A 55,605-nucleotide genomic window follows, 5' to 3' on the forward strand; every position below is an offset into this window, starting at 1 on the left:
AGCTTACCATGGCGTCCTGAGCTTTTGCCGGGCCAAACTGGCCGCATGCGTCGATCGCGCTTGCATCTGCCGGCCCCGATCAGTACAAAACGCCCTGAGCCGTGCGGCAACGTTGGTCTATCGACCGTCGGCCAAGATGCCTGGACCCTGAGGAAGCAAGTAATGAAGAAGTGGCAATGTGTAGTGTGCGGCCTGATCTACGACGAAAAAGACGGCTGGCCGGATGACGGAATCGCCCCCGGCACTCTGTGGCAGGACGTCCCGGAAGACTGGCTGTGCCCGGACTGCGGCGTCGGTAAAATGGATTTTGAAATGATCGAAATCGGCTGATCGTCGAATCAAGAAACGTCTTACAAGGAGAAAGGAATGAACGCACCTGTCGTGATCATCGGCACAGGATTGGCCGGTTACAACGTAGCCCGCGAGTTTCGCAAGCTCGACAGCGAGACTCCATTGCTGCTGATCACCGCGGATGACGGGCGCTCCTACTCCAAACCCATGCTCTCCACCGGCTTTGGCAAAAACAAACAGGCCGATGGCTTGAGCATGGCTGAACCCGGCGCCATGGCCGAGCAGCTAAAGGCCGAAGTGCGCACGCACACCCGCATCAGCGGCATCGACCCAGGCCACAAGCGCCTGTGGATCGGCGAAGAAGCCGTGGCCTACCGTGACTTGATCCTGGCGTGGGGCGCAGAGACGGTGCGTGTGCCGGTCGAAGGCGATGCGGGCGAGCTGGTGTTCCCGATCAACGACCTTGAAGACTACGCGCGCTTTCGCGCCGCGGTGGCCGGCAAACGCCGCGTGCTGGTGCTCGGCGCCGGGCTGATCGGCTGCGAATTCGCCAACGACCTGATCCTCGGTGGTTACGAAATCGACCTGGTAGCGCCGTGCGAGCAAGTCATGCCGACGCTGCTGCACCCGGCGGCGGCTGCGGCGGTAAAAGCCGGGCTGGAAGGCCTGGGTGCGCGTTTCCACTTGGGGCCGGTGCTCAACCGCCTGCAGCGCAGCGCTGACGGCCTGGAAGCGCACCTGTCGGACGGTGAAGTGATCCACTGCGATGTGGTGGTCTCGGCTATCGGCCTGCGCCCGCGTGTCGACCTTGCCGCCGCCGCCGGCCTGCAAATCAATCGCGGGATCATGGTGGACCGCCACCTGAAGACCTCCCACGCCAATATCTACGCCTTGGGCGACTGCGCCGAGGTCGATGGCCTGAACCTGCTCTACGTGATGCCGCTGATGAGCTGCGCCCGCGCGCTGGCGCAGACGCTGGCCGGCAACGCTACCGCCGTCAGCTACGGGCCGATGCCGATCACCGTGAAAACCCCGGTCTGCCCGCTGGTGGTTTCGCCACCGCCACGCGGCACCGAAGGGGTGTGGAGCGTTGAGGGGCAGGGCGCCGACATCAAGGCCTTGTGCCGCGACGCGAGTGGCCGCCTGCTGGGTTATGCACTGACCGGCAGCGCTGTGATGGAAAAACTGGCCTTGAACAAAGAACTTCCTCCGCTGCTGGCGTAAATAGCTGTCGTTCTGTCGGAATAACCCGGTTTTTCCCGGTAGAAAGGTCGCCGCGAGACTGGCGCGGCGTCCGAGGGCATGCCATCCTCACTCCCGTCTGCCGCAGAGTAGAGCCTGCGGCGCCTTGGGCGCTGCTCCGTTAGAGAGCAGCACGGACATAACAACAAAAAACCGTCAAAGAGGCTTCACTTATGCGTAAACCAGAACTCGCAGCCGCCATCGCTGAAAAAGCGGATCTCACCAAGGAACAGGCCAACCGCGTCCTCAATGCCGTTCTCGAAGAAATCACCGGCGCCCTGCATCGCAAGGACAGCGTCACCCTGGTTGGCTTCGGCACCTTCCTGCAACGCCACCGCGGCGCCCGCACCGGCAAAAACCCGCAAACCGGTGAACCTGTGAAAATCAAGGCCAGCAACACCGTTGCGTTCAAGCCGGGCAAGTCGCTCAAAGACAGCGTCAATCCGTAACAGCGGTACGTCTCGAAGGGAGGAGGGGCGGTAAAAAGAATGGGCACGCCGGCTGGGTCGGGTGCCCATTTTTTGTTTAAAGCGCGGGGGATTTGTTGCTATAAGCGTTAAACGCCTGCCGATCTCCGGCTAAAGCGCAAGATCGGTGGCGTTCCACCTGCAAATCGTTAAACTGTCGCGGCCACTTAATAATCAGACCGAGGCCGTTTGCATGAAATTTCGTCTTTTGCTGTGGGTACTGGGCCTGATGATGGGCAAAGCCAGCCGTACCAACCCTGCTTTCCAGCAACAACTGGGTGACAAAGACCTGGCGTTCCAGTTGCAGACTCTTGACGGCAACGTTGCCCGTCACTTCATCGTCAAAGACCAGCGCATCAGCAGCCGCTCAGGTGTTCACCCAGCGCCGGCCTTTGCTATCGCCTTCAAAGATGCCGCCTACGGCTTCGCCACGATGCAGGCCAAGAACAAGCAACTGGCGTTCATGACGGGCATTCAGGACAAGTCGATTCAGATCAAAGGCAACCCGGCGCTGGTAATCTGGTTTCAGGGCTTGACCAAGTATTTGAAGCCGAAGAAAAACAAGCGTTGAGCACCGGATACGTGGACTGAGCTTGCTCACGAAGGTCGTGAACGATGACGCGGGGATTTGGAACCCCACGTTATTTTTAGTTTTCGGGAGCAAGCTCTACGACGCCATTTAATCCAACAGATTCAGGTCAGCGCTTATTGAACGTTATATTTGAAGTCTTGTTCGTTGCTGAATCTAACAACGTTCCATACAATTTCTTGTAAGCGTAGTCGTCAGCGCGCAGGTCAAGACGACAATCCCCAGCCGTAACACTAATTTTCGTGCTATTAGGTGGCGAGGATTCACGATGGTAGCCGCCACTCATATTTGGGATATCGGCCATGTCAACGGATAAAAGACAACCCTTAATTGCGCCCGTATCATAATCAGCAGAGCTTATTTTTAGTTTTAAAATAGTGTATTCACGCGTTGCTTCGCTGAAGTATGTTCCTTCTAGTGCTGGATTATTTTTAGCCATTTTTAATCTCCCTAAAACGGTTATTTGCGTTTTGCTAAGTATCGAATACCCGACAATTACAACGCTAACCTATAGGGTTTTAATATGAACCTGTTAAGGATGACAGTTTTTTATCGTGGTTTGTTCTTGTATTTATAGCGAAGATTAATAAGGGTTTAAAGGTTTCGTCAGTCAGGCCGAGTTGGGTTCATCGCCGGTAAGCCAACTCTCACATTGGAACGCGACCAATGTGGGAGCCGGGCTTGCTCGCGATGCAGGCACCACGGTCGGTCAGGCCGCAGCGCTGCGATGGCGCTTTTAACCCTGCGTGAACTGCGATGCCAGCTCGCGCAACAGCACCTCGGCATCCAGCACTTTGCCGACCACTGCTTCAGCCTTTTCGCGGCTCAACCCCAGACGCTCCAGTAATGCATCCGGAATCGCCTCGACCGGCCCCGAGCCGATACCTCGGCTGCGCAGCAGGCGCACGGCCAGGCACACCAGGTTCGGGTACTCGGCGTATTGGCCGTCGTAGTTCGGGTCGTGCTGGAAGCGCAGGGCGGTGGACAGTTCGTCCGGCATGTCCCAGTAGCGCATCAGCCAGGCGCCGATCTGCTCGCGGCTGATGCCCAGCAAATGCTGCTCGACATAGCTGTGGCACAGGTGCGGGTTGACCTCCAGGTGACGGCAGATCAGCGAGAAGTGAGGCGGGAACACGTGCGCCAGCAGCAGATAACCGAAGTTGTGCAGCAAGCCGGCCAGATACGTCAGGCCGGCTTCCGGGCGCTGGGCGCGCGGCATGGCGCGGGTCAGGCCTTCGATCACCGCAGCGGTGTAGATCGACTGGTGCCAGTACGGTGTGGCCTGATGCGGGTTGTCTTTAGGCAGGCTCAAGGTTTTGCCCAAGGCCAGGCCCAGAGCGAGGTTGATCACCAGGTCAAAGCCCAGCACGCGCACGATGGCGTCTTCCACTGAACGAATTTTGCCTGGCGAGGCGTAATACGGCGACGCGGCCCAACTGACCACTTGGGCAGCCAGGGCCGGGTCGGTTTCGACCACGCCGGTGATGTCATCAATGGTGGCGTTGGGGTCGACGCGCAGCTTGATGATCTTCTGCGCGGTGTCGGCCAGCGGCGGAATCTCGATGGTGGCTTCCAGGCGTTGCTGGATTCGGCGCGCGGTAAACGCCTGCATCGCCTGGGTGATTTCCTCGCGGTCATCGTTGGGGCGGTCGAGGTTGGGCCGAATGTTGCTCAAAGGCTCGCCGAAGTGCCCGGCGCTGGCCTTGGTCAGCATCGTCTTGAAGTCGGCGCTGGCGATCTCCAGCAGCACACCGGCTTCGCCCGAATGCACCAGCAGGCTCGGCTCGCTCAGCAGGCTGCCCTCGTACAGGCACGGCGAACTGGTCATCGCCGGCAGGCCTGGCAGCAGGCTCAGTTCATGTTTGCCGAGCATGCGCTCGACACGCTCCGGCGACACCGCTGTGAGGCGGCGACCCGTGAGTTCGGCGAGACGGTTGAGGTCGAGCAATTGGCTCTGCGGGAACAGCACCATGAGCGCGCCCACGGCATCTTCCAGCAGCACTGCCTGGACCTTTCGTGCGGGATTCAGGCCAGCATGTTCGGCAACTTCCGTGTAAGGGATGGCGAGCTTTGCGAGCAGAGCCTGAATGACCGACGGGGCGGTCAGTGGGGCTGTGGCGAGGGCTACTTCTGACATGGCCTGATCCAATTTCGTACAGTCACAGAAGTATAACCAGCTTGCTACCGATGTTGGTCGACTAACTGTGGTTTGTGACGTGGTTGGCGTCTAAGCGCCGCAGGCGCGCGCAGCGTACGCGCGCAAACCTCAGGCGTCACACTTGGCCGTATTGCTGCCCATGCCGTAGCCAGCGGTCCAGCAACGGGCTGACGTGATCCGGCCAGCGTTCAAGCAGGGCTTGCGCCGCGTCGCGCACGGCAGGCAACAAGTCAGCGTCGCGCATCAGGTCGGCGACTTTAAATTGCAGCAGGCCGGTCTGGCGGGTGCCGAGCATTTCGCCGGGGCCGCGCAGTTCAAGGTCTTTTTCGGCGATGACAAAACCATCGTTGGTTTCGCGCATGATGCCCAAACGTTGGCGCCCGATCTGTGACAGCGGCGGGTGGTAGAGCAGCACGCAGTGGCTGGCGGCGCTGCCCCGGCCAACGCGGCCGCGTAGTTGGTGCAGTTGGGCGAGGCCCAGGCGCTCGGGGTTTTCGATGATCATCAAGCTGGCGTTGGGCACATCCACACCGACTTCGATCACCGTGGTGGCCACCAGCAATTGCAGGTTACCGGCTTTGAATTCGGCCATCACCGCGGCTTTTTCTGCAGGCTTCATGCGCCCATGAATCAGCCCAACCTTGAGCTCGCCCAAGGCACTGGTGAGGTCTTCGTAAGTGGTCTCTGCGGCTTGGCAGGTCAGCTCTTCGGACTCTTCAATCAGCGTGCATACCCAGTACGCCTGGCGGCCTTCGGCACACGCGCCACGCACGCGTTCGATCACTTCCACGCGCCGGCTGTCGGTCACCAGCACAGTGTTGACCGGCGTACGCCCAGGCGGCAGCTCATCGAGGATCGAGGTGTCGAGGTCGGCGTAGGCGCTCATCGCCAGGGTGCGCGGAATCGGTGTGGCGGTCATGATCAACTGGTGCGGGTTCATGCGGCCGCCCACACCTTTCTGGCGCAGTGCCAGGCGCTGTTGCACGCCGAAGCGGTGTTGTTCGTCGATAATCACCAAGGCCAGGTTCTTGAACTTCACTTCTTCCTGAAACAGCGCGTGGGTGCCCACCACCATCGGTGCGCCGCCCGCGATCTGCTCGAGTGCCGACGCGCGAACCTTGCCCTTGAGCTTACCCGCCAGCCACGCCACTTCCAGGCCCAGCGGTTCGAGCCAGCGCTTGAAGGTGATGAAATGTTGCTCGGCGAGAATCTCGGTAGGTGCCATCAGCGCCACTTGGTAACCGGCTTCCAGAGCCTGCAAGGCGGCGAGGGCGGCGACTACGGTTTTACCCGCGCCCACGTCGCCCTGAATCAGCCGCAGCATGGGTTCGTGCTGGCTCAGGTCGTAGGCGATTTCATTGCCGACGCGCACTTGCGCGCCCGTCGGCGCAAACCCGAGGTTAGCCAGGTATTGCGCAGGCAGGCGCTTGGCCTTGGGCATTGCTGGCGCGCGCAGCGAGCGCATGCTCTCGCGCAGGCGCTGTTGGGACAGCTGATGGGTCAGCAGTTCTTCAAAGGCCAGGCGGTGTTGAGCCCAGTGGTGCCCCAAGGCCAGCTCGTCGACATCGGCGTCGGCGGGTGGGTGATGCAAGTAGCGAATCGCATCGTCCAGTGGCGCCAGTTGGTAGTCGCGCGCCAGCTCCAGTGGCAGCCAGTCGGGCAGGCTTTTTGGGCCGAGCATGGCCAGGGTCTGCATGCACAGCTGGCGCAAGCGTTGTTGGGTCAGGCCTTCGGTCAGCGGGTAGATCGGCGTGAGCGTGGTGTCCACCGGCGGCGGCTCGTCGCCGGTAATGGCGCGGTATTCCGGGTGGTAGATTTCAAGCCCCGAGGCACCCGGCCGCGCTTCACCGTAGCAGCGCACGCGGGTGCCGCGCTTAAGGCCGTCCTTCTGCGCGTTGCTGAAATGGTAGAAGCGCAGGCTCAAGCCGCCGGTGCCGTCCTGCAGGCGCACGACCAAACTGCGGCGCTTGCCCATCACCACGTCGGCACCACTGACGGTGCCTTCAACCACCGCATCTTGCCCAGGCCGCAAGTGGCCGATGGGCACCACACGCGTGCGGTCCTGATAGCGCAGGGGCAGGTGGAACAGCACGTCCTGGAGGTTCTCCAGGCCCACCTTGGCGAGCTTTTCGGCCATGGCTTCGCCGACACCCTTGAGTGCGGTCACCGACACCTGCGACAACTCGGTCATTACAGTCGCTCAGTCATACAGGCACTTAGCTCGCGGCAGGCGGTTTGGCCACCGAGCACAGGCGGATCGAGTCGGCGAGGATCTCAATGGCTTTCGGCCGCGGGAAACTCGCACGCCAGGCAATCGCCACGGTGCGGAACGGCACCGGCGGCGTCAGTGGGCGCACGGCGATCACGCCCGGGGCATAGTGATGGCTGTCCACCGCCGACAGCGGCAGAATCGAAATACCCAGGCCGGACGCCACCATGTGGCGAATGGTTTCCAGAGAGCTGGATTCGACGGTGGTGTGTTTGGCGCCGTCATTACCCTTGGTCAGCGTCGGGCAGGCTTCCAGTACCTGGTCGCGGAAACAGTGACCTTCGCCGAGCAGCAGCAGGCTCTTGTCGTTGAGCAAGGCGGCGTCGATGGTGTCTTTTTGCGTCCACGGGTGGGAGGCTGGCATCAGCACGTAAAACGGCTCGTCATAGAGCGGCAGGGTCAACACGTCCGCCTCCTGGAACGGCAGCGCGATGATCACCGCGTCCAGCTCACCGTTGCGCAGTTTGTCGCGCAGTACGTGAGTGAAGTTTTCTTCGATGTACAGCGGCATCTGCGGCGCGACGCGGTGCAGTTGCGGAATCAGGTGCGGGAACAAATACGGGCCAACGGTGTAGATGGCGCCGACCTTCAGCGGTGCGGTCAGCTGGTTTTTGCCGGCTTGGGCCAGCTCGCGAATGCTTTGCGCTTGTTCCAGGACCTTTTGGGCCTGCGCAACAATACCTTCGCCTACCGGCGTGAGGCGCACGGCGCTCTTGCTGCGCTCGAAAATCAGCACACCGAGTTCGTCTTCAAGCTTTTTCACACCCACCGACAGCGTCGGCTGGCTGACGTGGCAACGCTCGGCCGCGTGGCCGAAGTGCTGTTCTTGGGCGAGGGTCACGATGTAGCGTAATTCTGTAAGAGTCATAGCGGGCGTCCATGAGGTTGCGGGCCAAGCATACCGGCTGCAATCGATAGACGCACGTTATCAGAACTTTGCTGTGGATTGAGCGGGGAGTGTGATTTTTTGAGGCAATCAAATCCAATGTGGGAGGGAGCAAGCCCCCTCCCACATGCTACCGGCGAGGCTTCTGGATGTTGTAAACGAACGGCGCGACGATTTCGACGCTGCCGCCGGTCAGCATGTCGGCCGGAGGCTTGGGCAGTGGCTGGGCGCGACGGATCATGTCCAGGGTTGCGCGGTCCAGGTCGGCATTGCCGGAGCGACCGACCAATTCGTAGGACAGCACGTTGCCTTCGCCGTCCACCACAAAACGCAGGCGGTTCAAGCCTTCCTTGCCACTGCGCTGGGCGCTTGGCGGGTACTTCTTGTATTTCTGCAAGTGCGCCAGTAGCTCGCCTTGCCAGGAAGCCTTGGCGGCCAATTGCTGTGGCGATGGGCCAGGAACCGGCTGGGCAGATTTTTCCGCAGGCGTTTTGGTCGGTGGCGTTTCGCTCGGTGGCTCCTCGGAAGGTTTTTCCTTGGGCGGCTCGGGCTTTTTCTCCACAGGCTTGGGCGGCTGAGGTTTGGGCTTGGGTTTGACCGGCTTGGGCACCTGGATTGTCGGCTTGGGCGCCTCGGGCACCTGGATTGTCGGCTTGGGCGCCTCGGCCAGTTTCGGCAACGGCAACTCTTCTACCGGTGCAGGCGGCTGCGGCGGCGTGACCACCTTGGGCGGTGCCGGAGGTGGCGGCGCCGGCATCGGCGCCAGGTCGATGACCATAGCGGCGGGCGGCAACGTCACCGGGCGCGGCGCGGACCATTGGAGCGCGATGATAATCGCGACGGCATGCACGCCCAGCACGACGGCAAGGCTGGTGCCATAACGCGTCAGTTTGTGGCGCGTCGTGATCATTTCTTGGCTGCCGTCTCAAGCCCAACCAGGCCTACCTTGAGGTAGCCGGCCGCGCGCAGGGCATCCATCACACTCATCAGGTCGCCGTAGTCCACGCCCTTGTCGGCCTGGAAGAAGATGGTCGTGTCTTTCTTGCCTAGGGTCTTGGCGTCGAGCACCGGGCCCAGGGTTTCAGCTTTGACTTCTTCTTCGCCCAGGAACAGGCGTTGGTCCGCCTTGACGCTGAGGAAAATCGGTTTCTCCGGCCGCGGTGCAGGCTTGGCGCTGGACGCGGGCAGGTCGACCTTGATGTCCACGGTCGCCAACGGCGCCGCCACCATAAAGATGATCAGCAGCACCAGCATCACGTCGATAAAGGGAGTGACGTTGATTTCGTGGTTCTCGACGAGTTCATCGTCGCCTTGATTCAAATGCAGGCCCATGGCCGATTACCCCACTTTCACCATGTGCGGTTGCGAGCTGCGCTCGGTAGGCAGGTGATCGAGGTCGCGGCTGACCAGCAGCAGGACTTCTGCCGACGCGTCCGATACCTGGGCCTTGTAGCCGGCAATCGAACGGGCGAAGACGTTGTAGATCACCACCGCAGGAATCGCCGCAACCAAGCCGAGGGCGGTTGCCAGCAATGCTTCGGCGATGCCGGGGGCAACCACGGCGAGGTTGGTTGTCTGGGTTTTGGCGATACCGATGAAGCTGTTCATGATGCCCCACACGGTGCCGAACAGGCCGACGAACGGCGCGGTAGAGCCAATGGTAGCCAGCACGCCGGTGCCGCTGCTCATGTTACGTCCGCAGGCGGCCACCAGGCGCTCCAGGCGGAAGGCCACGCGCTCCTTGATGCCTTCTTTTTCGCGGGCGTTGGCCGACAGGCGCATTTCTTCCAGCGCGTCCTGCACCAGCGTGTGGGCCAGGGTGCCCTTTTTGGTCGCGGTGTCGCTGGCTTCCTTGAGGGTGGTGGCTTTTTTCAGGTGGACGATTTCAGTGCGCAGACGACGCTTGGCGCCCAGCAGCTCGAAGCCCTTGGCGATCCAGATGGTCCAGGTAATGATCGAGGCAATGGCCAGGCCGATCATCACGGCTTTCACCACCACGTCAGCATTCTGGTACATGCCCCACGGCGACAGGTCATGGGCCATGCCCAGCGTGTTGTCTTCTTCCAGTACAGCCCCGGACTCGTCGGCAACGGCCGGGCCGGCGGCCTGCGCCGGGTCGGTGGCGGCTGGCGCCGCGGCGGGTGCAGCCGGGGTGGCTGTAGTCTGCTCGGCAGCGGCCGGAGCGGCTGGGGCAGCAGCGTCAGCGAATGCGGCGGTCGATGCCAGCAATACGCTGAACAGCATCGCAGCAATCGCACGCCAGGCGCGGGATGGGCTGTGAAGCTTGGTTGGCGAAGCGGGGTTTGTATGACGTGTCATGCTGGCCGGACCTAAGAGAAAAGAATGAGTGATCGTCCTGCCAGACCTGATGAGGTCGAGGACAAATGGGCGGTCATTATTGCAAGTAATTCTTGTTAACAGAAGTAATACAGTAACTTTATTTGTCGTTTTTCTGGCCCCAAGTCATCGGTGAAGGCTAATCTAGGCCTTTGAGAATGGAGTTTTGTGATGTCTGCGCCTTCTGTTGTGATTGCAGGTTGCGGTGATGTGGGTAGTCGGCTGGCTAGCCAATTGCTGGCCTCAGGCTGGGAGGTTTACGGGCTGCGGCGAGACATTTCGCGCCTGCCCGATGGCGTGATCGGCATCGCCGGCGACCTGTTCAACAAAGATTGCCCTGGCACCTGGCCGATCGGCGGGGTGGACTACGTGGTGTATTGCGCTGCCGCCACCGACCACGATGAGGCCGGGTATCGCGCGGCTTACGTGCAAGGGTTGCAGCATGTGTTGGAGTGGCTGGGCGACTACGGCCAACACCCGAAGCACTTGCTGTTTGTCTCCAGCAGCAGTGTGTACGGCCAACAGAATGGCGAGTGGGTCGACGAAACGTCCGAGACCCAAGCCACCGGATATTCCGGCCAAGTGATGCTCCAAGCTGAGCAAGTGGCGCTCAACAGCGGTATCCCCGCGAGCATCGTGCGTTTGACCGGGATCTACGGCCCTGGCCGCGAATGGCTGTTGACCCAAGTGCGCCAAGGCTATCGCGTGGCAATTGACCCACCTTTATATGGCAACCGGATTCACGCGGATGACGCAGCGGGCTTGCTGGCCTTTTTGCTGCGGCGTGTGGAGCAGGGCGGTTCGCTGGATAAGGTCTACATCGGCGTCGACGATGCACCTGCCCCATTGGCGGACGTGGTGGCTTGGTTGCGCGACTACTTGGGTGTGACCGAGTGGGCCGAGGAAGCCACCGTGCGCCGTGCGGGCAGCAAGCAATGCAGCAATGCGCGGGCCAAGGCGCTGGGCTGGGTGCCGACTTACCCAAGCTACCGCGAAGGCTATGCGGCTATCCTCGAAGGTAAGTGCTGAATGAAAAGGAGCCCACGGGCTCCTTTTTATCACTGTTTTTCCAGCACCCACTGGCGTGGGCCGGGAGTCAGCTCGGGAATTTCATCCGGCCGCGACAGGTTGATCTGATGGAAAAGGTCAAGCCGCTGTCCCCGACGGACGAAAATCCATCCGTCAGCCTTATTGCCTTTGTATAAAGAGAGAGTGTCATTGCCTGCGCCTTGAGAGCTGCAGTCTCCACCCAGGCATAGTTCGTACTGGTCGTACCGGGGAAAGCCCGACACACCGCCATCCGCCGCGAATATTACGGTGTCGCCCGTACCAGGGCCTTCAATGATTTTCCATGGGCCGGCCATGTAGGCCGCGTATAGCGCGTGCCTGAACGTGTCGCTTTGCCGTTCGCCTGTTCTGGCGGCATTCGCCGGGCGGCTGAACACCTGCTGCGGGTTGTGATCCGTTGCGAGTTGCACTAACCGCTCGCCGTTAACGCGCAGCGTATCCGTGCCGTAGCCGTTGTAATCAACGGTCCAGGCTGTCGGGGACGTTTGCCGCAATTGACCTTCGCCCAGTTCGAAGGCGTTGCTCATTTGCGCCTTGCCGGTGCGAGTGTTGATGCTCCACTCCAGGTTGGCGCCGCTGGTGTTCAGTGGCCGACCTTGTGCGGCTTCATCAATGAGCGCCTGATTGATCCAGAGACCGTTGATGTCGGGCGTCTGCGGCGGGTGGGTACAGCCGGCCAGCAGCAATAAACCGAGGGTTAAAAACAAGCGCATGGGCCAGCTCTCAAGGGCGAAAAACCATGGCGCAGACTAAAGAAAAAGGAGCCTGTAGGCTCCTTTGCTTTGTATCACTGTTTTTCCAGCAACCACTGGCGAGGGCCGGGTGTGAACTGGGGGCCTTCATCCGCTTGCGCAGTATTCACCGCCTGGAAGATTTCCAGTTGCTTGCCTTTGCGGGCGAAGATCCACGGGTTGCCCTGGCCGTTCAGCTGCAGCCAGATGCTGTCATAGCCGCCGCTCATTGAGGCGCAGTCGCCCGCAAGGCACAGCGAGTAGCGATCGACGCCCGGCAAGCCGGCAACCTTGCCGTCGGGCTGAAACTGCACCGTGGCGCCGTCACCGTTGCCATCGGTAATCTTCCAATCGCCGCCCATATAGGCCGCATACAGCGCCCGCTCGAAGTTGGCGCCCAATGGCGCGCCTTCCGGGGCCGGGTCTTTGGCGCGGGCGAACAGTTGCTCAGGCTCATTGTCATTCGCCGACTGCAACAGTTGTTTGCCTTTGCGCTTGAGTTCGGTGGCGGAGCTGCCGTAAAACTCGACGCTCCAGGCGCCGGACTTCTCGCCGAGCAACTTGCCTTCGGCTACTTCAAAACCGTTGTAGTAGCGCGCCTGCGCAGCCTTGGGGTTGATCTGCCACTCAAGGTTGGGGCCGAAGGTTTGCAGGGCTTCACGCAAAGGGCCGCCCTTGGCTGCCGCATTGATGGCGGCCTGGTTGACCCAGGTTCCGCTCACGTCCAGGTCGGCGGGGTTGCTGGCGCAGCCGCCGAGCACCAGGGCCAGCGTTGACAAGGCTATAAGCGCTTTGCGCATGACGAAATCCTTCTGAAACGAAGTCGGCGCAGCCTGTGAAGGCTGCGCCGGGTGTTTTACTCGATGACCAGAATCGCATCCATCTCAACCTGCGCACCCTTTGGCAGGGCAGCAACGCCAATGGCGGCGCGGGCTGGGTACGGCTGTTCGAAGTACTTGCCCATGATCTCGTTAACCTTGGCGAAATGGCTCAGGTCGGTGAGGAAGATGTTCAGCTTGACGATGTCCTTGAACGAACCGCCGGCGGCTTCGGCAACCGACTTGAGGTTTTCGAAGACTTGTACAGTTTGTGCTTCAAAGCCTTCAACCAGTTCCATGGTTTTTGGGTCCAGCGGGATCTGCCCGGACATGTACACGGTGTTGCCCGCCTTGATGGCCTGGGAATACGTACCGATAGCGGCTGGGGCCTTGTCGCTGGTGATAACGGTCTTGGTCATGTATGACTCCTTGTAATGAGTGGGTTATGCACGCATGCGGGTGATGCGGATGACCCCGGTCAACGCGCGCAGCTTCTTGATCACGCGGGCCAGGTGCACGCGGTCGTGCACGCTGACAACCAGCTGGACCACGCTGATGCGGCCATCGCGCTCGTCCATGCTGATTTTCTCGATGTTGCCGTCGGCCGCGTTGACGCTGCTGGCCAGCAAGGCGATCAGGCCGCGCTGGTGTTCCAGCTCCACCCGCAGCTCGACGTTGAACTCGCCGGTCACATCCTTGGCCCACGACAGCTGAATGCATTTCTCGGGGTTGTGGCGGATTTCGGTGATATTGCGGCAGTTGTCCAAGTGCACGACCATGCCTTTGCCCGCTGACAAGTGGCCGACAATCGGGTCACCCGGTATCGGCGTACAGCACTTGGCGTAGCTGAGTACCAGGCCTTCGGTGCCGCGAATCGCCAACGGGCCTTCGGGGCTTGGCAGTTGTTCGCCTTCGCCGAGCAGCCGGCGCGCCACCACGTACGCCATGCGGTTGCCCAGGCCAATATCTTCCAGCAGGTCTTCGATGGTTTCCTGACGATACTCGTGGAGCATCGCTTGCACGCGCTCAGTCGGGATTTTTTCCAGCGCGCTGTCGAAACCGTTGAGTACCTTGTTCAGCAGGCGTTCGCCGAGGCTGATGGATTCGGAGCGGCGTTGAAGTTTCAGCGCGTGACGGATATGCGTGCGCGCCTTGCCGGTGACCACAAAGTTCAGCCAGGCCGGGTTGGGGCGCGCGCCCGGTGCGCTGACGATCTCGACCGTGGAGCCGCTTTGCAGAGGTTCGGACAGCGGCGCGAGACGCCGGTTGATGCGGCAGGCGATGCAACTGTTACCCACGTCGGTGTGCACCGCGTAGGCAAAGTCGACCGCCGTGGAGCCTTTTGGCAGCTCCATGATGCGGCCTTTGGGCGTGAACACGTAGACCTCGTCCGGGAACAGGTCGATCTTCACGCTTTCGATAAATTCCAGGGAGTTGCCGGCCCGCTGCTGCATCTCGAGCACGCCTTTGACCCATTGGCGAGCGCGGGCATGCGTGCCTTTCGGCTGTTCGTCACCGCTGGATTTGTACAGCCAATGCGCGGCGATGCCGTTATTGGCCATCTCTTCCATTTCGCGCGTGCGGATCTGAATCTCGATCGGCACGCCATGCATACCGAACAGCGTGGTATGCAGCGATTGATAGCCGTTGGCCTTGGGAATTGCGATGTAGTCTTTGAAGCGGCCGGGCAGGGGTTTGTACAAATTATGTACAGCGCCAAGTACGCGGTAACAGGTATCAACCTTGTCGACGATGATGCGGAACGCGTACACGTCCATGATCTCGTTGAAGGCCCGGCGCTTGCCGCGCATCTTTTTGTAGATGCCGTAAATGTGTTTCTGCCGGCCGCTGACTTCGCCTTCAATTTCGTCGATCGCCAGGCAGTGGCTCAGCGACTCTTCGATTTTGTTGACGATTTCCTTGCGGTTGCCACGTGCGCGCTTGACCGCCTGATAGATGCGCGCCGAGCGCATCGGATGCATGGCCTTGAAGCCGAGGTCTTCGAATTCAATACGAATGGCGTGCATGCCCAGCCGGTTGGCGATGGGCGCGTAGATTTCCAGGGTTTCCTTGGCGATGCGCCGGCGTTTTTCGCCGGACAGCACTTCCAGCGTGCGCATGTTGTGCAGTCGGTCGGCCAGCTTGACCAGAATCACCCGAATGTCTCGGGCCATGGCCATGGCCATTTTCTGGAAGTTTTCCGCCTGGGCTTCGGCCTTGGTCTCGAAGTTCATCTGGGTCAGTTTGCTGACCCCGTCGACCAGTTCGGCCACGGTTTCGCCAAATTGCGCACTGAGCGCTTCCTTGGCAATGCCGGTGTCTTCGATCACGTCATGCAGCATCGCGGCCATCAGGCTTTGATGGTCCATGTGCATGTCGGCAAGAATATTTGCCACGGCAAGAGGATGCGTGACATACGCCTCGCCACTGCGGCGGCGTTGGCCGTCGTGGGCTTGTTCGGCGTAGAAATACGCTCGGCGGACCAGGTTGACCTGGTCTGTGCCGAGGTAGGTCGATAAGCGATCGGCGAGGGCGTCTATGCTCGGCAAAGTATTAACTCCTGCCGCGGGCGTTGACACTGCGCCGTGCTACGTCGACCAGGCATAGGCTTAGACGGCCTCGTTGGACTCGTCCTCGAACGCTGCAAACAGCGGTTCGTCTTCAACGATTTCGGCGTTGGCGATGAACTCGTAGCTCATCAGGCCTTCAGCGATTTCACGCAGCGCTACCACGGTAGGCTTGTCGTTTTCCCACTGGACCAGCGGCTCTTTGCCGCCAGTGGCCAATTGACGGGCACGCTTGGTAGAGAGCATGACCAGCTCAAAGCGGTTATCCACGTGTTCTAGGCAGTCTTCAACGGTTACGCGGGCCATGGTATTCCTCGGAGCGAATGCAAGATGCGCGCTGCCCGGTTGGGCGAGCGGACTAAACAGTTTAAAAAATCACCAGCGTTTAGGGAAGCGCTGATTTTTGGCAGGCATTCGCAAAACCGCTACAAGTGCCAATGTAAAGCCCTTGCAGCGGTTTTGGGAAGCGCCAATCAACCGAGCAATTCAGCCAGTAATTTGCCGAAACGCTGCTGTTGACGCTTTTGCTGGAGCTGATTGGTACGGAAAATTGCCTTTAAATCATCCAGCGCATGGGCAAAATCGTCGTTGATGATCAGGTAGTCGTAGTCGACGTAGTGGCTCATTTCGCTGACGGCTTCACGCATGCGGCCTTCGATGATCTCGTCGCTGTCCTGGCCACGGTTGGTCAGGCGCTGGTGCAAAGCTTCCAGCGATGGCGGCAGAATGAAGATCGAGCGCGCCTTGGGCATCAGCTGGCGCACTTGCTCGGCGCCCTGCCAGTCAATTTCCAGAATCAGGTCGTGGCCTTCGTCCAGCGTTTGCTGCAGGTGGCTTTGCGAGGTGCCGTAGAGGTTGCCGAATACTTCGGCGCGCTCCAGGAAGTCACCGTGCTCGATCATTTTGACGAACTCGGTGCGCTCGACGAAATGGTAGTGCACACCGTCCACCTCGCCCGGGCGCATGGCGCGAGTGGTGTGCGAGACCGAAATGCGGATGTGTTCGTCAGCGTCGGTCAAGGCTTTGACCAGGCTGCTCTTGCCCGCGCCCGAAGGGGCAGAAATGATGTATAGGGTGCCGGTGCTGTGGGTCATGGAAGGTGCCTTACTCAATATTCTGTACTTGTTCGCGCATCTGTTCGATCAACACTTTAAGGTTGACCGCTGCCGTGGTGCTGCGCGGGTCAAAGGCTTTGGAGCCGAGTGTATTGGCTTCGCGGTTGAGTTCCTGCATCAGGAAGTCCAGGCGCCGACCGGCGGCGCCGCCGGACTTGAGCACGCGGCGCACTTCAAGAATATGCGTGCTGAGGCGGTCGAGTTCTTCTGCGACATCACTCTTTTGCGCCAGCAGCACCATTTCCTGCTCCAGGCGCACCGGGTCAAGGTCGGCCTTCATGTCGGTAAAACGGTCGAGAACTTTCTGGCGTTGGGTCGCGAGCATTTGCGGCACCAGTTCGCGCAGGGTCACTACGTCTTCTTCGATTGAGGTCAGGCGTTCGCTGATCAGGCGGGCCAGTTCGGCGCCTTCGCGCTCGCGGCCGGCCTTGAGTTCCTTCAAACCCTGAGTGAACAGGGCGAGGGCTTCGGCATTGAGGGCTTGCGGGTCGCTGGCGTCGGCCACCAGTACGCCGGGCCAGGCCAGCACTTCAAGCGGGTTCAGCGCGGCAGGCTGCTTGATCAGGCCGGCGATGGTTTCGGCGGCGGCGACCAGTTGCGCGGCGCGGTCGCGGTCCACCTGCAGCGGTTTGCCGGTGGTTTCCTCGGTAAAGCGCAGCGTGCATTCCAGCTTGCCACGCGAGATGCCCTGGCGCAGCGCTTCACGCACGGCGCCTTCGAGGTCGCGGAACGACTCTGGCAAGCGCAGGTGCGGCTCCAGGTAACGGCTGTTGACCGAGCGCAACTCCCAGCTCAAGGTGCCTTGGGCGCCGGCTTTTTCGACGCGGGCGAAGGCGGTCATGCTGTGCACCATGGAAGTACCTCGCGATGCAGCCCGCCAATGCGGGCTGATGAGTAAATTGAAGCCGACAGGCTGCGAAGGCGCAGGATTGTAGCGCAGTGCGGCGAGCGCGCCCAAACAATGGCGCCGGGCCGAATTCGTAACCGAATTTTTAGAAGTGCCCCGAAACGGTTCGCGGCTCTATAATGTTCGGCAGTTTTTGTCCTCCGTACAGGTATCCCCTATGAAACGTCCAAGTGGTCGCGCTGCCGATCAGCTCCGCTCGATCCGCATCACCCGCAACTACACCAAACACGCCGAGGGATCTGTACTGGTCGAGTTTGGCGATACCAAGGTTATCTGCACCGTCAGCGTTGAAAACGGCGTGCCGCGTTTTCTCAAAGGCCAGGGCCAGGGTTGGTTGACGGCCGAGTACGGTATGCTGCCGCGCGCCACTGGCGAGCGTAACCAGCGTGAAGCCAGCCGTGGCAAGCAAGGCGGCCGCACCCTCGAAATCCAGCGTTTGATCGGCCGTTCGCTGCGCGCAGCATTGGACATGTCCAAGCTGGGCGACGTGACCCTGTACGTCGATTGCGACGTTATCCAGGCTGACGGCGGCACCCGCACCGCCTCCATCACCGGCGCCATGGTGGCCCTGATTGACGCGCTGAAAGTGATCAAGAAGCGTGGCGGCCTGAAAGGCGGTGACCCGCTCAAGCAAATGATCGCTGCGGTGTCGGTCGGCATGTACCAGGGCGAGCCAGTGCTCGACCTCGACTACCTGGAAGACTCGGCTGCCGAGACCGACCTGAACGTAGTGATGACCAACACCGGTGGTTTCATCGAAGTGCAGGGCACCGCCGAAGGCGCGCCATTCCAGCCTGCCGACCTGAACGCCATGTTGGCCCTGGCCCAGAAGGGCATGACCGAAATTTTCGAACTGCAGAACGCCGCACTGGCTGACTGAACAGGCTTCAAGGAGAAGCGCCATGAGTGACAGCCCATTACCGGTTCCAGCACCGTCCAAGGAAGTACGTCAGTGGGCGATGTTGTGTCACTTTGCGGGGTTTCTGGGGTTGGTATTCCCCTTCGGCAGCTTGTTGGGGCCGCTGATCCTGTGGCAAATCAAAAAGGACATGGACCCGCTTATCGATGATCAGGGCAAGGAAGCGCTGAATTTTCAGATCACCGTGGCCATCGCCTGGCTGGTTTGCATGGTGCTGGGGTTCGTGGTGATCGGCTTTCTGTTGATGTTGATCCTGGTGGTCGTGGCGCTGGTGCTGACGATCATTGCGGGCATCAAGGCCAACAACGGCATCGCTTATCGCTATCCGTGGGTCTGGCGCCTGATCAAGTAATCCAGCGCCCACAAAAAAACCGACAGCGATGTCGGTTTTTTTGTGCCTGGTTAAAGACCTCAGATGGTCAATGTCCAGTCGTAGTCCACGATCAGCGGCGCGTGCTGCGAGAAGCGCGGCTGACGCGGCAGGCGTGCGGCGCGAACAAAGCGGCGCAGGCCCGGCGTCAGCAACTGGTAATCGAAACGCCAGCCCAGGTTGAGCATCTCGGCCTGTTCGTTATCCGGCCACCAGCTGTACTGGTCGCCTTCACGGCTGACTTCGCGCAGGGCGTCTACATAACCCATGTTGCCGACAATCTCGTCCATCCAGGCCCGTTCCGGCGCCAGGAAGCCCGGGGATTGCTGGCTGTCGCGCCAGTTCTTGATATCCAGCTTCTGTTGCGCCACGTAGAGCGAGCCACAATAGATGTACTCGCGACGTTTGCGCCGCTGTTTATCCAGATAACGGGCGAAATCGTCCATTAGCTTGAACTTCTGGTTCAAGTCTTCATCGCCGTTCTGCCCCGAAGGAAGCAGCAAGGTCGCGATGCTGACCTTATCGAAATCGGCTTGCAGGTAGCGCCCGTAGCGGTCGGCTGTCTCGAAGCCGAGGCCGCTGATGACCGCCTTGGGTTGCAACCGCGAGTACAAAGCCACGCCACCTTGGGTGGGCACTTCGGCATCGCAGGCATAAAGGAAGTAGCCATCCAGTTGGAAGGCTGGGTCGTCCAGTTCAAAGGCGGAGGCGCGGGTGTCCTGCAGGCAGATGACGTCGGCATTCTGTGCTTGCAGCCAACTGAGCAAACCACGCTCGACTGCAGCCTGAATACCATTGACGTTCACACTGATGATCCGCATAAATGGCCCCAAAAATCGCGTGCGTGTATGATACACGCCGTCTACCTAATTAGCTAAATCCGTGGTATCTGAGGCTTTTTTCATGCAGGCGTATCAACGCGATTTCATTCGTTTTGCCATCGATCGCGGCGTTTTGCGCTTCGGTGAGTTCACTCTGAAGTCCGGGCGCACCAGCCCGTACTTCTTCAATGCAGGCTTGTTCAACTCGGGTTCGGCCCTGGCTCAGCTGGGTCGTTTCTACGCGGCAGCCATCGTTGAAAGCGGTATTTCCTTCGACGTGCTGTTCGGTCCAGCCTACAAGGGCATCCCTTTGGCGGCTACTACGGCTGTGGCGTTGGCCGAGCATCACGGGCAAGACCTGCCGTGGTGTTTCAACCGCAAAGAGGCCAAGGCGCATGGCGAAGGCGGCAGCCTGGTTGGCGCGCCACTTGAAGGCCAGGTGCTGATTATCGACGACGTGATCACGGCCGGCACTGCCATCCGTGAGGTGATGCAGATCATCGCTTCCCAGGACGGCGCCAAAGCGGCCGGCGTGTTGATCGCACTCAACCGCCAAGAGCGCGGCAACGGTGAGTTGTCGGCGATCCAGGAAGTGGAGCGTGATTTCGGCATTCCGGTGGTGAGCATCGTGTCGTTGAACCAGGTGTTGCAGTTCCTCGAAGATGACCCGCAGCTCAAGCAGCATCTGCCGGCGGTTAAGGCGTACCGCGAGCAATTCGGCGTCTGACACCGAACCCATGTGGGAGCGGGCTTGTGTGGGAGCGGGCTTGCTCGCGAATGCGGTGGTTCAGAAACATATCCAGTGACTGATACTCCGCATTCGCGAGCAAGCCCGCTCCCACACTTGGACTGCGTACCAATGTTTTCGCCGTTTAAGGCCGCTTGCGGTTACTGATCAGCGTGCCCACACCCGTATCGGTGAAGATTTCCAGCAAAATCGCATTCGGCACACGGCCATCCAGGATCAGCGAGCTGCCCACGCCGCCTTGCACCGCTTCCAGCGCGCAACGGATCTTCGGCAGCATGCCGCCGTAGATGGTGCCGTCGGCGATCAACTCATCCACCTGTTGGGTGGTCAAGCCGGTCAACACCTTGCCTTCCTTGTCCATCAGGCCTGCGATGTTGGTCAGCAGCATCAGCTTTTCAGCTTTCAGCGCTTCAGCCACCTTGCCCGCCACCAGGTCGGCGTTGATGTTGTAGGACTCGCCGTTGGCACCCACGCCGATCGGCGCGATCACCGGAATAAAGTCGCCTTTCACCAGCAGGTTGAGCAAGTCGGTGTTGATACCGGTCACTTCGCCCACTTGGCCGATGTCGATGATTTCCGGCTGGGTCATTTCCGGCGTCTGACGGGTGACCGTCAGTTTTTTTGCGCGAATCAGCTCCGCGTCCTTGCCGGTCAGGCCGATGGCGCTGCCGCCATGACGGTTGATCAGGTTAACGATGTCTTTGTTGACCTGGCCGCCGAGGACCATCTCCACCACGTCCATGGTTTGCGCGTCAGTGACGCGCATGCCATCGATGAAGTGACTCTCGATCGACAAACGCTTGAGCAGGTCGCCGATTTGCGGGCCGCCACCGTGCACCACCACCGGGTTGATCCCGACGGCTTTCATCAACACGATGTCGCGGGCAAAGCCGGTTTTCAGCTCGTCGCTTTCCATCGCATTGCCGCCGTACTTGATCACCAGCGTCTTGCCGACGTAGCGTCGAATATAGGGCAACGCTTCGGAAAGGACCTTGGCGGTGTTGGCAGCGGCTTCGCGTTCGAGGGTCATTCAGGGCTCCGGTAAAAAATCAGAACGGTAATTGGAGATCAGGGGCAACACGTTTCAACTGGGCGTGGAACACGTCCTTGATGCGCTGCAACTCAGCCTCGGTATCCGCCTCGAAACGCAGCACCAGCACCGGTGTGGTGTTGGACGCGCGAACCAGGCCCCAGCCTTTGGCGTAATCGACTCGCACACCATCAATGGTGGTCAGGTTGGCGCCTTCGCCCCATTGCGCATCGTGCAGTGCGTCAATGATGCTGAATTTGCTCTCCTCGGTCACATGGATATTGATCTCTGGCGTAGAAATATCATTCGGAAACGTCTGAAACAGCGCGTCGCAGGTAGATTTTTCTTTGCTGAGGATCTCCAGCAAGCGGGCGGCGCTGTAAATGCCATCGTCGAAGCCGAACCAACGCTCCTTGAAGAACACGTGGCCGCTCATTTCACCCGCCAACAGCGCGCCGGTTTCCTTCATTTTCTTTTTGATCAACGAGTGGCCAGTCTTCCACATTAGTGGGCGACCGCCGTATTCCTTGATCAGTGGGGTCAGGCGGCGGGTGCATTTAACGTCGAAAATGATTTCGGCGCCCGGGTTGCGTGCCACCACGTCACGCGCAAACAGCATCAGCAGGCGGTCCGGGAACACGATCTCGCCGGTTTCGGTTACCACGCCAACGCGGTCGCCGTCGCCGTCAAAGGCCAGGCCGACGTCAGCGCCGGTTTCCTTGACCTTGGCGATCAGGTCTACCAGGTTCTCGGGCTTGCCTGGGTCCGGGTGGTGGTTGGGGAAGTTGCCGTCTACGTCGCAGAACAGCGGGATCACTTCGCAATTCAGGGCTTCAAGCAGTTGCGGGGCAATCACCCCGGCCGCGCCGTTGCCGCAGTCCACCACCACTTTCAGGCGCCGCGCGAGTTTCACGTCGCCGGTGATTTCATCAGAGTAGCGCTGAAGAATGTCGACCTTGGTGATGCTGCCTGCGCCGGTGGTCAGGTCGTTGGTCTTCAGGCGAGTGTGCAGCGCCTGGATTTGTTCGTTGGCCAAGGTGTCACCGGCGATGACGATTTTGAAGCCGTTGTAGTCCGACGGGTTATGACTGCCGGTCAACATCACGCCGGACTTGCCGGCCAGTACGTTGGCTGCGTAGTACAGCGCCGGCGTCGGCACCAGGCCGACGTCGCTGACATGGCAGCCGCTGTCGGCCAGGCCCTGAATCAGTTGCTCGACCAGCTCAGGGCCGGACAAGCGGCCATCACGGCCTACCGAGACGTTGGGCTCGCCCTGGGCGAGGCTCTGGGAGCCAATCGCGCGGCCGATCCAGTAAGCGGTTTCGGCGGTCAGGGTTTTGGGCACGACACCACGAATGTCGTAAGCGCGAAAAATGCTGTCGGGGAATGTCGGGGCTACTCGGGCTGCGGTACTCATCGCGGGGGGAAACTCCATTTGAAGGGGGTAAAGCTGGCCTGAATATGGCTGACCGGCGGGCTCAAACTGAAGGTTATGACGACGTTTTCGGCAGAGAGTTCGTGGTGCAAAAGTGCCATCGGCGTGCTGGCCTTGCCTTTGGAATCACGTAATACACTGATTCCAATGGGAAAATCTCGCTGATTAGGTTCGCGCATTCTTCATCCTGAAAATGCCCTGGGGTCGTATCGGGCCGGACAAGGCTGCCCGGCCTGATTCAGCTTAGTCAGTGGCTGCCGGAATGCCCAAAACCACCCGCGCCGCGCTGAGTTTCGTCGAACTCCTGCACCAATTCGAACTGCGCCTGCACCACCGGCACCAGCACCAGCTGGGCGATGCGCTCGCCCACGGCGATGTTGAAAGCTGTTTGGCCACGGTTCCAGCACGACACCATCAGCTCGCCCTGGTAATCGGAGTCGATCAGGCCGACGAGGTTGCCCAGCACGATGCCGTGTTTGTGGCCCAGCCCGGAGCGCGGCAGGATCAATGCGGCAAGGCCCGGGTCGCCAACGTAGATCGACAGGCCGGTCGGAATCAGCAGGGTTTGGCCTGGCTCAAGCACGGTGTCCTGCTTGAGCATGGCGCGCAGGTCCAGGCCGGCGGAGCCAGGAGTGGCGTAGGCCGGCAGCGGGAATTCGGTACCAATGCGGGGGTCGAGGATCTTGGCTTGCAAAGCGTGCATGTAAATTAAACCTGGTTCAGCCGTTGGGCGATAAATGAGATCAGTTGGCGGGCAATTTTGCCCTTGCTGGTCTGGGCGAAAACGGTGGCGTGCAGCTGACGGTCGATCACGCTGCAGGCGTTTTCCTCGCTGTTGAAGCCGATGCTCGGGTTGGCGACATCATTGGCAACGATCAGGTCGAGGTTTTTGTCTTTCAGTTTGCGAGCGGCGTAGTCCAGCAGGTGCTCGGTCTCGGCGGCAAAGCCGACACTGAACGGGCGGTCCGCACGGGTGGCGATAGTGGCCAGGATGTCTGGGTTGCGCACCATTTGCAGGAGCAGGCCGTCGCCGCTCGTAGGGTCTTTCTTTAGCTTTTGCGGGGCAACGACTTCCGGGCGGTAGTCCGCAACCGCTGCCGAGGCGATAAACACGTCGCAGGGAATCGCTGCCTCGCAGGCCGCCAGCATGTCGCGGGCGCTGACTACGTCGATTCGGGTGACCCGATCGGGGGTCGGCAAATGCACCGGGCCGGTGATCAAGGTGACGCGTGCGCCTGCCTCAACCGCGGCTTCCGCCAAGGCAAAGCCCATTTTCCCTGAGCTATGGTTGGTGATGTAGCGCACCGGGTCGATGTTTTCCTGAGTCGGGCCGGCAGTGATCAGCACGTGCTTGCCGGTGAGGGCCAGGTGCTGGAAGCAACCGGCGGCGCACAACGCCAGGTCGGTGGCTTCGAGCATACGGCCCATGCCGACATCGCCGCAGGCTTGGCTGCCGGAGGCCGGCCCGAACACTTGCAGGCCACGGCTTTGCAGGAGTTGGGTGTTGGCTTGGGTGGCAGGGTCGCGCCACATGGCCTGGTTCATGGCCGGCGCAATGGCGACGGTGGCATCGGTTGCCAGCACCAGTGTGGTCAGCAGGTCATCGGCGATGCCTTGCGCCAGGCGGGCGATCAGGTCGGCGGTGGCGGGGGCGATCAGTACCAGGTCTGCCCATTTGGCCAGCTCGATATGGCCCATGGCAGCTTCGGCCGCCGGGTCCAGAAGGTCGAGGTGAACCGGGTGGCCGGACAAGGCCTGCATGGTCAGTGGGGTGATGAACTCACTGCCACCACGGGTCATGACGACGCGCACTTCGGCGCCTTGGTCGAGGAGCCTGCGAACCAGCTCTGCGCTCTTGTAGGCGGCAATGCCGCCGCCGACGCCGAGAACGATGCGTTTCCGATACAGACGCTGCATTGGTTTGCCTTTCCAGTTCAGTGATGCCAGTTCAATGACGCTTGCGATGCCCCCTCCCCAGGGGAAATCGCAGGCAAAAAAGAGGGCCTAAGATAACACAGCGACCGCCAGGCAACAGCGGCGCACACGCACACGGAGGCGGGATGAGTATTCGCGATTGGCCTGTGACGGAACGTCCACGGGAGAAGCTTTTGGAATTGGGCGCGGCGAGCCTGTCGGATGCCGAGCTGTTGGCGATTTTCCTGCGTACCGGGGTGTCCGGCATGAGCGCGGTCGACTTGGCGCGCCATGTGTTAGCGCAATTCGGTGGCCTTCGGCCGCTGTTGGAGTCCAGCCAGACACTGTTCAGCCAGCATTTGGGCTTGGGGCCGGCGAAGTTTGCGCAGTTGCAGGCGGTGTTGGAAATGTCCCGACGGCATATGGCCGAGGGCCTGCGCCATGACTCGGTGCTGGAAAGCCCGCTGGCCGTGCGCGATTACCTCAAGGCGTTGTTGCGCCATGAGCCCCACGAAATTTTCGGCTGCTTGTTTCTCGACTCAAAGCACCGGGTTCTGGGCTTTGAGGCGTTGTTCCAGGGCACCATCGACACCGCCGTGGTTTACCCCAGGCAAGTGGTCAAGCGCGCCCTGGCGTACAACGCGGCAGCGCTGATCCTGTGCCACAACCATCCCTCGGGAAATGCAGAGCCCAGCGCCGCTGATCGAAAATTAACCAGGCTGCTGCAAAAAGCCCTTGAAGTGGTGGATGTGCGGGTGCTCGACCACATCATCGTGGGCGACGGTGACCCGCTGTCGATGGCCGAGTACGGGTGGATGTAGGAGGGGGAGCAGCAGCAAGCTTTAAGCGGCAAGCTTCAAGGGGCTTGCAGCTTGCAGCTTGCAGCTTAGCGCTTGATGCTGATTTTGGAGAAATCCTGGCGCCCGAACGGGCTCACCTGATAACCCTCGACATTTTTGCGTGTCAGGGCAAACGCGGTCGGGTGCGCCAACGGCAGCCACAATGCCTGTTGTTGGATTTGTGCCTGAGCCTGTTGGTACAGCTTGCTGCGCACGCCTTGCTCGCTGGTGGTTTTGCCGGCGCTGATCAGCTTGTCCAGCGCAGGGTCGCAGTAGCGAGCGAAGTTGGTGCCGGATTTGACTGCCGCGCAGGAGAACTGCGGGGTCAGGAAGTTATCCGGGTCGCCGTTATCGCCCGCCCAGCCCATGAACAGCAGGTCATGCTCGCCGGCCTTGGCGCGACGAATCAGCTCGCCCCACTCGATCACGCGGATCTGCGCCTGAATGCCGACCTTGGCCAAGTCCGCCTGCAACAATTGTGCGCCGAGGTTCGGGTTGGGGTTCAGCAGGCTCCCCGTTGGGCGAGTCCAGATCGTGGTTTTGAAGCCGTCCTTGAGCCCGGCGCGTGCAAGCAGCGCTTTGGCTTTGGCGATGTCCTGTGGGTAACCCGGCAAGTCTTTGGCGTAGCTCCAGGTATTGGGCGGGTAAACGCCATTGGCCGCTTCTGCGGTGCCTTCAAATACGGCCTTGAGGTAGCTGTTTTTGTCGAAAGCCAGGTTGATCGCCTGGCGCACTTCGGGCTTGTCCAGCGGCGGGTGCTGGCTGTTGATGGCGACGAATGCAGTCATGAAAGCGGCGGTTTTTTCCACCTTCAGCGCAGGGTCTTTTTCGGCCTCACTCACGTCAAGCGGCTTGGGTGACAGGGCGATCTGGCACTCATCCCGGCGCAGCTTCTGCAGGCGCACGTTGGCGTCTGTGGTAATTGCGAACAGCAAGTTATCCACAGCGGGTTTGCCGGCGAAGTAGTCCGGGTTGGCTTTGTAGCGCACCACCGCATCTTTTTGGAAACGTACGAAAACGAACGGGCCGGTGCCAATCGGCTGGCTGTTGAGCTTGTCTGGCGTGCCGGCCTTGAGCAGTTTGTCGGCGTATTCGGCCGGGTAAATTGAAGCAAAGCCCATGCTCAAGGCGGCGAGGAAGGTGGAGTCTGCGTGGTCAAGGGTGAACCGCACGGTCAGCGGGTCGAGCGCGTCGATCTTCTTGATCAATGTGGGCAGTTGCAGCGACTGGGCGTGGGGGAAGCCGCTCTGGGCGATTTTGTGCCACGGGTTGGCCGGGTCGAGCATGCGTTCAAAGCTGAACCGCACGTCATCGGCGGTGAGCGTGCGGCTCGGTGTGAAGTAGTCGGTACGGTGAAACTTGACCGCCGGGTGCAGCTTGAAGGTGTAAGTCAGGCCATCCGGCGAAACTTCCCAGCTGTCTGCCAGGCTGGGTACCAATTTGCCGCTGACGGCATCGTAGTCCACCAGGCGGTTCATCAATACGTCGGCCGAGGCATTGGTGGTGGTCAGCGAGTTGTACTGCACCACGTCGAACCCTTCGGGGCTGGCCTCGGTGCAAATGGTCAAATGGGTGTCGGCAAAGGCCGGCAACGCGATAAACAGTGGGGCTAGCAATAGCGGTAGGGCAGCGAGACGCATATTCGGTTTCCTTTGCAAATCGAAGGCCCATCTGCAAGTGCAGTCTGGAAAAAGACTACCGTAGTGGTCTGATGGATAAATGACTAGCCCATTTTTGCCTGTGCTTTTGCCTCAAATGCTGTTTTGATGGCGCCTCAGCGCGTTTCGCCGTGCACTTCCTGGTGCCTGCGAGCGCTGTAAATCATTCTGTGCGACGAGTGGTCGGCTGCTACAGCGGCCCCTCCTGGCAACGGTTCAGGCGTCTATCGCCAAGATTTACGCCGGTAAAAACTTACGGGCTGTTGTTGCACTTGGGTCTTTCTGGTATAAAGCAGCGCTCTTTTCTAGGGGCCCGGTTCCTTCGCTTGTAGGTGTAGCCGGTAAGACCCTAAAGAAACGCGGCGCCTGGCGCCAAATGACTGAGAGATTAAGCGGCCAACCCATGCCGGGTTGGGCATGTGGTTTTAGAGGGCTGAGGCATGTCGAGAGTATGTCAAGTTACCGGTAAGGGTCCGGTGACTGGGAATAACATTTCCCACGCAAATAACAAAACCCGTCGTCGTTTCCTGCCAAACCTGCAGCATCACCGCTTCTGGGTTGAAGAAGAGAAACGTTTTGTCCGTCTGCGCGTATCTGCTAAAGGCATGCGCATCATCGACAAGCGTGGCATCACTGTCGTGCTGGCCGAAATTCGTGCCGCTGGCAAGATTTAAGGAGCTATATCATGCGTGAATTGATTCGAATGATCTCTAGCGCCGGTACTGGTCACTTCTACACTACCGACAAGAACAAGCGTACTACCCCGGACAAGCTCGAAAAGAAAATGTTCGACCCGCGCGTTCGCAAGCACGTGATCTACAAAGAAGGCAAAATCAAGTAATTGGTTTTCTTCCTTGTGAAAAAAAGCCCGTCTCTCACGATTCGGGCTTTTTTTTGCCTGCTCGTCAGGCTTTCTCTTCGAACACAACGTAGATCTTGCGGCATGCCTCCAGCACCTCCCAAGTGCCGCTGAACCCGGCAGGTATTACGAAGCGGTCGCCGGCGCGCAAGGTCTTGGCGTTGCCTTCGGCGTCGCGCAGTACAGAAACACCCTGCACAATCTCGCAATACTCATGCTCGGTGTAATTGACCTTCCACTGCCCGACCGCACCTTCCCAAACGCCGGCGCTCATCTGGCCGCACGGGCTGTTGTAGTGGTTGTAGAGCGTTTGCTCGGGATCGCCCTTGAGGATTTTCTCGGCAGCAGGGCGGTAGCGCTCGGGAGCGGTGGTGGCTTGGCTGAAGTCGACGATGTCCTGGATGCTCATGTGCGTGTCCCGTCTGGCCTGCGGTAGGAGAGCCCAAAGTCTATGTTTATTAAAATGAACATCGCAAGGGCGTTTACGGGCGTTATGTCAAATATATTGAAACACCCCCAGCCGCTGGTTTAGGGTGGCAAGTGCCTCGAGCCGAACAGCAGGCTGGCCGGGCAAGCATTCTTTAAAGGCTGCCGGGGTTATCCCCGGCCCTTGTATTCAATGAGAGGAGGACACTCGCATGACCACCCTGACCCGTGCCGATTGGGAACAACGCGCCAAGGATCTGAAGATCGAAGGCCGTGCCTACATCAACGGCGAATACACCGCCGCTGTTTCCGGTGACACGTTCGAATGCATCAGCCCGGTCGATGGTCGCCTGCTGGCCACCGTTGCGAGTTGTGACACCGCCGACGCTCAGCGCGCGGTGGAAAATGCGCGCGCTACGTTTGATTCCGGCGTGTGGTCGCGCCTGGCGCCGGCCAAGCGCAAGGCCACCATGATCCGTTTCGCCGCGCTGCTCAACGCCAACGCGCAAGAGCTGGCGCTGCTCGAAACCCTCGACATGGGCAAGCCGATCAGCGATTCCCTTGGCATCGACATTCCAGCCGCTGCCAACGCCCTGGCCTGGAGCGGCGAAGCCATCGACAAGATCTACGACGAAGTCGCGGCCACGCCGCACAACCAACTGGGCCTGGTGACGCGCGAACCGGTCGGTGTGGTTGGCGCGATCGTGCCGTGGAACTTCCCGTTGATGATGGCGTGCTGGAAGCTCGGCCCTGCGCTGTCGACGGGTAACTCGGTGATTCTCAAACCGTCCGAAAAATCCCCGCTGACTGCCATCCGCATCGCGGCCCTGGCCGTTGAGGCCGGTATTCCAAAAGGCGTGTTGAACGTGCTGCCGGGCTACGGCCACACCGTGGGCAATGCACTGGCGGTGCACATGGACGTCGACACCCTGGTGTTCACCGGCTCCACCAAAATTGCCAAGCAACTGTTGATCCGTTCCGGCGAGTCGAACATGAAGCGCGTATGGCTGGAGGCCGGCGGCAAAAGCCCGAACATCGTGTTCGCCGATGCGCCGGACCTGCAAGCTGCGGCCGAATCCGCCGCCAGCGCCATCGCCTTCAACCAGGGTGAAGTCTGCACCGCAGGTTCGCGCTTGCTGGTGGAGCGGTCGATCAAGGATAAATTCCTGCCGTTGGTGATTGAAGCACTCAAGGGCTGGAAGCCGGGTAACCCGCTGGACCCTGCGACCAACGTTGGTGCATTGGTGGATACCCAGCAGATGAACACCGTGCTTTCGTACATCGAGTCCGGCCACGCCGATGGCGCCAAGCTGGTTGCCGGCGGTAAACGTACGCTGGAAGAAACCGGCGGTACTTACGTTGAGCCGACGATTTTCGACGGCGTGACCAATGCCATGAAAATCGCTCAGGAAGAGATCTTCGGCCCGGTTTTGTCGGTGATCACTTTCGACAGCGCCGAGGAAGCGATCCAGATCGCCAACGACACCCAATACGGCCTGGCCGCAGCGGTGTGGACGGCGGATATTTCCAAAGCGCACCTGACCGCCAAAGCCTTGCGTGCTGGCAGCGTGTGGGTCAACCAATACGATGGCGGCGACATGACGGCACCGTTTGGTGGCTTCAAGCAGTCGGGTAACGGTCGCGACAAGTCGCTGCATGCGTTCGACAAATACACCGAGCTGAAGTCGACCTGGATCAAGCTGTAAGCATCCCGCAGTAGAAGCGAGCCTTTGTGCAGCCTTCGTGGTTAACGGAGGCAGCTCCCAGGATCAACGCGATCAACAGCGCTTTTGTGGGAGCGGGCTTGCTCGCGATGCAGGCACCTCGGACCATCAGGTACACCGAGTTGATGCCATCGCGAGCAAGCCCGGCTCCCACAGTTGATTTGCATTCGGGTCTAGAGCATGCGCTCCAGGCCGACGCTGGTGGCGAACCAGGCGTTGAACCGGCGCCACCAGTTGCCCGGTTCGCGGCTCAGCGTGTGCAGTTGGCCGTTGTCCTCGGTGACCCACACCACGTGGCCGTCCTGCAATTTCGCTTGGTAGCTCAAGGCCGGTGCCATGCCTTGCAGCGCCAGGTTGCGCACGTGTTCCGCCAACTCCGGGCTGTCCACCAACACACCGACCTCGGTGTTCCATAACACCGAGCGCGGGTCGAAGTTGAACGAGCCGATAAACGACTTCGTCCGATCAAAAATCATCGCCTTGCTGTGCAGGCTGGAATCCGAGCCGTGCAACGCGCCGCGACGAAACAGGTGCGGGCCGCTGCCTGCGCTCGGGTCGCCGGGTTGGCGGCGCAATTCATAAAGCTTCACCCCGTGCTCCAACAGCGCCTTGCGGTACGGCGCATAACCACCGTGCACGGCCGGCACATCGGTGGCTTCCAGGGAGTTGGTCAGCAAGCTTACCGACACGCCCGCATCGGCACGCCCGGTGAGGTACACAAGCCCAGGCTGGCCGGGGACGAAGTACGCCGAAATCATGATCAGCTCATGGTTAACGCCTGCAAGCTCTGGCGCCAGTTGGGTGGTCAGCAGCAGGCGCGGGTCCGGCTCTGCGGTGGCCAGTACCTTGCTCGGTGCATCCCACAGAGCTTGATTCCAGGCCCAGATCAGCTCGCGGCGCCAGGTGCCCATGCGTGGTTGGGTCTGGTAGGTGCGCAAGCGGTTATACAGGGCGTGGTTTTGCTGGCGTGCTTGCGCCAGTGAGGTTTGCAGGCGCACGCGTGCAGCGGCGAGGTCGCCTCTGGACGGCGCGCTGGAGACAAAGTCGTCGATAGGCTTGCTGAGTGCACTGTTCCAGTATTGATCAAAACTGTGCCCGAGCTGCTCGGCCACCGGGCCTACGCTGAGCATGTCGATGTCGGTGAAGTTCAGGTTGGGCTCGGCGTCGAAATACTCGTCGCCCAGGTTGCGCCCGCCAACAATGGCCACGCTGTTGTCCGCCAACCACAGCTTGTTGTGCATGCGCCGGTGTTGCAGCGACAGGTTGAACAAACGGCCCATGGCCCGCGTTGCGCCAGTGCTGCGGCCCAAGTGCAGTGGGTTGAACAGGCGAATTTCGATGTTGGGATGGGCGGCGAGGGTGGCGATGACCTGATCGAGGCCGTCGCTGGTGGTGTCGTCCAGCAGGATGCGCACACGCACGCCGCGGTCAGCGGCCTTGAGCAGTTCGTCCACGAGCATGCGCGTGCTGATGCCGTCGTGGACGATGTAGTACTGCAAGTCGAGGCTGCTTTGCGCGTTGCGGATCAGTTCGGCACGGGCCATAAACGCTTCGCTGCTGTTGGGCAGCAAGCGAAAGCCCGAGCGCCCTTGATACGGCGCCGCCTGCGCCTGAATCGAGCGGCCGAACGAGGAGTGCGACGCGGGCAACGCGTCGCTGGGGATGCGCGGTGCATCGACCGTCGCACAGCCGCCCAGCGCCAGTGCTGCCAACAGGAAAAACGGTAAAAGCCGTCGAATCATCAAGGGCGCTGCTTCCGGGTCAGGGCGATTGTCGGCATATGACGGCGAATTCCGGGGAAAGGTCAGTCTGCAACCTCGGCGAGCATCTTTATCGCCGCTGCGCCGACCTTGCGCACAGCCTCTTCGATCTGTGCGTTGGGCTTGGCGGCGTAGTTCATGCGCAGGCAATTACGGTACTTGCCCGAGGCGGAAAAGATACTGCCCACCGCCACTTGTACGCCTTGTTCCACCAGCACGCGGTTGAGCTTGAGGGTGTCGAAGCCCTCCGGCAACTCGACCCACAGCATAAAACTGCCCTGCGGTCGGCTGGCACGCGTGCCTGCCGGGAAGTAGCGGCTGACCCAGTCGAGTATCAAGTCACGGTTGCGCTGGTACTGGGTACGCATGCGCCGCAAATGCGGTTCAAAGTGGCCGTTTTTAAGAAACTCGGCGATGGCGATCTGCGGCTGTGTCGCCGTGGAGCCGGTGCTGATGTATTTCATGTGCAGCACCCGCTCAAGGTAACGCCCCGGCGCTACCCAGCCAATGCGCAGCCCGGGCGCCAGGGTTTTCGAGAACGAGCTGCACAGCAGCACCCGGCCGTCTTCGTCGAAGGATTTGATCGTGCGCGGGCGTGGGTAGCTGTAGGCCAATTCGCCGTACACATCGTCTTCGATAATCGCCACGTCAAAGCGCTGAGCCAGGGTCAGCAGCGCACGCTTGCGCGCCTCCGGCATGATGTAGCCCAGCGGGTTGTTGCAGTTGGGCGTCAGTTGGATGACCTTGATCGGCCACTGTTCCAGGGCCAGCTCCAGCGCTTCCAGGCTGATACCGGTGAGTGGGTCGGTGGGGATTTCCAGGGCCTTCATGCCCAGGCCCTTGAGGGTTTGCATGGCGCCGTGGAAGCTCGGCGAGTCGACGGCAACAATATCGCCCGGCTCGCAAATCGCGTGGATGCTGGCGGAAAGCGCCTCGTGGCAGCCGGTGGTGATGACAATGTCGTCGGCCGTCAGTTGGCACCCCGAATCGAGTGACAGTCGCGCAATTTGCTCACGCAACTCCATACAGCCGAGGATGTTGTCGTAATACAGCCCCGGCAGATCCTGGCGACGGCTGACACGCGCCAGGCTGCGCAACAGGGGTTTCAGGGTCGGCGACAATACATCCGGCATGCCTCGGCCCAACTGTATGACGTCTTTGCGCGGCACCGCGCGAATCAGTTCCAGCACCAGGTCCCATTGTGAGATCTCCACCGGGCGCTGCGCCGGGCGGCCGACTTCCGGTAGCGCCGGCAGCTCACGGCCGACCGGCACGAAATAGCCGGACTTGGGCTTGGGCGTCGCCAATCCGTTGTCTTCCAGCAACCGATAAGCCTGTTGCACGGTGCTCAGGCTGACCCCGTGTTCCACACTCAACGCCCGCACAGAGGGCAAGCGATCACCGGGGCGATAAAACCCTTGTTCGATGCGAGTGCCCAATAATTCGGCGAGGTTGACGTAGAGGGTCATGGCGATAGCTCCTGAAGAACCAGTACAGATAGGCGGAAAATACACGATTCAGCCGACCATGGGCAGCGTCTGTATGGATTTAATATAGGTATGTTGGATCTGTAATGGTTTTGCCCGCGCGCTCATTCTGGTCACTCATGGCAACAAGCGAATAAGGGCGGCGAAAATGAACGGCATCAGCGATGTGCGGTTGGCATTACACGGTCAAGAACTGGAAGCGGGGCAGGTGCGGGCGATGTCGGCGCTGTTTAGCCGCCGCTGGAATCTGTTCTGGCGGCGCCACCATACGCGCAAAGCCTTGCTGGGCTTGACCGCGGAGCAATTGCGCGATGTCGGGCTGAGCGCCGAACAAGCGCGCCAGGAAGGCTTGAAAGCCTTCTGGCGCGGCTGATTACCGCCATTCTTTGAGTCGGTGCCAGAGCATGCCCAGCGCCAGCAGCGGCGAACGCAGATGTTTGCCGCCGGGAAAGGTGAGGTGCGGCACTTTGGCGAACAAGTCGAAGCGGCCTTGCTGTTGGCCGCTGATGGCTTCGGCCAGCAGCTTGCCCGCCAAGTGTGTGGCATTCAGGCCATGGCCGGCGTAGGCCTGGGCGTAATACACATTGGGCTGGTCGGCCAGGCGGCCAATCTGCGGCAAACGGTTGGCACCGATGCCAACCATGCCGCCCCACTGGTAGTCGATCTTTACCTCGGCCAGTTGTGGAAACACCTTGAGCATTTTCGGGCGCATGTAGGCGCCAATATCCTGCGGATCACGCCCGGAATAGTGGCAGGCCCCGCCGAACAACAGGCGGCGGTCGGCAGACAAGCGGAAGTAATCCACAGTGACCCGCTGATCACACACGGCCATGTTCTGCGGCAACAAGCTGGCGGCCTGGGCTTCGCTCAACGGCTCGGTGGCGATGATGTAGCTGCCGGCGGGTAGCACTTTGCCGCTCAACTGCGGGTTCAGGTCATTCAGGTAGGCGTTGCAGGCCAGCACCAGGGTTTTGGCGCGCACGTTGCCAAAGGCGGTGTGCACATTGACTTCGGGGCCGTAGTCGATACGCGTGACCTCGGACTGCTCGAACAGCTTCACGCCTAATTGCAGGGCGGCAGCGGCTTCGCCGAGGGCCAGGTTCAAGGGGTGCAAATGGCCGGAGCCCATGTCGATCATGCCGCCCACATAGCGTTCGGAACCGATCACGCTGCTCATCTCGTCGGCCTGCAGCAAGCGTATTTGGTGACGATAGCCGAGGCTACGGAGTTCTTCGGCATCTTCGGCCAAGCCATCCATATCGCCGGGTTTGTTGGCCAGGTCGCAATAGCCCCACGTCAGGTCGCAAGGGATCTGATAGCGCTCGACGCGCTCGCGCACGATTTCTACGGCTTCCAGGCCCATCAACTTAATCTGGCGTACGCCGTCGGTGCCGATAACTTTGGCAAACTGGTCGAGGCCATGGCCGACGCCGCGAATCAACTGGCCGCCATTGCGGCCGCTGGCGCCCCAGCCGATCTTGCGCGCCTCCAGCAACACCACGCTGAAGCCGCGCTCGGCGAGTTCCAACGCGGTATTAAGCCCGGAATAACCGCCGCCAATCACGCACACATCGGCGCTTATCTCGCCCTTTAATGCCGGGTGGTCGGGGTGTGCAACGCGGCTGGCGGCATAGTAGGAAGCGGTGTGCTGGGCGCTGGCGGTCATAGGGAGCATCCCTGTTTGGAAAATTTGACGCAGGATACAGCGGTCGGGCGAAGCTGTCTCATCCAGGCTTTTTGCGGCAGAATCCACGCCTATTCGTTGTTCGGTACGTGTTTCGATGAGTTGCAACAGTCAGAAAATCAGCGCGCTGCGCCGACAGATTCCTTCGTTCGAGTGTGTTCCGGGTTGCCACGACTGCTGTGGGCCAGTGACCACTTCGCCCGAAGAAATGTCGCGCCTGCCACGTAAGACCGCCGCCGAGCAAGAAGCCGCAATGGACGCGCTGAACTGCGTGCACCTTGGCCCTGAGGGCTGCACCGTGTACGACGAGCGCCCGCTGATCTGCCGGCTGTTCGGCACCACCAAAACCTTGCCGTGCCCAAATGAACGGCGGCCGGTTGAACTGATTCACCCGCGGGTGGAAAAGCAGATCCACGCGTACATGGCGAGCACCCGGCAGGTGCTGGTGTAGCCGTTTGTGATGGGGCTGCTTCTATCAAACTAAAAATAACCTATTGTTTTTGCTATTAAAATTTACTTAGGTTTGTGGCTTTGGTTTTGAGTGCATATCCGTTATTGAGTTTATGGCTTATATCGCTTTCGCTCTTACAGCGAGTTACTTTTGAAAGGCCCGGAAGCCGGCCCAGCCAAAAGGTCCTTGCCCCACCACTCGGTGCCTCGCTTAGGCTCGGCATGCCCACTCCGTAATATCTGCGTTCGGCCATCGTGGTTTAACGGGGCGCCTTTAGATCAAAATCAAAAGCAGGCGGCCTGAAAGCCGACCCAATCTCCCAAGCAGAATGCATTCAAACTGTGGGAGGGGGCTTGCTCCCGATGGCGGTGTGTCAGTCAATTCATGTATCAACTGTAAAACTGCTATCGGGAGCAAGCCCCCTCCCACAAAAAGCAAAAAAAGCAGATCTGCCGTGTATGCAAAACCCGCCCTTGATCTGCTTCAACCACTCAGGTCGGCTTTCAGGCCGCCGTGCTCTTGCTCTTGATCTTTGTGATCTTGATCTAAGAAGCGCCCCGTTAAACCACGATGGCGGCCCACGGATTCAAGCCTGTGTGCGGGCATGCCGAGCCTAAGCGAGGCACCGAGTGGTGGGGCGAGAGCGTTTTGGTTACTTTTGACTGGGCCGGCTTCCGGATCTATCAAAAGTGACTCGCTGTAAGAGCGAAACCGATACAAGCCATCACCCAAATAACGGATATATACCCAACCTGAAAAACACCCCCGAACCAGCCCGATGCGCAATAGCGCCACATCAAAGATGCAGTGGGGCCTCCCACAATTCACTGAGTTCAGTCAGTCCGGGATCGGCAGGTTCAAGCTCTCCTTCACTTCCTCCATCACGATATAGCTCTTGGACTCGCGCACGTGGGGCAGCTTGAGCAGAATATCGCCGAGCAATTTGCGGTATGAGGCCATCTCCGAAATCCGCGCTTTCACCAAGTAGTCGAAGTCTCCCGACACCAAGTGGCACTCCAGCACATGCGGCAGTTTCAGTACGGCGCGGCGGAACTCTTCAAAGGTGTCGCCGGATTTGTAATCGAGGCTGATCTCGACGAATACCAGCAAGCTGCCCTTCAAATGCTGCGGATTGAGCCGCGCGTTGTAGCCCATGATGATCCCTTCGCGCTCCAGCCGGCGGACCCGCTCGGTGCACGGCGTGGTCGACAGCCCAACCTTTTCCCCAAGCTCGGTGAACGAGATGCGCCCGTCGGTTTGCAGGATGCGCAGGATATTGCGGTCGATCTTGTCCAGCTCCCGCTTGGTCTGGGTGTTGGTACGCATAGGGGATACGCCTCTGTGAAAAGGGTTTTTGCCGAGAATTGTCGCCAAATATAGGCAGTTATATAGTGAAATGCACTGCCAATTGCTTTTTATACTGCGCCTATCATTGCTCTAACAACACACGTCAGCGGCCACGCCGCGATGAGGGTCTGAAAATGCGCGTTCTGGTCTTGGGTAGCGGCGTCATTGGTGTGACCAGTGCCTATTATTTGGCGCGGGCCGGCTTTGAAGTTGTTGTGGTCGACCGTCAGCCCGCCGCTGCCATGGAAACCAGTTTCGCCAACGCAGGCCAGGTCTCGCCGGGTTATGCGTCGCCATGGGCCGCGCCGGGCGTGCCGCTTAAAGCGTTCAAATGGTTGCTGCAGCGCCACTCGCCGCTGGCGGTCAAGCTGACCGGCGATATCAATCAATACCTGTGGATGGCGCAGATGCTGCGCAACTGCACCGCCAGCCGCTATGCGGTCAACAAAGAGCGCATGGTGCGCCTGTCCGAGTACAGCCGCGATTGCCTCGACGAGTTGCGTGCCGAAACCGGCATTGCCTACGAAGGCCGCAGCCTGGGGACTACGCAACTGTTCCGCACCCAAGCCCAATTGGATAACGCCGCCAAAGACATCGCCGTGCTGAAAGAATCCGGCGTGCCGTTTGAGCTGCTCGATCGGGCCGGTATTGCCCGCGTCGAGCCGGCTCTGGCCAGCGTCACCGACATTCTCGCGGGTGCCCTGCGCCTGCCGAATGACCAGACCGGCGACTGCCAGATGTTCACCACGCGCCTCGTGGGAATGTGCAAGCAGTTGGGTGTGGAATTCCGCTTCGAGCAGAACATCCAGCGCCTCGATTACGCCGGTGACCGTGTCAACGGCGTGTGGATCGACGGCACGCTGGAAACTGCCGACCGCTACGTGCTGGCCCTCGGCAGCTACTCGCCGACGTTGCTCAAGCCGTTGGGGGTCAAGGCGCCCGTTTACCCGCTCAAGGGGTACTCGTTGACGGTGCCGATCACCAACCCGGCGATGGCGCCGACTTCGACCATTCTCGACGAGACCTACAAGGTCGCGATTACCCGTTTCGACAATCGCATCCGCGTCGGCGGCATGGCTGAGATAGCCGGTTTTGACCTGTCGTTGAACCCGCGTCGACGTGAAACCCTGGAGATGATCGTCAACGACCTTTATCCTCAGGGCGGTGATTTGACCGAGGCCAGTTTTTGGACCGGCCTGCGCCCAACCACACCCGATGGCACGCCAATTGTCGGTGCTACCCCGTTCAAAAACCTGTTTCTGAATACTGGCCACGGTACGCTCGGCTGGACCATGGCCTGTGGCTCTGGTCGTTTGTTGGCCGACCTGATTGCGAAAAAAACGCCGCAGATCAGCGCCGAAGGCCTCGATATTTCCCGCTATGGCAACCACCAGGAGTCCGCACACCATGTCAATCCAGCGCCAGCTCACCAATGAGCGCATGAGCCAGCTCGTCGTTCACAGCGGTACCGTGTACTTGGCAGGGCAAGTCGGCGACGACATGAGCGCCGGGATTGAACAACAGACCCGTGAAACCCTGGTCAATATCGAGCGTTTGTTGGACTTGGCAGGCACTGACAAAACCAGGCTGCTCTCGGTGACCATCTACCTGAAAGACATCGACGCCGATTTTGCCGGGATGAACGCGGTGTGGGACAAATGGCTGCCCAAAGGCGTGGCTCCGGCGCGTGCCACGGTTGAAGCCAAGCTGTGCGAACCAGAGATTCTGGTAGAGCTGTCGGTCGTGGCCGCGCTGCCTTAAACCCTTACCCCTTCCGCGGCGCCGACCTTATTGGTCGGTGCCGGTTTTTCTTCACTTTGCCGCCTAGAAGCCTGCCGCCATGCGTCCTGCCCGTGCCCTGATCGACCTCCAAGCCTTGCGCCACAATTACCGATTGGCGCGTGAAGTTACGCGCGCCAAAGCCCTCGCCGTGGTCAAGGCCGATGCCTACGGCCATGGCGCGGTGCGTGTGGCCCAGGCGTTGGAAGCCGAGGCCGACGGGTTTGCGGTGGCGTGCATCGAGGAAGCATTGGAGCTGCGTGCGGCCGGTATCCGCGCGCCAATATTGCTGCTCGAAGGTTTTTTTGAAGCCAGCGAGCTGCCGCTGATCATCGAGCACGATCTGTGGTGCGTGGTGCATTCGTTGTGGCAGTTGGACGCGATTGAGCAAACCCGGCTGAGCACGCCGCTGACCGTGTGGCTCAAGCTCGATTCGGGCATGCACCGCGTCGGCCTGCACCCCAAGGATTACCAAGCGGCTTATCAGCGCCTGCTGGCCAGCTCGAAAGTGGCCAAGATCGTTTTGATGAGCCACTTCGCCCGCGCCGATGAGCTTGATTGTGTGCGCAGTCATGAACAAGTGGCGGTGTTTGAGGCGGCGCGCCAAGGCTTGTCGGCCGAGGTAAGCCTGCGCAATTCGCCGTCGGTGATGGGCTGGCCGGGTGTGGCCAGTGACTGGGTGCGCCCGGGCATCATGCTCTACGGCGCCACGCCGTTTGGCGACGAACAGGCGGTGGCCGAGCGCTTGCAGCCGGTGATGACCCTGGAATCCAAAGTCATCTGCGTGCGCGAACTGCCGACCGGCGAGCCGGTGGGCTACGGTGCCAAGTTCATCACCTCAAAACCGATGCGTATCGGCGTGGTTGCGATGGGCTATGCCGATGGCTACCCGCGTCACGCACCCACAGGCACGCCGGTGCTGGTGGCAGGGCAGCGCAGCCAATTGTTGGGGCGGGTGTCGATGGACATGCTGTGTGTCGACCTGACCGACCTGCCGCAGGCCGGCCTCGGTTCCACGGTGGAGCTGTGGGGCAAAAATATCCTTGCCAGTGATGTCGCCGCCGCCGCCGAGACCATCCCTTACCAGATCTTCTGCAACCTGCGCCGCGTGCCGAGGCTCTATTCCGGCGCTTGAGAGTCGCGTACGAGCGGGGCCGGCCAGGATTTAGGCCAAGGTGTTGTAAATACTGAACGCTGTCGCCATGATAACGCTCAATTACAACAAAGCCTGAATCCTAGGAGGCTCCTGCATTGGACGTCGGCGAACGACTGCAATCCATCCGTAAACTCAAGGGTCTTTCCCAGCGTGAGCTCGCCAAGCGCGCGGGTGTCACCAACAGCACCATTTCGATGATCGAAAAAAACAGTGTCAGCCCCTCAATCAGCTCCTTGCGCAAGGTGCTGGGCGGCATTCCCATGTCGATGGTCGAGTTCTTTTCCGAGGAGATCCTCCAGGAAAAACCGACGCAGATCGTCTACAAAGCCAATGAGCTGATCGACATCTCTGATGGCGCCGTCACCATGAAACTGGTCGGCCGGGCGCACCCTAGCCGTGCCATCGCGTTTCTCAACGAGATTTACCCACCGGGCGCCGACACGGGCGTAGAGATGCTCACCCACGAAGGCGAAGAAACCGGGATTCTGGTGGAAGGCCGCCTGGAATTAGTGGTGGGTCTTGAGACTTTTGTGCTTGAAGCGGGCGATAGCTACTACTTTGAAAGCACCAAGCCGCACCGTTTCCGCAACCCGTTCGACGTGCCGGCGCGACTAATCAGCGCAGCCACACCCGCAAATTTTTAAGCATAGAGGCGCCCTGCCAGCGTTGTAGAGGCGCCCGCGGCCGTATTTGGTGGCGCTTAATGTCCCTTTGTTTAATAGGGTTGTTTCGGCCGAGCGGGCTACCCGCTATACTCTCGACGCCTGTGAAACCGTGGCCGCAGGCGTGAATAGCCACCATGAGGGTGAACGCGTGAACCTGATTATGAAAATGCTGGCTGCACCAGCAACCTTACTGGCCCTATGGGCTGTCAGCGCTCAAGCTGCGACCAATGATGAGATTGCCAAGCGTTTGGAGCCTGTTGGCCAAGTCTGTGTTCAGGGCCAGGAATGCAAAGGGATGGACGTTGCCGTGGCTGCGGGCGGCGGCGCTGCAAAAACGCCGGACGAAATCATCGCCAAACACTGCAATGCCTGCCATAGCACCGGCCTGCTGGGCGCGCCGAAAATCGGCGACACCGCCGCCTGGAAAGAACGCGCCGACCACCAGGGCGGCCTCGATGGCATCCTGGCCAAGGCGATCACCGGTATCAACGCCATGCCACCCAAAGGCACCTGCGCGGATTGCTCGGATGACGACCTGAAAGGCGCCATCATGAAGATGTCCGGCCTGTAATCTGCCGCTCTTCCCCAAAAATGCCGCTTACGAGCGGTTTTTTTGTGCCTGCGTATCTCGCCTTTAGTAAGGTTTCGCGGCTGTTCATTGCAGCAAAGACCTGCCACTTTCTGTCCAACCCCTAATAATGGAATGTTCAGGAGGGTCGGATGGTGCAGTTGTGTTCAATCGAGCAAGCAGTTGACGACGTACTGGCGCGTTTGCCGGCGCATATCCACATGGGTATGCCCTTGGGCCTGGGCAAGCCCAACCTGTTCGCCAATGCGCTGTACCGGCGCATCGCCAAATTGCCCGAGCGGGCGCTGACGATTTACACCGCGTTGAGCCTGGGGCGGCCGGAATTGGGCGATGGTGTGCAGAAACGCTTTCTCGAACCCTTTATCGAACGCGTCTTCGGCGATTACCCCGAGTTGGATTTTCTCGCCGACCTGCACAACGACAGCCTGCCCGCCAACATCCGCGTGCAGCAATTCTTCATGCAGCCGGGCAGCCTGCTGCATAGCGTGTCGGCGCAACAGGATTATGTGAGTAGCAACTACAGCCATGCGGCGCGCGATATTAACGCCGCCGGCCTGAACCTGGTGGCGCAACTGGTTGCCAGCAGCAGTGAACATCCTGATCGCCTGAGCCTGAGCTGCAACCCCGACATCACCCTCGACCTTATGCCGATGATCGCCAAGCGCCGCGAAGCGGGGGAGACCATCCTGATCGTTGGCCAGGTTCACACCGATTTGCCTTACATGCCGGGCGACGCCGAATTGGGCATGCACGAGTTCGACTACCTGCTCGACGAAAAGGACAGCTCCACGCTGTTTTCTACGCCGAACATGCCGGTGGGCTTTCAGGATCATTTTATCGGCCTGCATGCGAGCACCTTGGTACGCGACGGCGGCACGTTGCAAATCGGCATCGGCTCGATGGGTGACGCGCTGACCGCCGCATTGCTGGCGCGCCAGGCCGATAACGAAGCCTATCGCTTGCTGCTGACGGATCTGGACGTGTATCAGTGGGCGCCGCTGATCAGTCGAGAAGGCGGTGTCGCGCCCTTTGCGCGCGGCCTGTATGGCTGCAGCGAAATGTTCGTTAACGGCCTGCTGGTATTGGCCGACGCCGGTATTATCCGGCGCAAGGTCTACCCGGACGTGGCGACTCAAGAGCAGGCCAACGCCGGCACCCTGGATGATGCAGCACAACCCGACGGCGTCTCGATTCATGGCGGCTTCTTCCTCGGGCCACGCAGTTTTTACCAGCGCTTGCAGGAAATGACTCACGCCAAGCGCCTCGAATTCAACATGACCCGCATCAGCTACATCAATGAGCTGTACGGTCAGGAAGAGCTCAAACGCCTGCAACGCCTGGACGCGCGATTTATCAACAGCGCGATCATGGTGACGTTGCTCGGCGCAGGCGTTGCGGACCAGTTGGAGGATGGTCGCGTGCTCAGCGGCGTGGGCGGGCAGTACAACTTTGTTGCCCAAGGCCATGCATTGGAAGGCGCACGCTCGATCCTTATTCTGCGCAGCTGGCGCGAGTCGGAAGGCGACGTCAGTTCCAATATTGTTTGGGAGTATGGTCATTGCACCATTCCTCGGCACTTGCGGGACATCGTTATCACCGAATACGGGATTGCGGATCTGCGTGGGCAAACGGATGCCAAGGTCATTGAGGCGTTGCTCAATATCACCGACTCCAGGTTCCAGGACGAGTTGATCGAGCAGGCGCAAAAAGCCGGCAAGTTGCCCAAAGACTTTCAACTCGACCCGCGCTTTGCCGAGAATACGCCGGAGCGCCTCAAGGGCATTCAGGCGCGGCATCGTCGATTGTTTCCCGAGTATCCGCTGGGCACTGACTTCACGGATGAGGAGCGGGATCTGTTACGGGCGCTGAACTGGCTCAAGCGCAAATTCAAGCTGACGGAGATTTTGGAACTGGGCAAGGCGGCGCTGGATGCACCGGAACCCGAAGCGTTCCCAGAGCATCTGAAGCGGATGCGCCTGGATAAGCCGGAAGGGCTGAAAGAGGATTTGTATCAGCGCCTGTTGCTCGCCGGCCTGCAAGCCACCGCGCACTGACAAGCCATAGACCGGGCACAACACTGGTCACACTGGATGTCCAGTGCAGCCAATAAACCTGGCACAACGGTCCCGCACTGTATTTTCAGTGCAGCCAATAAACCTGAAACAGCCCGGTCACTGTGGGAGGGGGCTTGCTCCCGATGGCGGCATATCAGTCACTCATGAATCGACTGACACACCTTCATCGGGAGCAAGCCCCTCCCACATTTGATCTTCAGTGCAGCGAACAAACCTAGCACAACACAGGCACCGGTTACTCGATGAAAGTAACCACGCCACCCGCCAGCGACTTAACCCGCGCCAGCGATTCAACGCGGTAACCCTGCGCGTCCAACTCCGCACGGCCGCCCTGGAACGACTTCTCGATCACAATCCCCAAGCCCGCCACGGTCGCGCCGGCTTGCTTGATGATCGAAATCAGCGCCTGCGACGCCTTGCCGTTGGCCAGGAAGTCATCAATCACCAGCACGCGGTCGCTGCTGGTCAGGTGGCGCGGGGAAATGGCCACAGTGCTTTCGGTTTTTTTGGTGAACGAATACACGGTCGCCGACAGCAGGTTTTCAGTCAGGGTCAGGGATTGTTGCTTGCGCGCAAAAATCACCGGCACGCCGAGGTTAAGGCCGGTCATGATCGCCGGCGCGATGCCTGAAGCTTCGATGGTGACGATCTTGGTGATGCCCGAGTCCTTGAACAGCGCGGCGAACTCGTCGCCGATCAGTTTCATCAGCGCCGGGTCGATCTGGTGGTTCAAAAAGGCGTCGACCTTGAGAACCTGATCGGAAAGCACGATGCCTTCTTCGCGAATTTTCTTGTGCAGTGCTTCCACGGAAAGCTTCCTCTAATGGCGCGATGCGCGCCGAAAGTAGATTAAAAAGTAGTCGATTTTAGCGCTTTAACATCGCGCGTATATCCGCTAGGGCGGTGTTGCCGCGAACGGCTTTCACCTCGGTCGGGGTGTCGTCATTGCCTTCCCAGGCCAAGTCGTCCGGCGGCAGTTCATCGAGGAACCGGCTGGGCGCGCAATCAATGATTTCGCCGTACTGCTTGCGCTTGGCGGCAAACGTGAAGGCCAGCGTTTGACGCGCGCGGGTAATGCCCACGTAGGCCAGGCGCCGTTCTTCTTCGATGGTGTCGGCTTCGATGCTGGAGCGGTGTGGGAGAATTTCCTCTTCCATGCCCATGATGAACACGTAAGGGAATTCCAGGCCCTTGGACGCATGCAAGGTCATCATCTGCACGCCTTCGGCGCCGTCTTCCTCTTCCTGCTGGCGCTCTAGCATGTCGCGCAGCACCAGCTTGCCAATGGCGTCTTCGACGGTCATCTCGCCGTCTTCGTCTTTTTCCAGGGTGTTCTTCAGCGCTTCAATCAGGAACCAGACGTTGCCCATGCGGTAATCCGCGGCCTTGTCGCTGGAACTGTTGGTGCGCAGCCAGTTTTCATAGTCGATGTCCATGACCATGCTGCGCAGCGCGCTGATCGGGTCTTCGCCGGCGCATTGCTCGCGCACCTTGTCCATGAAGCGTTTAAAGCGCGCCAGGCGATCGGTAAAGCGCGTGTCGAGGTGTTCGCCCAGGCCGATTTCGTCGGTGGCGGCGTACATCGAAATCTTGCGTTCGGTGGCGTAGTTGCCGAGCTTTTCCAGGGTAGTGGAGCCGATTTCCCGGCGCGGCACGTTGATCACGCGCAAGAACGCGTTGTCGTCGTCCGGGTTCACGATCAGTCGGAAGTAGGCCATCAAGTCTTTCACTTCCTGGCGCCCGAAGAAGCTGTTGCCGCCCGACAGGCGATACGGAATCTGATGGTGCTGCAGCTTCAGCTCGATCAGCTTGGCCTGATAGTTACCGCGATACAGAATCGCAAAATCGCTGTAAGGCCGGTCGGTGCGCAGGTGCAAGGTCAACAGTTCGACGGCCACACGCTCAGCTTCGGCGTCTTCGTTGCGGCAGCGGATCACACGGATTTCGTCGCCGTGGCCCATCTCGCTCCACAGTTGCTTTTCGAACTCATGGGGGTTGTTCGAGATCAGCACGTTGGCGCACCGCAGGATGCGGCTGGTGGAGCGATAGTTCTGCTCCAGCATCACCACTTTCAGCGACGGATAATCGACCTTCAGCAACATCAGGTTTTCTGGCCGGGCGCCGCGCCAGGCGTAGATCGACTGGTCGTCGTCGCCGACCACGGTGAACTGGTTGCGCTTGCCGATAAGCATTTTCACCAGCAGGTACTGGCTGGCGTTGGTGTCCTGGTATTCGTCCACCAACAGGTAGCGGACTTTGTTCTGCCATTTTTCGAGGATGTCGGCATGTTCCTCGAACAGTTTTACCGGCAGCAGGATCAGGTCGTCGAAGTCCACCGCATTAAACGCTTTGAGCGTGCGCTGGTAGTGCGTGTAAACGATGGCGGCGGTCTGTTCCTTGGGGTTGCGCGCGTTTTCCAGGGCTTGGGGCGGCAGGATCAACTCGTTTTTCCAGGCGCCGATCATGTTCTTGATCTCATCCACGCCGTCGTCGCCTGCATATTCCTTCTGCATGATGTCGGTCATCAGCGACTTGACATCGGCCTCGTCGAAAATCGAGAAGCCCGGCTTGTAGCCGAGGCGCGCATGCTCCTTGCGGATGATGTTCAGGCCCAGGTTGTGGAAGGTGCACACCGTGAGGCCGCGGCCTTCGCCGCCTTTGAGCAGCGAGCCGACACGCTCTTTCATTTCTCGCGCCGCCTTGTTGGTAAAGGTCATGGCGACGATGTACTGGGCACGGATGCCGCAGTTTTGAATCAGGTGCGCGATCTTGCGGGTGATCACGCTGGTCTTGCCGGAACCGGCACCGGCGAGCACCAATAGAGGGCCGCCGACGTAGTTCACGGCTTCTTGCTGCCGGGGATTGAGTCGGGACATACGGAATTCAGGGAGTCGTTGTTCAAAGGGGCGGGCATTTTAACAGGCTCGCAGAATTGTGCTCTCACAGAACGACAGTGTGACGTACCGCTCGATCTAAATTTGCCGGTTTTGATAGTTTGACGCAGGATGTGTGGGCTTTTTGCGACTAATGCCTACAGCCAGTGTATTTGATAACGCCTATCATTGGTGATTGCCAGGCTGCGCGTCATAATGCCCGCCGCCAACGAAATTTTGCAGAGTCTAGGGAGCTAGCTTGTCTACGCCTGTCGAACCCTTGCGTTTGCTGCTACTGGCCGATGAGCCAGCGTGGGCAGCGTTGTTGCGCGAGTGCCTGGCGCCGATGGGCGATGGGGTTGTGCTGATCAGCGCACCCCACTGGGACTCGGTGAGTCGTTTGTTCGATGACGACCACACGGCCGTGTTATTGACCACGCCCAACCTGCAGCCCGGTGCCGGCCGCTGCAGTTTAGCGTGCGTATTGCTATTGGAGCAGGAACCGCTGGTGGCTCCGCTCGGTGTCAGTGATTGGTTGATCCGCGATGTTCTGAGCGCCGACACCTTGCGCCGCTGCTTGCGCCATGTTCGCGAACGGGGCGTGCTGGAGAACACCTTGCAGCGCCTGGCCGAGCAGGACCCGCTCACCGGCATCGCCAATCGTCAGGGTTTCCAAACCTTGCTGGCGGCGCGCCTGGCCGAGAACGAAGGCCGCGGCTTGGCCCTTGGCCACTTGGACCTCGACAATTTTCGTCACGCCAACGACGCCTTGGGCCACCAGGCTGGCGACCGGCTTATCCTGCAAGTGGTCTCGCGGCTCAAGAGTCAGCTTGAAGCCGGCGACCAGTTGGCCCGCCTGGGCAGTGACGAGTTCGCCCTGTTGATTGATACCCGACGCGCGCCCCAGCGTGCGGAATGGATGGCCGAGCGCATCACGCAAGCCATGGCCGAGCCCTATTGGGTCGACGGCGAAAGCCTGTTGATCGGCTGTAGCCTGGGCGTGGCGCATGCGCGCGCCAGCGCCGGTGCCGACCCGTTGATGTGGCACGCGCATATCGCCATGCAGCAAGCCAAAAGCACGCAAGGCTGCACCTTTCATATCTTCAACGAACGCATCAACCCCAACGCGCGCAGCCTGGCCGATTTGGAAAGCGAGCTGCGCCGCGCGCTGCGCCGTGACGAACTGGAACTGCATTACCAGCCGCGCCTGGACCTGGACGACGGGCATATCGTCGGCCTCGAAGCCTTGGTGCGCTGGCGTCACGGCGAACGCGGCCTGTTGCCACCCTGCGAATTCGTGCCGTTGGCCGAGCAGAGTGGCCTGATCGTGCCGTTGGGCTATTGGGTTATTTCCAGAGCCTTGCGCGACATGCAAGACCTGCGCGAACGCGGCCTGCCGCCTCTGCACATGGCGGTCAACTTGTCGTTTCGGCAATTCCAGGACAGCCAATTGCTCTCCACGCTTAGCCGGCTGATTGCCGAGCGAGGGGTGGATGCGCAGTGGCTCGAATTTGAGCTGACCGAAACCGCCGTGATGCGCCGCAGTGATTTGGTCAAGCAGACCATGGACGCCCTCGGCCGCCTGGGTGTGCGGTTTTCGCTGGATGACTTCGGCACAGGGTTTTCGTCGTTCGTGCACCTCAACAGCCTGCCGATTGCGTTGTTGAAGATCGACAAAAGCTTTGTCGGCGGCATGGAAGAGCGCGAAGAAAACCGCAAGTTGGTGCATGCGATGATCAACCTGGCCCACAACCTCAACCTGGAAGTGGTCGCCGAAGGCGTGGAAACCCCCGAGCAACTGGCGCTTTTGCGTTTGTTTGGTTGCGACCAGGCGCAGGGGTATTTGATCAGCAAGCCGTTGCCGTTGCCGGAGTTGGTGGAGTATTTGACCTTCGGTAAGAGCCAGCAGGCGCTGCTGGGTTGAATTGCGACCCCAATAAAAACTGTGGGGGCGGGTTTGTGTGGTAGCAGGCAATCCAGCTCCCACATTGACCGAGCCCATCCTATTAGTCAGGTTGCATGGTTTGGAATGCAGTGCGAACGTCCGGCTCCTGGCGAATCATGCGCTTCATCTTCGCCTCAAACGCCCACGTCAGGCTGACTGCCGCGCAGGCCAGGCCCAGCGCCAGGCCCCACCACACGCCGGTTGGCCCCCAACCCAAGGTAAAGGCCATCAACCACGCGGCGGGTGCGCCGATGAGCCAGTAACAGCCCAAGCCCACCAGGAAGGTGGTTTTGGCGTCTTTCAGCCCGCGAATGCAGCCCATGGCGATGGTCTGCACGCCGTCGAACAGTTCAAACCAGGCCGCAACGGCCAGCAAGCTCACGGCAAGCACGATGACATCGTGAAAGGCCGGGTCGTTGTGGTCGAGGAACAGCCCGATCAGCGCGTCGGAACACAGCCAAAACACCGCCGCAAACCCCAGCATCACCACCGCGCCAAAGCCTATGCCGACGCGTCCGGCCATGCGTGCCTGAAGCAATTGCCCGGCGCCGTAATGCTGGCCGATGCGCATGGTTATTGCGTAGGACATGCCCGCCGGCACCATGAACGCCACCGAGACAATTTGCAGGGCGATCTGGTGCGCGGCCAATTGCGTACTGCCCATGGTGCCCATGCACAGCGCCGCGAAGGCGAACAACCCGACTTCCACCGCGTAGGTGCCACCAATCGGCAGGCCCAGCCGCCACAGCTCGCGCAAATAGTGCGTATTGAGGCGCAACAGGCCTTTGCCGAGCGGGTAGGCCGCGTAAGCGCGGTCAATGCGGATGTACCACATCAGCGCCAGGGCCATGCAGTTGGCGACAATCGCCGTGACCAGGCCAATGCCCATCAAACCCAGTTTGGGCAGGCCGAACATGCCTTCGATCAGCGCATGGTTGAGCAAGTAGTTGAGCACCGTGCCGCACAGGCTGATCACCATCACCGGTGTGGCCTTGCCGATAGCGCTGGTAAACCCGCGCAACGCCATGAAGGTCAGGTAGCCGGGCAGGGCGAATGGCAAAATCGTCAGAAATTGCCCCGCCGCGTGCACGTTGGTTTCGGTCTGGCCAAACATCAGCAGCACGGGTTTGAGGTTCCACAGCAATAGCGCGGCGCCAATCGCCATCAGCCAGGCCAGCCACAGCCCGGCTTGGGTCAGGCGCGTCGCGGCTTGAATGTCGCCAGCGCCATGACGAATCGCCACCAGCGTGCCAACGGCCGCGATCACGCCGATGCAAAAAATCGCCACGAACGAATAACTCGCCGCGCCCAAGCCGCCGCCCGCCAAGGCTTCGGGGCTCAGGCGGGCCATCATCAGCGTGTCGGTCAGCACCATCAGCATGTGCGCCAACTGTGAGGCAATCAACGGCCCCGACAGCCGCAGAATGGCCCAGAGTTCGGTACGCACCGGATGCTGCATGTTCATCACGCTCAAAAAGTCAGAAGGTTTAGGAAGGCTTGATTCTCGGCGCTCCTGACGCATTACACAAAAGGATAAAAGCGATCGTTCGCATGACTAAAACTCATGCCTGCAGATTCTGGTAGGGTTGGTTATTGCTCTGTCAGGAGGCTTTTATGCCCCGCCGTCTCCCTCCGCTGTATGCCTTGCGCGCCTTCGAGGCCGCGTCACGGCACAACTCGTTCACTCGGGCGGCGGCGGAACTGTCGATCACGCAAAGTGCGGTCAGCCGACATATCCGCACGCTCGAAGAACACTTCGCCTGCCGCCTGTTTCAGCGCAGCGGCCGCAACTTGCAACTCACCGAAGCGGCGCGCTTGCTGTTGCCCGGCGTGCGCGAAGGCTTCGCGGCGCTGGAGCGGGCCTGCGATACCCTGAACACCGAGGACCACATCCTGCGCATGAAGGCGCCGTCGACCCTGACCATGCGCTGGTTGCTGGCGCGGCTCAGTCGCTTCCGTGCCTTGCAACCAGGCAATGAAGTGCAACTCACCAGCGCGTGGATGAGCGTGGATGAAGTGGACTTTAATCAAGAACCGTTCGATTGCGCCGTGCTGCTCAGCTACGGGCATTTCCCGGCGGACTGGGAAGCCTGCTACCTGTTCCCGGAACTGTTGATACCGGTCGGGGCGCCGAACCTGCTCAGTGACGGGCCGTGGGATGCCGCGCGGCTGGCGACTGCCGAATTGTTACACCCGACGCCCGACCGCCGCGATTGGCGCAATTGGCTGCAGCGCATGGGGCTTTCGTCTCATGTGTCGCTCAAGGGCGGGCAGGTGTTCGACACCCTCGAACTGGGCATGATTGCCGCCGCGCGCGGTTACGGCGTGTCCATGGGCGACCTGTTGATGGTGGCCGAAGACGTGGCCCAAGGCAGATTAAGCCTGCCGTGGCCGACCGCCGTGGCAAGTGGCGAGAATTACTACCTGGTGTGGCCAAAAACCCGCCCTGGCGGTGAGCGTTTACGGCGGTTGGCGGAGTTTCTTCAGGGTGAGGTTAACGCCATGGAATTGCCCAGCGTTGATCGTCTGGATTGAACTTTTTCTAATTTCTGGTGTAATCGCATGCGTTATGCCCCCCTGAATCGCTCAAGTATTCCCCGCACCCGCCGAAGCAGGTGTGTTGGAGCAACCATGCGCCAACGTTTTTCACTAGATAATTTGCCGTAATGCTATGAGATCAGGATGATCCTGGCCTCGGCCAGGAGCTGTCATGTCTCAACCCCGCGCTAGGATCGCCTCACAATTAGGTCTCGCACTGGCCGTTATTCTGGCTGTCGTTATCAGCGGCAGTACGGTTTTCGCGCTGCGTTCCCTTGACTCCGCCAACCTCGACATTCGCCAGGAACACTTGGCCAGCGAGGCGCGCTTGCTCGCCGACCAGCTCAATACCTTCCACAGCACCTTGCGCGAGAGTACTCAGCGTTTGAGCGGGCTGTTTGAAAAGCGCTTCGGCGCAGGTTTGAGTGTGCGCGTGGACCAGCCGGTGGCAGTGGCCGGCACACAGACCCCGAGCCTGTTCCTGGGCAGCAACCTGCTGAACAACGATTTCGCTGAGGTCGATGAATTCAAGGAGACCTCCGGCGGCGTGGCCACGGTGTTTGTGCGCAGCGGCGAAGACTTTATTCGCGTGAGCACCTCGTTGACCAAACAGGATGGCAGCCGCGCCATCGGCACCGTCCTCGACCACCAGCACCCGGCTTATCAGCGCCTGCTCGGCGGGCAGAGTTACGTGGGCCGCGCGGTATTGTTCGACCGCTCCTACATGACCCAGTACACGCCGGTACGTGATGCGGCCGGCAAAGTGATCGCGGTGCTGTTTGTCGGCTTCGACTACACCAACGCGCAGAACGTGCAATTCGACAACCTCAAGCGCTTCCGTATCGGCCAGACCGGTTCCCTGGCCCTGTTGGACGAGCAGAAGCGCTGGCTGGTGCCGCCCGCAGGCGTGCAGGCACTCGACCAAGCGATTCCGTTGATGCTCGATTTGGCCAGCAAGCCCGGCGAAGGCCGCTTCTGGAGCGACAAAAACGAAGACTTCTACAGCGTCTCGGTGCCGTTCGAAGGCGGCCCGTGGGCGGTGGTAGCGAGCATGCCGAAATCCGAAATCCGCGAGGTTACCTGGGCCGTCGGTATTCGCCTGGTGATCGGTAGCGTGCTGGCGATGTTGATCGCGGTGGGCGCGGCGGTCTGGTTGCTGCGCAGTAAATTGCAGCCCTTGAGTGACCTCGTGCGCCAAGCCGAAGCCCTCGGCGCCGGTGACTTGAGCGCACGCCTGAATGTGTCCAGCCATGACGAAATCGGCCAACTGGCGCGCAGCTTCAACCAGATGGGCGAAGCGCTGTCGACCATGGTGTCGCATATCCGCACGGCGGCCGAAGAGGTCAACAGCCGTGCCCGGGCGTTGTCCGGTTTGTCCGGCGGCGCGTATGACGGCATGGAGCAGCAGTCCGGTGAAATCACCAGCATGGCGGGCGCGGTAGAAGAGTTCAGCGCCACCTCGCTGAACATCGCCGATAACATGGGCAACACCGAACGGCTGGCGCAGGAAAACGCACAGCAAACCCGTATTGGCCGTACCTCGATGCAAGAGGCGTCATCGTCTCTGGAACATATCGCTGCCGCATTGAACAGCACCGCCACAGTGATCAACACCCTCGGCCAGCGCTCGCAGGAAATTGGCGGGATTGTTGGCGTGATCACCTCCATTGCCGAACAGACCAACCTGTTGGCGCTCAACGCGGCCATCGAAGCCGCGCGCGCCGGCGAGCAAGGCCGCGGCTTTGCGGTGGTCGCCGACGAGGTGCGTAACCTGGCCTCGCGCACCCGCCAGGCCACCGACGAAATCTCGGTGATGATCCAAAGCATCCAGCAAGAAACCGGCAACGCCATCAGCACCATGGAGCAAGGCAAAGTGCTGATGCAGGAAGGCTTGTCGCGCAACGCCGACGTGGCTTCAGCGTTGGCGCGTATCGACGAGCAAAGCCGCTCGGCCGGGGAGCAATTTGCCGCCATCACCACCGCGACTCAAGAGCAGAGCAGCACCGCGAACGTGCTCAGTAGCAACCTGCAAAGCATTGCGCTGGCCAACAGCGAGCAGCGTGAAGTGGTGTCGAACCTGGCGATTACCGCCAAGGAATTGGAAACCCTGGCGGCCGGGCTGCGCCAGGAAGTCGACCGCTTCCGCTGAGATTGACCGCAGCGCTTATTTGCAATTCGCGCTGCTGGACACTTCCTTGGTCGCCAGCTTCAGCGCATTCGCCAACTCTTTCGCGTTGCTGCTGGCGTAGGTGCGCCCGCCGGTGTTTTCGGCGATGCAGCGCGAGGCGCCGCCCACCCCAATGTTGACCACGTTGACCCGCAGGCGCGGCTGTTGCTGCGCGATCCGGCGTGACACCGCGCAGGCATCGCGCTGGCAGCCGTCCTCGCCGTCAACAAACATCACAATCATCGCATCACGATTGCGCCCGTCCACGGTGCTGGCGGCTTTTTCCAGGCTGGCAGCCAACGGCGTGCCGTCGTTGCCGATCAGCCGGCGAATGCCGGACATCAGGCGCGGACGATCACCCAGCCGAAAAACCCCGTGGTCCGGCGTGCTTTCGCAACCGTTGAAGGTAATCAGGCGCATATCAATTTTCGGGTCCAGCGCCTGGATCATGCCATTCAGCGAATCGGCGGCCACGTCCATGCGGTTTGGCGGCTGGAAGATCTGCCGTTTACGGGGTGAGTCGCGGTATTGATTGGCTGGGTCGCCGAAGAACCAGTCCTCGTCGGCCTTCACCGCGTTGATGTTCAACATCATCGAGCCGGACGTGTCGAGCACCACCACGAACTGCGGCGTTTCGACGGCCGGGCCGTCCTTGCGGCAGGCGTAGTTGTCCAGTGAAGGCGGTTGCGCAGGTTTGGCCACCGGCACCGGTTTAGGCGGCGGCACCGGCTTGGGCGGCGGCGCAGGTTCAGGCTCTGGTTCAGGCTCAGGTTCTGGCGCAGGCTCCACCACGGGTGCAGGCTCGGGCTCAGGTTCGGGCGTGGCCACAGGCGCGGGTTCGACGATAGGCGTCGGGGCCACCGGTTCAACCACCGCCACAGGGCGCCAGAACCACCAGGCCCACAGCGCGAGCAGCAGCAGTAACAACAGCAACAAACCGAGCAGCAGCGCAGCCAGGCGCCAGCCTTTGGAGGTGGCGACGGCGGCGGCTACCGGCGCGACCGCCGCTGGCGCAATCACCGGCGGCGGCAGCACTTTGGGCGGCCGTGGCGTGTGCCAGCGAATCACCAGCGGCTCGCCGTTGAGGCTGTAAAGATCGCTCAGGGTTGGATCGCCAATCAGCGCCTCCAGCGCGTGGGCGTCGCTTGGCTGATCGCGTTTTTTCAACGCGTCTACAAGCTGGCTGATCGCGTCCTGGCGTTGCTGGTAGGTTTGCAGCAAACGTCGCTGGCTGTCTGTGTCCAGGTCGGCGTAAGGCGTAGGCTGGCCGCCGAGCTCAGTCCACCACTCGACTGCGTCATCGGCGCCCGTGCGCGGGATCGCAAATAGACTGGCAGCCACCGGCGGAAGGTGTTTCTGGATCAGCGAGAGGGTGTTTTGCAGCGCGCTGGTTCCGTCCGGGAAGGCTTGCGTGTCCCTGATGACCCGTTGCATGAAGGCAACTCCTGAAAATGAAGCAGGCACCTCGCAAGGTGCCTGCAAAGTGGCAAAACCTGCGTTTTACTCTTCGTAGCCGAGGCTGAACTGCAGTTGGTTGACCTTTTTCTGCAAGGTTTTCAGCTGTTCCTGCTTGGCCGCCAATTGCTTGGGCGTGGCTGAACCACTCGGCGCTTGCGCCTGGTTGGCCTGCAATTGCTGCTCAAGGCCAGCGATTTGCTTTTGCACATCGCCCTGGTTGGCGCGGCGTTTTTTCAGCGTGCCAAGCAATTGCGCCAGCGACTGGTTCAACTGCGCCTGCGCCTGCTCTTGGGTGGCGAGGTCACGGCGGCTGTTGGCTTGCTGCGCCTGAATATTTTGGTACACCTGATGGAACATCGCGTTCTCTTCACGCGAGGCGGTCAGGGCGGCTTCTTTTTGCTTGATCTGGTCGCTGTAGCCGCCGGAGTAATCGCAATTCATTTTGGTCAGCATGCTGCTGTCACGGTTGCCCGCGTCGCAGCTGCCAGGCGGTGTGGCACAGCCTGCGAGTGCCAGAATGCCTGCCAGCCCGAGCGCGTATTTAACAGTCTTCATCGTGAAGTTCTCAGCCCAGGGTGATTGCGGAACGTTGGTTGTAAAGCCCGTCGACTTCTTTTTGCAGCGCAGCGACTTTCTGGTTCATTTTTGCAATGCTCGCGTCCACTTGCTCGACCTGCGCGCCAGCACCGTCCTGGCGCTCCTGTTGGGCAACCTTGGCGTACTCGGTGGCTTTGCTGCGCATGTTGGTCAGGTCTTTGCGCATGCGCGCGATGTTGTTGTCGATCTCGGCCAGGTCGGTTTTGGCCTTGGCCGTGTTGAGTTTTTTAACAGCCATGGCCTGCTTGATCTGGGCGATGCGCGTTTGGTCATCGTTGATCACTTGCTGTGCGGTCGCTGTACGCGCGATGACATTCTGGGTGTCGAGTTGCACGTCATTGTTCATCTTGGTCAGGCGCTGGCCGGTGTTGGAGTATTCGCTGCGGCGCTGGTCCAGGTAATAGTTGGCGCCCATGGCCACACCACACGTAGCGATGCCGGCCGCTATCGCGCACACGGCTTTGTTGCTGCTGTTGGACAGCGCGCAACTGAGGATGCCGATACCCGCGCCCACGGCGCAGGCCTGATAGCCGGACTTGCTGAAAAACTGCGCGTCAGTGCCTTGTGTCAGGCGCGGGTCGGTCTTGCCGCCGTCGAGCATTGAACTGCCGGTGCTCGCACAACCGCCCAGCAACAGGCTACCCGTGAGGATAACGGCGATCTGTAGCTTGAAACGAGTCCAGAGGCTGCGTGACATGGTGTTGCTCCTGATAACGGTGTTGGCCATTTGTTATTGAGTGACGGATTTGCAGCTTTTCAGCCAGGCTTCAGTGTCGATCTTCTGTTTTTGCAGGAAGGTCTTCTGGTTGGCCCAGTGGGTGCGCAGGTACGGTTTAAGTTCTTGCA

Annotated in this window: 55 protein-coding genes and 1 pseudogene (1 of these 56 only partly in view); 23 read left to right on the plus strand and 33 right to left on the minus strand. The window is 60.3% G+C overall.

Going from position 1 to position 55,605, the window contains the following annotated elements; translation table 11 throughout:
• Positions 1–162: 162 nt before the first annotated feature.
• The 4 genes from ACOZK9_RS11700 (at position 163) to ACOZK9_RS11715 (ending at position 2,571) form a co-directional block, all read left to right on the plus strand.
• A complete protein-coding gene (locus ACOZK9_RS11700) occupies positions 163–330 on the plus strand; it encodes a rubredoxin (protein WP_003213373.1) in 168 nt (55 codons plus the stop codon).
• A 36-nt stretch (positions 331–366) separates the two neighbouring features.
• On the plus strand, positions 367–1,515 hold the full coding sequence (locus tag ACOZK9_RS11705) for an NAD(P)/FAD-dependent oxidoreductase (RefSeq protein ID WP_058415732.1): 1,149 nt from the start codon (positions 367–369) through the stop codon (positions 1,513–1,515).
• Between the two features lie 191 nt (positions 1,516–1,706).
• Positions 1,707–1,982: an HU family DNA-binding protein gene (locus tag ACOZK9_RS11710; protein ID WP_003213368.1), complete on the plus strand. Its 276-nt coding sequence runs from the start codon at positions 1,707–1,709 to the stop codon at positions 1,980–1,982.
• A 211-nt stretch (positions 1,983–2,193) separates the two neighbouring features.
• Positions 2,194–2,571 (plus strand): helicase, encoded by a 378-nt coding sequence (locus ACOZK9_RS11715; RefSeq protein ID WP_421555879.1) that lies wholly within the window; start codon positions 2,194–2,196, stop codon positions 2,569–2,571.
• Between the two features lie 127 nt (positions 2,572–2,698).
• On the opposite strand, the gene ACOZK9_RS11720 is transcribed toward ACOZK9_RS11715, so the two are convergent.
• From ACOZK9_RS11720 to exbB, 7 genes are all read right to left on the minus strand, one after another.
• Positions 2,699–3,028: a hypothetical protein gene (locus ACOZK9_RS11720; protein WP_421555880.1), complete on the minus strand. Its 330-nt coding sequence runs from the start codon at positions 3,026–3,028 to the stop codon at positions 2,699–2,701.
• A gap of 297 nt (positions 3,029–3,325) precedes the next feature.
• Entirely contained in the window at positions 3,326–4,726 is a 1,401-nt protein-coding gene (locus tag ACOZK9_RS11725) for an aminoacyl-tRNA deacylase and HDOD domain-containing protein (RefSeq protein ID WP_058415731.1), read from the minus strand.
• A gap of 136 nt (positions 4,727–4,862) precedes the next feature.
• Entirely contained in the window at positions 4,863–6,938 is a 2,076-nt protein-coding gene (recG, locus tag ACOZK9_RS11730) for an ATP-dependent DNA helicase RecG (RefSeq protein WP_421555881.1), read from the minus strand.
• Between the two features lie 25 nt (positions 6,939–6,963).
• Complete coding sequence (locus ACOZK9_RS11735; RefSeq protein WP_058415729.1) at positions 6,964–7,884, minus strand: hydrogen peroxide-inducible genes activator; 921 nt, start codon at positions 7,882–7,884, stop codon at positions 6,964–6,966.
• A gap of 148 nt (positions 7,885–8,032) precedes the next feature.
• Positions 8,033–8,812, minus strand: coding sequence for an energy transducer TonB family protein (locus ACOZK9_RS11740; RefSeq protein WP_421555882.1), 780 nt, complete (start codon positions 8,810–8,812; stop codon positions 8,033–8,035).
• Positions 8,809–9,234, minus strand: coding sequence for a TonB system transport protein ExbD (exbD, locus tag ACOZK9_RS11745; RefSeq protein ID WP_421555883.1), 426 nt, complete (start codon positions 9,232–9,234; stop codon positions 8,809–8,811). Before exbD ends, ACOZK9_RS11740 begins: the two co-directional genes overlap by 4 nt.
• Before the next feature lie 6 nt (positions 9,235–9,240).
• A complete protein-coding gene (gene exbB, locus ACOZK9_RS11750) occupies positions 9,241–10,221 on the minus strand; it encodes a tonB-system energizer ExbB (RefSeq protein ID WP_421555884.1) in 981 nt (326 codons plus the stop codon).
• Positions 10,222–10,410: 189 nt separating this feature from the next.
• On the opposite strand from exbB, the gene ACOZK9_RS11755 reads away from it, so the two are divergent.
• Positions 10,411–11,268 (plus strand): SDR family oxidoreductase, encoded by an 858-nt coding sequence (locus ACOZK9_RS11755; RefSeq protein WP_421555885.1) that lies wholly within the window; start codon positions 10,411–10,413, stop codon positions 11,266–11,268.
• A 29-nt stretch (positions 11,269–11,297) separates the two neighbouring features.
• Here the strand turns inward: ACOZK9_RS11755 and ACOZK9_RS11760 are convergent, their stop codons facing one another.
• The 7 genes from ACOZK9_RS11760 to ACOZK9_RS11790 form a co-directional block, all read right to left on the minus strand.
• On the minus strand, positions 11,298–12,020 hold the full coding sequence (locus tag ACOZK9_RS11760) for a hypothetical protein (RefSeq protein WP_421555886.1): 723 nt from the start codon (positions 12,018–12,020) through the stop codon (positions 11,298–11,300).
• Positions 12,021–12,094: 74 nt separating this feature from the next.
• On the minus strand, positions 12,095–12,838 hold the full coding sequence (locus tag ACOZK9_RS11765; protein WP_099236659.1) for a hypothetical protein: 744 nt from the start codon (positions 12,836–12,838) through the stop codon (positions 12,095–12,097).
• A 56-nt stretch (positions 12,839–12,894) separates the two neighbouring features.
• Positions 12,895–13,275, minus strand: a complete 381-nt coding sequence (locus ACOZK9_RS11770; RefSeq protein WP_003176922.1) for a RidA family protein — start codon at positions 13,273–13,275, stop codon at positions 12,895–12,897.
• Positions 13,276–13,299: 24 nt separating this feature from the next.
• Positions 13,300–15,405 (minus strand): bifunctional GTP diphosphokinase/guanosine-3',5'-bis pyrophosphate 3'-pyrophosphohydrolase, encoded by a 2,106-nt coding sequence (gene spoT, locus ACOZK9_RS11775; protein ID WP_421555887.1) that lies wholly within the window; start codon positions 15,403–15,405, stop codon positions 13,300–13,302.
• 60 nt (positions 15,406–15,465) lie between these two features.
• Entirely contained in the window at positions 15,466–15,729 is a 264-nt protein-coding gene (gene rpoZ, locus ACOZK9_RS11780) for a DNA-directed RNA polymerase subunit omega (protein ID WP_003176920.1), read from the minus strand.
• A gap of 167 nt (positions 15,730–15,896) precedes the next feature.
• Complete coding sequence (gene gmk / locus ACOZK9_RS11785) at positions 15,897–16,517, minus strand: guanylate kinase (RefSeq protein WP_058415722.1); 621 nt, start codon at positions 16,515–16,517, stop codon at positions 15,897–15,899.
• Between the two features lie 10 nt (positions 16,518–16,527).
• Entirely contained in the window at positions 16,528–17,391 is an 864-nt protein-coding gene (locus ACOZK9_RS11790) for a YicC/YloC family endoribonuclease (RefSeq protein WP_058415721.1), read from the minus strand.
• Between the two features lie 211 nt (positions 17,392–17,602).
• Here ACOZK9_RS11790 and rph point away from each other — a divergent pair, with 211 nt between their 5' ends.
• Positions 17,603–18,325, plus strand: a complete 723-nt coding sequence (gene rph / locus ACOZK9_RS11795) for a ribonuclease PH (protein WP_058415720.1) — start codon at positions 17,603–17,605, stop codon at positions 18,323–18,325.
• 22 nt (positions 18,326–18,347) lie between these two features.
• Positions 18,348–18,716, plus strand: a complete 369-nt coding sequence (locus ACOZK9_RS11800; RefSeq protein WP_122249689.1) for a DUF4870 domain-containing protein — start codon at positions 18,348–18,350, stop codon at positions 18,714–18,716.
• Positions 18,717–18,775: 59 nt separating this feature from the next.
• On the opposite strand, the gene ACOZK9_RS11805 is transcribed toward ACOZK9_RS11800, so the two are convergent.
• Positions 18,776–19,555, minus strand: a complete 780-nt coding sequence (locus tag ACOZK9_RS11805) for an exodeoxyribonuclease III (protein WP_058415718.1) — start codon at positions 19,553–19,555, stop codon at positions 18,776–18,778.
• An 82-nt stretch (positions 19,556–19,637) separates the two neighbouring features.
• On the opposite strand from ACOZK9_RS11805, the gene pyrE reads away from it, so the two are divergent.
• Positions 19,638–20,282 (plus strand): orotate phosphoribosyltransferase, encoded by a 645-nt coding sequence (gene pyrE, locus ACOZK9_RS11810; RefSeq protein ID WP_058415717.1) that lies wholly within the window; start codon positions 19,638–19,640, stop codon positions 20,280–20,282.
• Between the two features lie 145 nt (positions 20,283–20,427).
• Here the strand turns inward: pyrE and argB are convergent, their stop codons facing one another.
• The 5 genes and pseudogenes from argB to coaBC form a co-directional block, all read right to left on the minus strand.
• Positions 20,428–21,333 carry an acetylglutamate kinase gene (gene argB / locus ACOZK9_RS11815; protein WP_058415716.1) on the minus strand — a complete coding sequence of 302 codons (906 nt, stop codon included), beginning with the start codon at positions 21,331–21,333 and terminating at the stop codon, positions 20,428–20,430.
• 19 nt (positions 21,334–21,352) lie between these two features.
• Positions 21,353–22,774 (minus strand): annotated as a pseudogene (locus ACOZK9_RS11820) (phosphomannomutase/phosphoglucomutase); the annotation flags it as partial.
• Entirely contained in the window at positions 22,747–22,947 is a 201-nt protein-coding gene (locus ACOZK9_RS11825; protein ID WP_421555888.1) for a hypothetical protein, read from the minus strand. The gene ACOZK9_RS11825 and the pseudogene ACOZK9_RS11820, both read right to left, overlap by 28 nt.
• Positions 22,948–23,015: 68 nt before the next feature.
• Entirely contained in the window at positions 23,016–23,471 is a 456-nt protein-coding gene (dut, locus tag ACOZK9_RS11830) for a dUTP diphosphatase (protein WP_058415713.1), read from the minus strand.
• Between the two features lie 5 nt (positions 23,472–23,476).
• On the minus strand, positions 23,477–24,685 hold the full coding sequence (coaBC, locus tag ACOZK9_RS11835; protein ID WP_099236667.1) for a bifunctional phosphopantothenoylcysteine decarboxylase/phosphopantothenate--cysteine ligase CoaBC: 1,209 nt from the start codon (positions 24,683–24,685) through the stop codon (positions 23,477–23,479).
• A 143-nt stretch (positions 24,686–24,828) separates the two neighbouring features.
• Between coaBC and radC the strand changes: the two genes are divergently transcribed.
• Positions 24,829–25,503, plus strand: coding sequence for a RadC family protein (radC, locus tag ACOZK9_RS11840; protein ID WP_058415711.1), 675 nt, complete (start codon positions 24,829–24,831; stop codon positions 25,501–25,503).
• A gap of 65 nt (positions 25,504–25,568) precedes the next feature.
• Here radC and ACOZK9_RS11845 read toward each other — a convergent pair whose 3' ends face one another.
• The gene (locus ACOZK9_RS11845; protein ID WP_421555889.1) at positions 25,569–27,161 is read right to left on the minus strand and encodes an ABC transporter substrate-binding protein; all 1,593 of its coding nucleotides are present in this window, start codon (positions 27,159–27,161) and stop codon (positions 25,569–25,571) included.
• A gap of 458 nt (positions 27,162–27,619) precedes the next feature.
• Between ACOZK9_RS11845 and rpmB the strand changes: the two genes are divergently transcribed.
• Together rpmB and rpmG are read left to right on the plus strand one after the other, a co-directional pair.
• The gene (gene rpmB / locus ACOZK9_RS11850; protein ID WP_003176907.1) at positions 27,620–27,853 is read left to right on the plus strand and encodes a 50S ribosomal protein L28; all 234 of its coding nucleotides are present in this window, start codon (positions 27,620–27,622) and stop codon (positions 27,851–27,853) included.
• An 11-nt stretch (positions 27,854–27,864) separates the two neighbouring features.
• Positions 27,865–28,020, plus strand: coding sequence for a 50S ribosomal protein L33 (gene rpmG / locus ACOZK9_RS11855; RefSeq protein WP_003176906.1), 156 nt, complete (start codon positions 27,865–27,867; stop codon positions 28,018–28,020).
• A gap of 64 nt (positions 28,021–28,084) precedes the next feature.
• Here rpmG and ACOZK9_RS11860 read toward each other — a convergent pair whose 3' ends face one another.
• Positions 28,085–28,447, minus strand: a complete 363-nt coding sequence (locus ACOZK9_RS11860) for a cupin domain-containing protein (RefSeq protein ID WP_058415709.1) — start codon at positions 28,445–28,447, stop codon at positions 28,085–28,087.
• Between the two features lie 229 nt (positions 28,448–28,676).
• Here ACOZK9_RS11860 and ACOZK9_RS11865 point away from each other — a divergent pair, with 229 nt between their 5' ends.
• Complete coding sequence (locus tag ACOZK9_RS11865; RefSeq protein WP_099236670.1) at positions 28,677–30,170, plus strand: aldehyde dehydrogenase; 1,494 nt, start codon at positions 28,677–28,679, stop codon at positions 30,168–30,170.
• Between the two features lie 191 nt (positions 30,171–30,361).
• On the opposite strand, the gene ACOZK9_RS11870 is transcribed toward ACOZK9_RS11865, so the two are convergent.
• Positions 30,362–31,930, minus strand: a complete 1,569-nt coding sequence (locus ACOZK9_RS11870; protein WP_421555890.1) for a phospholipase D family protein — start codon at positions 31,928–31,930, stop codon at positions 30,362–30,364.
• A 62-nt stretch (positions 31,931–31,992) separates the two neighbouring features.
• On the minus strand, positions 31,993–33,417 hold the full coding sequence (locus ACOZK9_RS11875; protein WP_421555891.1) for an aminotransferase-like domain-containing protein: 1,425 nt from the start codon (positions 33,415–33,417) through the stop codon (positions 31,993–31,995).
• 166 nt (positions 33,418–33,583) lie between these two features.
• On the opposite strand from ACOZK9_RS11875, the gene ACOZK9_RS11880 reads away from it, so the two are divergent.
• On the plus strand, positions 33,584–33,808 hold the full coding sequence (locus ACOZK9_RS11880) for a DUF1127 domain-containing protein (RefSeq protein WP_421555892.1): 225 nt from the start codon (positions 33,584–33,586) through the stop codon (positions 33,806–33,808).
• Here ACOZK9_RS11880 and ACOZK9_RS11885 read toward each other — a convergent pair whose 3' ends face one another.
• On the minus strand, positions 33,809–35,101 hold the full coding sequence (locus ACOZK9_RS11885; RefSeq protein WP_421555893.1) for an NAD(P)/FAD-dependent oxidoreductase: 1,293 nt from the start codon (positions 35,099–35,101) through the stop codon (positions 33,809–33,811). It abuts the gene before it with no gap.
• A 115-nt stretch (positions 35,102–35,216) separates the two neighbouring features.
• Here ACOZK9_RS11885 and ACOZK9_RS11890 point away from each other — a divergent pair, with 115 nt between their 5' ends.
• The gene (locus tag ACOZK9_RS11890) at positions 35,217–35,570 is read left to right on the plus strand and encodes a YkgJ family cysteine cluster protein (RefSeq protein WP_058415702.1); all 354 of its coding nucleotides are present in this window, start codon (positions 35,217–35,219) and stop codon (positions 35,568–35,570) included.
• A gap of 837 nt (positions 35,571–36,407) precedes the next feature.
• Here ACOZK9_RS11890 and ACOZK9_RS11895 read toward each other — a convergent pair.
• On the minus strand, positions 36,408–36,896 hold the full coding sequence (locus ACOZK9_RS11895) for an Lrp/AsnC ligand binding domain-containing protein (RefSeq protein ID WP_003176896.1): 489 nt from the start codon (positions 36,894–36,896) through the stop codon (positions 36,408–36,410).
• Positions 36,897–37,051: 155 nt separating this feature from the next.
• On the opposite strand from ACOZK9_RS11895, the gene dadA reads away from it, so the two are divergent.
• The 6 genes from dadA (at position 37,052) to ACOZK9_RS11925 (ending at position 43,160) form a co-directional block, all read left to right on the plus strand.
• Complete coding sequence (gene dadA / locus ACOZK9_RS11900; RefSeq protein WP_058413837.1) at positions 37,052–38,353, plus strand: D-amino acid dehydrogenase; 1,302 nt, start codon at positions 37,052–37,054, stop codon at positions 38,351–38,353.
• Positions 38,325–38,678: a RidA family protein gene (locus ACOZK9_RS11905; RefSeq protein WP_058413836.1), complete on the plus strand. Its 354-nt coding sequence runs from the start codon at positions 38,325–38,327 to the stop codon at positions 38,676–38,678. Before dadA ends, ACOZK9_RS11905 begins: the two co-directional genes overlap by 29 nt.
• Before the next feature lie 79 nt (positions 38,679–38,757).
• Positions 38,758–39,831: an alanine racemase gene (gene alr / locus ACOZK9_RS11910; RefSeq protein ID WP_122251805.1), complete on the plus strand. Its 1,074-nt coding sequence runs from the start codon at positions 38,758–38,760 to the stop codon at positions 39,829–39,831.
• Positions 39,832–39,947: 116 nt separating this feature from the next.
• Entirely contained in the window at positions 39,948–40,496 is a 549-nt protein-coding gene (locus tag ACOZK9_RS11915; RefSeq protein ID WP_058413834.1) for a cupin domain-containing protein, read from the plus strand.
• Between the two features lie 181 nt (positions 40,497–40,677).
• A complete protein-coding gene (locus ACOZK9_RS11920) occupies positions 40,678–41,088 on the plus strand; it encodes a c-type cytochrome (protein WP_122251810.1) in 411 nt (136 codons plus the stop codon).
• A gap of 149 nt (positions 41,089–41,237) precedes the next feature.
• Positions 41,238–43,160 (plus strand): acetyl-CoA hydrolase/transferase C-terminal domain-containing protein, encoded by a 1,923-nt coding sequence (locus tag ACOZK9_RS11925; RefSeq protein ID WP_421555894.1) that lies wholly within the window; start codon positions 41,238–41,240, stop codon positions 43,158–43,160.
• Positions 43,161–43,416: 256 nt separating this feature from the next.
• Here the strand turns inward: ACOZK9_RS11925 and ACOZK9_RS11930 are convergent, their stop codons facing one another.
• Together ACOZK9_RS11930 and rep are read right to left on the minus strand one after the other, a co-directional pair.
• Positions 43,417–43,989, minus strand: coding sequence for a xanthine phosphoribosyltransferase (locus ACOZK9_RS11930; RefSeq protein WP_003195447.1), 573 nt, complete (start codon positions 43,987–43,989; stop codon positions 43,417–43,419).
• 58 nt (positions 43,990–44,047) lie between these two features.
• Positions 44,048–46,057: a DNA helicase Rep gene (rep, locus tag ACOZK9_RS11935; RefSeq protein WP_058413831.1), complete on the minus strand. Its 2,010-nt coding sequence runs from the start codon at positions 46,055–46,057 to the stop codon at positions 44,048–44,050.
• A gap of 256 nt (positions 46,058–46,313) precedes the next feature.
• Between rep and ACOZK9_RS11940 the strand changes: the two genes are divergently transcribed.
• A complete protein-coding gene (locus tag ACOZK9_RS11940) occupies positions 46,314–47,978 on the plus strand; it encodes a putative bifunctional diguanylate cyclase/phosphodiesterase (RefSeq protein WP_421555895.1) in 1,665 nt (554 codons plus the stop codon).
• A gap of 82 nt (positions 47,979–48,060) precedes the next feature.
• On the opposite strand, the gene ACOZK9_RS11945 is transcribed toward ACOZK9_RS11940, so the two are convergent.
• The gene (locus ACOZK9_RS11945) at positions 48,061–49,464 is read right to left on the minus strand and encodes a NorM family multidrug efflux MATE transporter (RefSeq protein WP_122251801.1); all 1,404 of its coding nucleotides are present in this window, start codon (positions 49,462–49,464) and stop codon (positions 48,061–48,063) included.
• 149 nt (positions 49,465–49,613) lie between these two features.
• Between ACOZK9_RS11945 and ACOZK9_RS11950 the strand changes: the two genes are divergently transcribed.
• Together ACOZK9_RS11950 and ACOZK9_RS11955 are read left to right on the plus strand one after the other, a co-directional pair.
• Entirely contained in the window at positions 49,614–50,534 is a 921-nt protein-coding gene (locus ACOZK9_RS11950) for a LysR substrate-binding domain-containing protein (RefSeq protein WP_421555896.1), read from the plus strand.
• A gap of 175 nt (positions 50,535–50,709) precedes the next feature.
• Complete coding sequence (locus ACOZK9_RS11955; protein WP_421555897.1) at positions 50,710–52,686, plus strand: methyl-accepting chemotaxis protein; 1,977 nt, start codon at positions 50,710–50,712, stop codon at positions 52,684–52,686.
• A gap of 15 nt (positions 52,687–52,701) precedes the next feature.
• Here ACOZK9_RS11955 and ACOZK9_RS11960 read toward each other — a convergent pair whose 3' ends face one another.
• The 4 genes from ACOZK9_RS11960 to ACOZK9_RS11975 form a co-directional block, all read right to left on the minus strand.
• Complete coding sequence (locus ACOZK9_RS11960; protein ID WP_421555898.1) at positions 52,702–54,138, minus strand: vWA domain-containing protein; 1,437 nt, start codon at positions 54,136–54,138, stop codon at positions 52,702–52,704.
• A gap of 66 nt (positions 54,139–54,204) precedes the next feature.
• Positions 54,205–54,717, minus strand: coding sequence for a hypothetical protein (locus ACOZK9_RS11965; protein ID WP_099234985.1), 513 nt, complete (start codon positions 54,715–54,717; stop codon positions 54,205–54,207).
• Between the two features lie 10 nt (positions 54,718–54,727).
• On the minus strand, positions 54,728–55,456 hold the full coding sequence (locus ACOZK9_RS11970; protein WP_058413824.1) for a hypothetical protein: 729 nt from the start codon (positions 55,454–55,456) through the stop codon (positions 54,728–54,730).
• Positions 55,457–55,489: 33 nt separating this feature from the next.
• Positions 55,490–55,605, minus strand: the 3' portion of a protein-coding gene (locus tag ACOZK9_RS11975) for an SUMF1/EgtB/PvdO family nonheme iron enzyme (protein ID WP_421555899.1). Its footprint extends 1,435 nt past the window's final position; 116 of the gene's 1,551 nt are visible here — the last part of the coding sequence; its start codon lies off the right edge, out of view — the gene reads right to left on this strand; the stop codon is at positions 55,490–55,492.

The organism is Pseudomonas kitaguniensis (genome assembly GCF_049199985.1).
GTDB classification, from domain to species: Bacteria; Pseudomonadota; Gammaproteobacteria; order Pseudomonadales; family Pseudomonadaceae; genus Aquipseudomonas; species Aquipseudomonas kitaguniensis.

Coding starts and splice junctions, on each gene's coding strand:
- ACOZK9_RS11700 (WP_003213373.1), top strand. CDS start 163: ATGAAGAAGTGGCAATGTGTAGTGTGCGGCCTGATCTACGACGAAAAA.
- ACOZK9_RS11705 (WP_058415732.1), top strand. CDS start 367: ATGAACGCACCTGTCGTGATCATCGGCACAGGATTGGCCGGTTACAAC.
- ACOZK9_RS11710 (WP_003213368.1), top strand. CDS start 1,707: ATGCGTAAACCAGAACTCGCAGCCGCCATCGCTGAAAAAGCGGATCTC.
- ACOZK9_RS11715 (WP_421555879.1), top strand. CDS start 2,194: ATGAAATTTCGTCTTTTGCTGTGGGTACTGGGCCTGATGATGGGCAAA.
- ACOZK9_RS11720 (WP_421555880.1), bottom strand. CDS start 3,028: ATGGCTAAAAATAATCCAGCACTAGAAGGAACATACTTCAGCGAAGCA.
- ACOZK9_RS11725 (WP_058415731.1), bottom strand. CDS start 4,726: ATGTCAGAAGTAGCCCTCGCCACAGCCCCACTGACCGCCCCGTCGGTC.
- recG (WP_421555881.1), bottom strand. CDS start 6,938: ATGACCGAGTTGTCGCAGGTGTCGGTGACCGCACTCAAGGGTGTCGGC.
- ACOZK9_RS11735 (WP_058415729.1), bottom strand. CDS start 7,884: ATGACTCTTACAGAATTACGCTACATCGTGACCCTCGCCCAAGAACAG.
- ACOZK9_RS11740 (WP_421555882.1), bottom strand. CDS start 8,812: ATGATCACGACGCGCCACAAACTGACGCGTTATGGCACCAGCCTTGCC.
- exbD (WP_421555883.1), bottom strand. CDS start 9,234: ATGGGCCTGCATTTGAATCAAGGCGACGATGAACTCGTCGAGAACCAC.
- exbB (WP_421555884.1), bottom strand. CDS start 10,221: ATGACACGTCATACAAACCCCGCTTCGCCAACCAAGCTTCACAGCCCA.
- ACOZK9_RS11755 (WP_421555885.1), top strand. CDS start 10,411: ATGTCTGCGCCTTCTGTTGTGATTGCAGGTTGCGGTGATGTGGGTAGT.
- ACOZK9_RS11760 (WP_421555886.1), bottom strand. CDS start 12,020: ATGCGCTTGTTTTTAACCCTCGGTTTATTGCTGCTGGCCGGCTGTACC.
- ACOZK9_RS11765 (WP_099236659.1), bottom strand. CDS start 12,838: ATGCGCAAAGCGCTTATAGCCTTGTCAACGCTGGCCCTGGTGCTCGGC.
- ACOZK9_RS11770 (WP_003176922.1), bottom strand. CDS start 13,275: ATGACCAAGACCGTTATCACCAGCGACAAGGCCCCAGCCGCTATCGGT.
- rpoZ (WP_003176920.1), bottom strand. CDS start 15,729: ATGGCCCGCGTAACCGTTGAAGACTGCCTAGAACACGTGGATAACCGC.
- gmk (WP_058415722.1), bottom strand. CDS start 16,517: ATGACCCACAGCACCGGCACCCTATACATCATTTCTGCCCCTTCGGGC.
- ACOZK9_RS11790 (WP_058415721.1), bottom strand. CDS start 17,391: ATGGTGCACAGCATGACCGCCTTCGCCCGCGTCGAAAAAGCCGGCGCC.
- rph (WP_058415720.1), top strand. CDS start 17,603: ATGAAACGTCCAAGTGGTCGCGCTGCCGATCAGCTCCGCTCGATCCGC.
- ACOZK9_RS11800 (WP_122249689.1), top strand. CDS start 18,348: ATGAGTGACAGCCCATTACCGGTTCCAGCACCGTCCAAGGAAGTACGT.
- ACOZK9_RS11805 (WP_058415718.1), bottom strand. CDS start 19,555: ATGCGGATCATCAGTGTGAACGTCAATGGTATTCAGGCTGCAGTCGAG.
- pyrE (WP_058415717.1), top strand. CDS start 19,638: ATGCAGGCGTATCAACGCGATTTCATTCGTTTTGCCATCGATCGCGGC.
- argB (WP_058415716.1), bottom strand. CDS start 21,333: ATGACCCTCGAACGCGAAGCCGCTGCCAACACCGCCAAGGTCCTTTCC.
- ACOZK9_RS11825 (WP_421555888.1), bottom strand. CDS start 22,947: ATGCGCGAACCTAATCAGCGAGATTTTCCCATTGGAATCAGTGTATTA.
- dut (WP_058415713.1), bottom strand. CDS start 23,471: ATGCACGCTTTGCAAGCCAAGATCCTCGACCCCCGCATTGGTACCGAA.
- coaBC (WP_099236667.1), bottom strand. CDS start 24,685: ATGCAGCGTCTGTATCGGAAACGCATCGTTCTCGGCGTCGGCGGCGGC.
- radC (WP_058415711.1), top strand. CDS start 24,829: ATGAGTATTCGCGATTGGCCTGTGACGGAACGTCCACGGGAGAAGCTT.
- ACOZK9_RS11845 (WP_421555889.1), bottom strand. CDS start 27,161: ATGCGTCTCGCTGCCCTACCGCTATTGCTAGCCCCACTGTTTATCGCG.
- rpmB (WP_003176907.1), top strand. CDS start 27,620: ATGTCGAGAGTATGTCAAGTTACCGGTAAGGGTCCGGTGACTGGGAAT.
- rpmG (WP_003176906.1), top strand. CDS start 27,865: ATGCGTGAATTGATTCGAATGATCTCTAGCGCCGGTACTGGTCACTTC.
- ACOZK9_RS11860 (WP_058415709.1), bottom strand. CDS start 28,447: ATGAGCATCCAGGACATCGTCGACTTCAGCCAAGCCACCACCGCTCCC.
- ACOZK9_RS11865 (WP_099236670.1), top strand. CDS start 28,677: ATGACCACCCTGACCCGTGCCGATTGGGAACAACGCGCCAAGGATCTG.
- ACOZK9_RS11870 (WP_421555890.1), bottom strand. CDS start 31,930: ATGATTCGACGGCTTTTACCGTTTTTCCTGTTGGCAGCACTGGCGCTG.
- ACOZK9_RS11875 (WP_421555891.1), bottom strand. CDS start 33,417: ATGACCCTCTACGTCAACCTCGCCGAATTATTGGGCACTCGCATCGAA.
- ACOZK9_RS11880 (WP_421555892.1), top strand. CDS start 33,584: ATGAACGGCATCAGCGATGTGCGGTTGGCATTACACGGTCAAGAACTG.
- ACOZK9_RS11885 (WP_421555893.1), bottom strand. CDS start 35,101: ATGACCGCCAGCGCCCAGCACACCGCTTCCTACTATGCCGCCAGCCGC.
- ACOZK9_RS11890 (WP_058415702.1), top strand. CDS start 35,217: ATGAGTTGCAACAGTCAGAAAATCAGCGCGCTGCGCCGACAGATTCCT.
- ACOZK9_RS11895 (WP_003176896.1), bottom strand. CDS start 36,896: ATGCGTACCAACACCCAGACCAAGCGGGAGCTGGACAAGATCGACCGC.
- dadA (WP_058413837.1), top strand. CDS start 37,052: ATGCGCGTTCTGGTCTTGGGTAGCGGCGTCATTGGTGTGACCAGTGCC.
- ACOZK9_RS11905 (WP_058413836.1), top strand. CDS start 38,325: ATGTCAATCCAGCGCCAGCTCACCAATGAGCGCATGAGCCAGCTCGTC.
- alr (WP_122251805.1), top strand. CDS start 38,758: ATGCGTCCTGCCCGTGCCCTGATCGACCTCCAAGCCTTGCGCCACAAT.
- ACOZK9_RS11920 (WP_122251810.1), top strand. CDS start 40,678: ATGAAAATGCTGGCTGCACCAGCAACCTTACTGGCCCTATGGGCTGTC.
- ACOZK9_RS11925 (WP_421555894.1), top strand. CDS start 41,238: ATGGTGCAGTTGTGTTCAATCGAGCAAGCAGTTGACGACGTACTGGCG.
- rep (WP_058413831.1), bottom strand. CDS start 46,057: ATGTCCCGACTCAATCCCCGGCAGCAAGAAGCCGTGAACTACGTCGGC.
- ACOZK9_RS11945 (WP_122251801.1), bottom strand. CDS start 49,464: ATGAACATGCAGCATCCGGTGCGTACCGAACTCTGGGCCATTCTGCGG.
- ACOZK9_RS11950 (WP_421555896.1), top strand. CDS start 49,614: ATGCCCCGCCGTCTCCCTCCGCTGTATGCCTTGCGCGCCTTCGAGGCC.
- ACOZK9_RS11955 (WP_421555897.1), top strand. CDS start 50,710: ATGTCTCAACCCCGCGCTAGGATCGCCTCACAATTAGGTCTCGCACTG.
- ACOZK9_RS11960 (WP_421555898.1), bottom strand. CDS start 54,138: ATGCAACGGGTCATCAGGGACACGCAAGCCTTCCCGGACGGAACCAGC.
- ACOZK9_RS11965 (WP_099234985.1), bottom strand. CDS start 54,717: ATGAAGACTGTTAAATACGCGCTCGGGCTGGCAGGCATTCTGGCACTC.
- ACOZK9_RS11970 (WP_058413824.1), bottom strand. CDS start 55,456: ATGTCACGCAGCCTCTGGACTCGTTTCAAGCTACAGATCGCCGTTATC.